This window comes from Thermofilum sp., from assembly GCF_038871435.1.
Lineage (GTDB): Archaea > Thermoproteota > Thermoprotei > Thermofilales > Thermofilaceae > Thermofilum > Thermofilum adornatum.
The window spans coordinates 338,618-396,288 of record NZ_JAVZIC010000001.1; the positions used below are offsets into that span (position 1 = coordinate 338,618).

Consider the following 57,671-nt stretch of genomic DNA (forward strand, 5'->3'; position numbering starts at 1 on the left):
ACTGCTTTACCCGGTAATAGCCGTCAACGACTCGAAAACGAAATACATGTTCGATAATAGATATGGGACAGGCCAGTCCTCACTTGACGGAATTCTCAGAGCAACAAACATTCTTTTCGCGGGCAAGAACGTAGTCGTTGCAGGCTACGGCTGGGTGGGCAGAGGAATAGCTTGGCGCGCGAAAGGGCTTGGTGCAAGAGTATTAGTTGTAGAGCCAGACCCCATAAAAGCCCTCGAGGCCTATTATGACGGCTTCTATGTTTCAGATATGTCAACGGCGGCGGAATGGGGAGACGTATTCATAACAGCAACAGGCAACAGGGACGTTATTCGGACAGAACACTTTTTGAAAATGAAAAGCGGAGCCATACTTGCAAATGCAGGACACTTCAATGTCGAAATCTCTGTGGCTGATCTAGAAAAAATCGCCGTCTCGAAGAGAAAAATAAACGAGAATGTAGAAGAATATTTATTACCAAATAATAGGAGGCTTTACCTCATAGCCGAGGGGAGACTTGTCAATCTAGCCGCCGCCGAGGGGCACCCAAGCGAGGTTATGGATCTCTCGTTTGGCAACCAGGCCCTTGCTGTAAAGACCCTCCTCAAAAAACACGTGTCGCTAAGGCCCAAAGTTTACAGACTTCCAGGCTCCATTGATAGGAAAATAGCTTATATTAAGCTCAAAGCTCTAGGGGTAAAAATCGAGAAACTGACACCCGAGCAGAAAAAATACCTTGAGTCTTGGTCTAGCTGATGTCCCCGGAAACAGGAAAAAAAGTTTATATCGAGACTTTTGGATGTTGGCTGAACAAAGGAGAATCCAACATCATAGCTACTCTCCTTACCAAAAGGGGCTATGAAATCGTACAAGACATTGAAAAAGCAGACATAATAATTGTAAATACTTGTGCGGTCAGGGGCGATACTGAGAACAAGATATTTAGGAGGCTACATGAAATAAGTAAGATCACACAGGCCAAACACACAAAGCTCATTGTGTCCGGTTGCCTTGTCAACGTACGCCCAAGAAGCATCCTGGAAATTGTTCCTCAAGCCTCCCTCGTGGAACCAGACGCCACAGAGAAAATCCCAGAAATCATAGAATCAGAGAGCCCCATATACATTCTAAGACAATACCAAAATTTAAGAACAGTCCTTCCAGAATTCAAGGGTGGATCATTCCACATCGTCCCCATCCAGAGTGGATGCCTAGGCAACTGTGCCTTCTGTATAGAGTGGGTAACCAGAGGCAGAGGAGTGAAGAGCTACGAGCCTCAAAGCATCGTCGAGAATATTAGAGAAGCTGTTAGAAAGGGGGCACGAGAAATTCTTCTTACTGGTCAAGACGTGGCCGCCTATGGCTACGACCTTAAAATCACGCTTTATGACCTTTTAAAGGAAATACTTGACAAAGTTGACGGAACTTATCGAATAAGGCTCGGCATGATGGAGCCGATGCTTTTAAGCAGATTTATAAGAGACCTCTTGCCGCTTTTCAGAGATGAACGACTCTATAGGTACTTCCATATACCTGTACAGTCCGGAGACGACAAGGTCTTGAGACTCATGCGTCGGAAATACACGGTTCAAGATTACAAAGAAATCGTTTCACACATTAGGCAACAACCCTGGAAATCTAGCATTGTTACAGATTTGATAGTGGGCTTCCCAGGCGAAGACGAGGAGTCGTTCAGAAGAACCCTGGCTTTCCTTGAAGAAGTAAGATTCGACAAGGTACACGTGGCCAGGTATACCTTAAGACCCTTTACTGAGGGCTACCTCCTGCATGGAATCCCAGAACCAGAAAAGAAAAAGCGAAGCAGGCTAGCTACAGACGTGATACTGAGAATAGCCTACGAGATTAATAAGACATACATAGGCGAGGTAAAGGAAGCACTTGTGGAAAATATATCTTTTAAGGGAGACCTCACAGCGCGTACCATTGAATATAAGCCCGTAATTATCAAGAATCAATCAGCCAAGATAGGTGATTTTGTAAAGGTGAAAATTGTCGACGCATCACCACTTCATTTAGTAGGAGAAATCATTGACTAGACTGCTTTTTGGGACCTTAACTCCTCTATTTTCTCTGTGGCTTTCTTTATGTCTTCATCTGTGAGCTTCCTAAAGATAGGCTTTGGCTCAGGAATTGTTTGTCCAACTGGAACTGGCTCCTTTATTTCTTCCCATCTATGAGCCGAGATATCGTCACTGTATCCGAGCTGGTTCCAGATCTTCTGTGAACTTGAAGGTATGTATGGGTAGAGCATAATGGCCAAGGCTTTTATCAGGTGGAGCGCCACATATATTGCAGTGGCAGCCTCCTTGCTTTCGACCTCCCAGGGCTTACGGCTATTAAGATACGAGTTACCGCTACTCGAGAGCTGAAGGATCTTGCCGAGCGCCTCTCTCATCCTAAAGTTCATCATAGATTCAGCTATATCTCCGCTGTAGTGTACAATCATATTTTCTAGGCTTTTATCTTCCTCTGTATATTCTCCGGGCTCTGGCACTTTGCCTGAGAACTTTTTGTATGCGATAACCAGTACTCTATGGATAAAGTTCCCAATATTGTCGTTTAGATCGTTATTGATTATCCTGATGAAATCTTCCCATGAAAAGTTCATATCGCGAAGCTCAGGTCTGAGACTGAGAAGCACGAACCGCCAATAGTCCACTGGGAATACTTCCAATGCCTCATCGATCCATATCCCTATCCTCTTGCTCTTTGAGAACTTTAGACCCTTAAACAAGAGATATTCAGTCGACGAGACTGTCCACGGCAACACGTAGCCCTGTTTGCTGGCCAAAAGTAGTGCAGGAAAAATTATAGTATGAAATGGAATATTGTCTTTACCAATGAAGTAGACACTCCTTGTATCCTTATCAAGCCAGAACTCTTTCCATTTCTCTGGTTCCCCCTTGTTTTCAAAGTATTCTATTGTAGCTGATATATAGCCCAACACGGCTTCCATCCATACGTAGATTGTTTTTCCCTCCGCGCCTGGGAAAGGGGCAGGGATACCCCACTTATTGTCTCTTGTCAATGCTCTAGGCTTCAAGCCGTCTCTCAAAATCTGCAGGCTCATATTACGCGCGTTAGGAGGCAAGTTATCGTTCTCCTCGATGTATTTTTCTAGCTCCTGTGATAAACGCGGCAAGTCAAAGAACCAGTGCTCCGTAGTCCTAAGCTCAGGAGTAGAGCCACATATGGCGCACCGTGGATTGATAAGCAAAGTGGGTTCCAAGAGACGACCACAATTTTCGCACTGATCTCCATATGCCTTATCATAGCCACAGTAGGGACAAGTGCCAACTATGTATCTGTCCGGCAAGAAGATTTTGTCTTTTGGGCAATAATACATTTGTACCTTGTCTGAAAATACGTATCCATTTTCGTAGACTTTCTTGTAGAAGTCCTGCACAAACTTTACGTGGACTGGACTCTCCGTTTTCGAATAGTTGTCAAAACTGATGTTCCATTTTTCAAAAAGCTCCTTTATGATTTTGTGGTTTCTCTCAGCAAGGTCTTTAGGGTTTTCTCCCCTTTTTATAGCCTCCACTTCTATGGGTGTGCCGTGCATGTCGCTACCGCTCACGAAGACAACCTCGTCTCCAATCAACCTTAAGAAACGCGCGGCCACATCGGCTGAGAGTATAGAGCCTATCAAGTTTCCAAGGTGGGGAACACCATAGACATAGGGCCAGGCTGCACAGATGAGCCATCTGTGTTTGGAAGAGTTAACCTTCTGCATAGTTCTCACACGGATGTGAAAAAACTAGGAATATAACGTTTACCCTTTATTACCCTTATTCATAAAAATGTCCAGAGAAAAATCTCAAGCAAGATACTTTGAGGTCAAACGGGAAAGCCTTCTTGATATCTCGAGGAGTCTTTCTTCTAAGACGTCAACCATCTTGTTATAATCGTTCAACGTTATCCTGCCAGTTCTAAATCCTCTCTCTATTTTCTCGATGTCCCTCAAGGTGCTTGCAATCACGTTGGAGATCTCGTCGAGCTCCTTGACCAGGCCTGTCCAGTCGCCCTCGAGACTGCTAAGTATCTCTTTTGTACGCCTCTCGTACTCCCTATCCCTCTGCTCGAAGGCCCTGAGGGTAGATGTAATCTTCGTTATGCCTGCTTTTCTCTCACGTAGACCCCTTAACTGGTCCAATAAGCTTGAGATACCTTCCTCTCTCCTTGTCAGTATCTCTGCTAGCTCTCCGAGTCGTTCATCTTGTTTCAGGGTTCTGGTAAGCGCCTCTGTCTTTACTGTTGACACGCGTTGCCTGTTAACATAGTATACCGCTCCAATCACTGCTAAGACAGCTAGCGCTATTAGTAGGTAGACTCCTACGGGGATCGACTGAGCAACCTTAGAGAAAGACGGATTCACTATTACTGTTGGATAAGTGTCATATAAGAAAAGCGGTCCCTTTGCTACAAACTTGTAGCAGTGCATGTCGTTCTGAACCGTTGTTGAAACTACTTCTGGAACCGTCTGGATAATCCCTGGTAAGCAAAGCTCAATGGTATAGTTTTTAACTATAAAACCGAGACCCATATATGCTGGCACCGCATTTGTAGCATTAAAAGAGTAAACAAGCGAGAAAGTAACCCTCTGGTTCCTTTTCTGGAGAGAAGACAACATACTGTACAAAATCAGTTTCGACTGGTTTGTGGTATAAATGTTGATGTATGGGCTTGGAACCTTGCCATAGCTCCAGTAGATACCCACTAAACTCGCGTTTCTAGGCAGATTGAAGCTTAGTTGCTCGACCCATGCATCAGCTAGTGAAACAACTGTCAAAGTGTCATTGAACACGATTTTGTCGCCAGTCAGGGTTATCTTTCTTGTTAGCTCGTCCACCCTATAGAGAGGATAGCCATATGAAGAAACATTTGCACTAACAACGTCCAAGCTCCCAGGGATATACGACTGGTTATACTTAACCGTGGCTCCAGTAGCATTTCCCAAGACAGACTTCAACTTGATCGGCTGCGGAAGAGTAATCTGCCCAGTAACATTTGTGATTATTCCGGTGGGCGAGAGAGGTACAGGAAAAACAACTTTCACAGCGTCTGTGCCGGGCTCGATGGAATCAAAAACAAAGGTAAAATTGATACTGGTAGAGGGGGCGGGAAGCTCAAAGGTCAAAAGTCCATTGCTAGCTCTACCAATAACTGTGAATTTTCCATTGGTTGCCGTTGCCAGTACAAGTCTCTTCTCGAAAGAAGAAATATTGAACGTTACCCTAGTCGTTGCCTCAGGAAGTTTAAGGTTGTTAAACACTAGGATGTAACCATACTCGATTCTCCCTGAGACACGGGCAGAGGCAGGATAAGAAACTGCTCCTTCAGCCTTCGAAAGAGGCACAAATTGTGCAGTAGCCAGAATAAGCAGGAGTAAACCCAGAGTAGCTATGCATATCGCTACTTTATAGCTCAAAGACTTCACCAGAACTAAGGCAATAAAAACCAGTATTTAAGCCTCTCTCTAGCAAAAATAAAGAAAACAAAAATCAAGAAAGCTCTCTATGGTCCCACAAAGTCCTCTATTGTTGGAAGCTTCTTTGGCAGGCCCTTCCTTTCCCTGATTGCAAGAGCTACCTGCTCAAGCTGGGAAGACGGCACAGGTGCCCACTTGTAAAACTCGTATGCAAAGAAAGCTCTTCCCTGAGTAGCCTCCCTAAGTTCGTCTGCAATGTTAAAGCTCTCCGACACTGGCAACTCTGCGAGAACCCTCATAACCATCCCCTTCTCCTCCATGGATATTATCTTGCCTCTGTGCCTATTTAGCACCGTAAGCACACCGCTGACTTGTTGAGAAGGTACCTTTACGTCCACCTTTAATATTGGTTCAAGCAGTGTAGGTTTGCCAGAAAGTAGAGTGGCCATAATACTGTTCTTAGTAGCTGGCATTATCTGTGCTGGGCCGCGGTGCGCCGGATCTTCATGCAGAACCGCGTCTACCAAAACCACTTTCACGCCTCTCACAGGTTCCTGTGCTAATGGCCCTGCCTCCATAGTCCATCTAAAGCCTTGGATAATGGTGTCTTTTACTTCTCTCAAGTACTGCAGACCACTGGTCTTGTTCACGATTATGTTAAAGTTCTCGTCGATGTCCCATATGTTCCTAGCCTCGTCTGTGTCCCAGCCTGCATACTCTCTAAGGATTTGGGCTCTTTCACGCCAGTCCTGGTCTGCAAAGATCTTGCCCTCCTGCATCAGCTTTATTGTTTCCTCGTTTAGTGGCTCTGCATAGAAGTATAGCTTATTGTGCTTGTTAGGAGACTTACCCTCGAAGACCTGACCCTTCTCGCGTATTGTTTCACGGTACCTCACGATTGGTGGGGAGGTAACTATATCTATTCCTGTCCTCTGCTTGAGATCCCACAGCGTGATTTCTAGGTGGAGTGTTCCAACGCCGCTCAGCAGGTATTCGCCTGTCTCCTGGTTGATATATACCTTCAGAGTTGGATCTTCTATGGCAAGCTTCCTCAATGCGTCGACCAGCTTCGGTAGATCGCCGCTTTTCTTTGGCTCTATAGCTACCGTAACTACGGGCTCGGCAACGTAGGCCAAGTGCTCGAAAGGCATCATGACGTCTTTGTATTTCGAGTCTACGACTGTTTCGCCTGCCCTTGCCTTGTCGAGTCCAAGCATGGCAACAATGTTTCCCGCCGACACCTCTTCGATCTTTTCCCTGTAGGGACCCATGTAGATGCCGACCTGTAGAACTCTCGCAGTGTCCTTGGCGTTTAAAAGGTATACTTCTTCGCCTTCCCGCACAGTCCCACTAAAGACCCTTCCAGTAGCGACATGTCCCGCATGCGGATCAATGTTTATCTTGCTCACAGCAACAACGGTTGGACCGTCTGGATCACACTCAAGCATCGCCTTGCCAATCTCACTGTTAAGGTCTCCCTTCCAGAGCTTCGGCACCCTGTATTTCTGGGCTTCCCTGGGATTAGGTATGTGCTCGACAACCATGTCCAAGAGTGCAATATAAAGCGGGAAGTCCTGAGCCAGCTTGTCTTTCTCATCGTGCAGGTAAGCGTCGACTATGTAGTCGAATTTTACGCCTTTCTTCATAGCTATTGGAACTGTTAGACCCCACTTGTGCAGGGCGCTTCCAAACGCCACCTGTCCCTTCGCAAAGTCTACCTTCCACTTATCCCTGAACTCTTTGTCTGCATAAAGGTCTATAAGTGCATTGAATTCTTTAACTATCTCAATGAACCTTTGCTGTATCTCTCTGGGCTCAAGCCTTAACTCCTTTATCAGTCTGTCTACCTTATTAATGTACAAAAGGGGCCTAACGTATTCTGCAAGTGCCTGTCTCACCACCGTCTCCGTCTGGGTCATTACTCCCTCTACTGCGTCGACTACTACTATTCCTCCATCCATCATTCTTAGACTTCTCGTTACATGCGAGGTGAAATCTATGTGTCCCGGGGTGTCCACGAGGTTTATCACGTATGGTTTACCCTCCCACTCGTGGTAAAGCGACACATTTGCCGCTTTCACGGTCATCTGTCTCAATTGCTCGATCTCGACGTAGTCTAGGGCTAAGGCTTGGCCGGCGACCTTAGGGCTTAGAATTCCAGCACCCATTAACAGTGAATCAGAGGTAGTTGTCTTGCCATGGTCGACGTGTGCAAGAGTGCCGATATTTCTAACTTGTTCGACGTTTTTCATTATTTTTGCGATATCGCTCACTTGCTTGTATCTCACCATACACTTCTCCCATCTATCTAGTTCAATGAACGAAACAAAATGCCAATTTATAATGATTTCGGGCTACGGGAGGATGCGTAATATTTAATTTGACAATAGCTAAATTTGGGTGGGGATGTAGCGTGGACATTTATCTGCTTGGCCACCTAACAATCGATATTGTGGTTGAGGGAGAAAAGGTAAGGAGAAGCCTGGGTGGAACAGTTACCTTCGGCTCTCTAGCGGCGCTCAAGCATGGCGTTAGACCCCACATAGTGTCGAAGGTTGGGAAGGATTTTCCCGACGAGTACATGATGTTTCTGGGCAAGCATAATATTGATCTCAGTGGGGTAGGTATCTCGAGGTATCTGCCGACAACCAAGTTTAAGCTTGTTTACCGCAGTAGCGGCGATAGAGACCTCTATCTCTTGGCTAGGTGCGAAGATATTCTTTCTGGAGACGTGCCGCTGGGAAAGATAAAGGGCAACATTGCAGTAATTGGGCCGCTGGTTGGCGAGATTCCTCCGAGCGTTGTCCAGGAGGTTTCAGAGGTTGCCTCACTGGTAGTAACTGATCTCCAGGGATACGTGCGGAAACAGCTAGGAGACAAAAGGATAGTTTTGTCTTCTTCTCCAGAGGCTAGACTCGTGGTTTCCCTTTCGGACATTGTTCATGCGGAGGTTGCAGAGGCGAGGGCAATATACGGGGACCTCGAGCCACTGGAGCTTGCAAAGAAGCTCGTGGAGGATGGCGCCGGGATTTCCCTCGTAACTCTGGGGGCTGATGGCGCTTATGTGGCCACGAGGCAGAGGGCTTTCTTTGTGCCCAGCATACCTACCCGGGTTGTTGACAGAACTGGTGCTGGGGACGTGTTTACTACTGTGTTCGCGGTCGAGTATCAGCGTAGCGGCGATATAAGGGAGGCCTCTGCATATGCCACTGCAGCCGTATCTTTCCTCATAGAGAAGCCTGGGGTTGATGGATTGAAGGACCGCTGGGAGGTTAGAAAGCGGGCGGAAAAACTCATTGAGAACATAAAGGAACTTGCATGAAAGTCATTATTTATATATTTTTTCTATATTGTTTTTATTGTGGAAACAAGCAAATTGCTGGACGAATTGAACATTAAGATTAGGGACGCCCGGGAAGTACTGAAAAACATTGTTCATCATACCCCTCTACAACACTCTAGAACCTTGTCTGACCTGACTAAGGGGGAGATCTATCTAAAGCTTGAGAACCTCCAGAAGACGGGGGCCTTCAAGGTTAGGGGCGCGTACTACAAGATGCAGAAGCTTGCACGTTCAGGTGTAAAAAGCGTGGTCGCGGCTAGTTCCGGTAATCATGCCCAGGGGGTTGCTTTCTCCGCAGCGAGTCTAAACATGAAGGCGACGATTGTTATGCCTAGGCACACGCCCTTCTACAAGGTGAATGCCACGAAAAGCTATGGCGCAGAGGTTGTGTTACATGGTGATACTTATGATGATGCCTACCAGAAGGCGTTGGAGATAGCCCAGCAGACCAACGCGGAGTTTGTACACCCGTTTAACGACCTCGACATAATGGCTGGACAGGGGACAATAGGTGTAGAGATTTTTGAAGACCTTAGCGATGTTGAGGTCGTGTTGGTACCTGTTGGTGGTGGCGGACTGATCTCTGGAATAGCTACTGCCCTGAAAAAACTTAAGCCTGACGCGAAGGTGATCGGTGTCCAGCCCAAGGGAGCACCTGCAACTTATCTGTCTTTTCAAGAGAAAAGAATCGTGGAGACGCATGAGGTTAGCAGCATTGCTGATGGAGTCATTGTTAAGAAGCCGGGTGACCTAACGTTGAAAATAATGGAGGAAGTCGTGGACGACATGGTTCTTGTAGACGACCGGGAGATAGCTAGGGCAATGTTTCTCCTCCTGGAAAGAGTAAAAACAGTCGCGGAGCCTGCTGGAGCGCTGGGAGTGGCTGCGGTCATCTCTGGCGCAGTTGATGTGAGTGGAAAGAAAACTGTTCCCGTGGTTAGTGGTGGCAATGTTGACCCTACGTTGCTTATCAGGGTCCTTGGACAGGTTCTTTATGTGGAGGGACGGCAAGTGAGAATCCAAGGCATATTGCCTGACAAGCCTGGCCAACTAAAGAAGGTTATCGATGCAGTTGCTGAGCTCGGCCTAAATATTGTCGAAATACAGCACGAGAGATTAAATCCACTTTTGACGCCTGGAATGGCACTGGTCACTCTGGGGCTTGAGGTGCCAAGCAAAGAATATGCTGATATATTAGTTCTGAGACTCAAACAGATGGGGCTAGACTTTAGGGTGGTATAGGATGCCGGAAGCCGTGTTCACCGAGAAGGCGCCTAAACCAATAGGTCCCTACTCCCAGGCAATCAAGTCTAATGGCTTCATTTTTGTATCTGGTCAAATCCCCCTTGATCCGTCTACGGGTGAGATTGTAGGAGACGACATAAAAACACAGACCCGGAGGGTTCTTGAAAATATAAAGGCGGTTCTGGAGGCTGCAGGTTCGTCTCTTGAGAAAGTTGTATATTCAGTCGTCTTTCTAAAGGATTTGTCCCACTTCCAAGCGTTCAACGAGGTGTACTCAGAATACTTCACAAAGAACAAGCCGGCACGTGTAACGATCCAGGCTGCAAATATCCCTAGAGGAGCACTGATCGAAATCTCAGTCATAGCTGAAGCCTAGCAACCCGCGAAAATCTTATAGGTTTCTGGGTTGTTTAGTTTTTTACTGGCGGGGGTGCCCGAGCTAGGACAAAGGGGGCGGACTCAGGATCAGTTAAAAGATGGGATCTCCGCTGGCGTAGGCCTGCCCGGGTTCGAATCCCGGCCCCCGCACCACTTTCTATCCAATGGTATACGTGTCAGAAAAAATTTAAAAACATGGTTAGTGAATAAGGGAAAAGGTAGGTGAGTCTCGTTGAGGGTGCTCTATACTTCCGCTACTGTCCCAGTACCTGAAGGCGTCAAGGTAAATATTTCAGGAAAAAAGGTCACAGTTGAGGGACCATTAGGAAAGGTAGAGAAAGACTTTTCCCATGCCAAGAGAATCACCATAAGGCTTGAGGGCAACAACGTCGTAGTAGAGACGCATGGCGCCACGAAAAAAGACTATGCACTAGTAAACACTATAGCATCCCACATCAACAACATGATTATTGGCGTCACAAGGGGTTACCGCTATAAGCTGAAGGTTGTCTACGCCCACTTCCCGATGAACTTCAAAATCGAAAACGACAAGATAAGGATTGAGAACTTCCTTGGAGAACGTGGTCCACGATATGCAAGAATAATGCCCGGCGCAAAAGTAAAGATCGAAAAGGAAGATATAATAGTTGAGGGCATAGACAAGGACGCAGTCGCACAGACAGCGGCAAACATCCACTTGGCCACTCATCTGCGTGGTGAGAGAGCTCTAAGCCCGCACGGGCGTGAAGGTACTGGTCCCGGTATACTTGACGGAATCTACCTCTACGCAGTCGAACATTTAAAGTAATCTACATGTCTCTAGTTGAGGTCCACGTCGGCCTAGACGATGCAGATTCACCCCTTGGGTTTTGTACAACGTTTCTTGGACTGCTACTCGTTAACGAGCTGAAAAAAATTGGCGCCGTTTTTCTTGACCTGCCGTACCTTGTCAGGCTTGATCCTAATATCCCCGCCAAAACCCGTGGAAATGGGGCTGTTTCTTTGCATTTCAGGCTGGAACAGGACAAGATTACTCATGCCGAGAATATTATAAGGAATACAGTAGAAAGGTTTGCAGAGAAGCATGGAAAAACTGACCCAGCAGTAGTTATTTCGACTGGAAACGTTCCCGAAGAACTAAAGGAAATATTCCAGCGGGCACTTTCAGAATATGTGCCCGTCAGTCATGTTCACAGCATGTTTAGAAAACTCTCCGCAGAAAAAAAGATTAGGCTGGTCTATGCATACAGAGATAGACCGAGGGGACTTATAGGCGCTGTCTCCGCGGTAGCCGCTTATCCTCTGGCTCAGTACACCTACGAGTTGCTTGTTTACAGAGACCCCAGAGACAAAACAGCCGAAAGAAATATTGATACAAACATGTTTCTTGATATTGACAAGACGTATCGTCCATATATTTTTTCTACTTTTGATTACAACTCGGGTAGACTGCTGGCAACTCCTCATGGTCCAGACCCTGTCCTTTTTGGCTTGAGAAGCCTAGATCCCGATACCTTGCTCAAAGCACTTGGTACTATAAGTGGCAGTGTAAGCTTTCGCGGATACATGGTCTTTAAGACAAACCAAGCGACAAACATGCATTTAAAGGTAAAAAAGAAAATTGCTTCTCTCAGGCCCTATGATTCAGTAGTCGTTTATGGGCGAGTCGATTCCAAACCCAGGATAATTCCGGGTGGACACGTATTTGCCGAGGTATGTGACGATACGGGGTGCATCACTGTAGCTTTCTACAAGGAAACCGGCAGTCTCAATAGAGTTTCGAGGCTCTTGAGGAAAGGAGACAAGATCGAGGTTGGAGGCGGGGTAATCCCCAGAGAAAAAAATACGCTCAATGCAGAGATTCTAAGGGTTGTTGAGCCTGCTCCATTGATGCTAGAGGAGAACCCTAGATGTCCGAAGTGTGGAGCCAGGATGACATCTGCTGGCCGAAACAAGGGATACAAGTGTCCAAAATGTGGATTTAGATCCACGACTCTTGGGAAAAACATAAAGAAGCTTCCAAGAATACTGGAGCCCGGCCTATACATACAGTCGCCCATTGCCTTCAGGCACTTGACAAAACCCAGGGAAATATACGGCTTACAGCCTGCGACAATAACAAGTGACTGGCTTATCTCAGAAAAATGGTTTTATCTTGAGCAGCAGTAGGACAAGTAGCATCAGCAAGCCTTGCGTCTTCATAGCAGAGGCTCGGTCGACTCTCTTTTCCTCATCAACTTCTCCCTATAAAACCCCCTATTTATTGTTTCATTTGTTTCTAGGTCGACACCTATAAATTGGGCTAAACATAGCTATAACTGTGCAATCTGTACTCGAAGTCTTAGGAGAACTGGGCAAAGCCGTCGACCCAATAATGACAGAGTTTCTACTGAAAGACGCTAGCCCAGAGTTCCAAGAGGCAGTTCTATACCAAATAAAAATGGGCGGCAAACGCATACGTCCAGCCCTCACGGTTGCAAGTTGCCTAGCGGCAGGAGGCAATATTCAGGACTCACTACACGCTGCTGCAGCCGTAGAGCTTGCTCACAATTATTCCCTTATTCTCGACGACATAATCGACCACAGCGAGCTGAGGAGAGGTCTACCCACTGTATGGAAGAAATATGGAATCAGCACCGCTATACTCGTAGCTGTGCACTACCGCGAGACCATCTCACAAGTTTTAAATCATACTCGTGATCCAAAACTTTTCAACGAGATTCTGGCCGAAACAATTAAGCTACTTACTGACGGGGAGAGACTAGACATTCTATTCGAGCAAGCAGGCAGAAGCGACGAGCCCTACATACTGGAGAATCGCTATAGAAAGGTCACACTGGAAGATTATCTAAAAATGATCGAGAGGAAAACAGCCAAGCTTATTGAGACATCCTGTGTCTTCGGGGCACTATCTGCGCACGCCGACAAAAACATAGTTGATGCATTGAAACAGTACGGCTATAATCTAGGCATGGCTTTCCAGATAGGTGACGACATTATCGACATTTTTGGTGTAGAAGAGAAGACTGGGAAAAAAGTCGGCGGAGATATCAAGGAACATAAACTAGGAAACATTGTTGTTCTGTTGGCTGTAGAGGAGCTTGAATCAAGCGAGAAGGAGCAAGTACTCTCGGTTCTACGCAAGGATGATGTCTCATGGGAGGAAGTCTCACATGTAATTAAGCTCATCTCCAAAACAAGTGCTAGGCAAAAAGCCGAGAAACTGAAAAAGGAGTATGTAGACAAAGCAGTAAATGCACTAGAGGTCCTGCCAAGGGGCAAATACAGAGACATATTACTTGAGCTTGCATCATTTATCGAGAAAAGAGACTTCTAAAGACAGACTTTAATTATAAACACCACATTTTTCGACGTGGGTAAAATGCTTGCAGTCGTCAAGCTAGGGGGTTCAGCTATTACAAATAAGGCTAAACCCTACACCCTTCGCCGCGAAAACATAGTTAAGGCATCGAAGACGATAAGCAAACTATATAGTGAAGGCTGGGACTTCGTCCTAATACATGGGGGAGGCTCATTTGGACATCCAACAGCCGCAAAGTACAGACTCCAAGAGGGTGGACTAGAACCAGAAAAACTGAGAGGCTATGCGGAGACCAGGTACTGGATGACAAAACTAAACACATACGTAGTTAAGACCCTACTGGCATACGGTGTCCCAGCTGTCTCAATCCAGACATCTGCAGTTGCATATAACGCTAATGGTAAGATGGCTCGTTTCGACTACGAAATAATTCGAGAAATGCTGTCAAGGAGACTTGTACCTGTTCTTTATGGTGACGCTGTCTTGGACACTATCAGAGGTTTTTCAATACTTTCTGGCGACACTATCGCCTCAAGAGTAGCCATCTACCTAGGAGCAGAGGTCCTCGTATATGTCATGGGTTCTGGCGGAGTTTATTCTAGACCCCCTGAGAGCCCCGATGCGACCCTTCTTAGAGAAATCTCGCGAAAGTCGTTTTTGACTGTTGGAGAAGTATCAGGCATAGATGTGACTGGCGGGCTACGTGAAAAACTAGAGGAAGCTTTCGCGGCAGCCGAAAAAGGCATAAAGGTAAATATTGGTGGAATAAGCTTCCTCGAAGAAATGATTCTCGGAGTCGAAGCACCATACACAAGAGTATTACCCTAGAAACAGTTTTATTTATCTCCGGGCTTGCCAAATATGGATTATTTATGGAAAAACCTAGCAATGGCTTCAGGGTGTTCGTCAAGGAAATTTATCTCTCTACCAAAGAGAGAATAGAGCTAGTAGACATCACTAACAAAGTGGAAGAAGCTGTCCAAGAAAGCAGAATTAGAAACGGAATATGTCTTGTCTATGCTCCACATGCAACCGCAGCGGTAATATTGAATGAACATGAAAAAGGGCTACTGAGCGACATTGTCAAAAAGATTCTGGAAATCGCGCCGCCTGGGGCAAACTACCTACATAACAGAATAGACAACAATGCACATGCACATGTAGCATCAAGCATTATTGGCTCCTCGGCAACATTGCCCGTGGTAAATGGAGAACTGATGCGCGGAACCTGGCAGAACATCTTCCTTGTAGAGCTCGATGGCCCACGTGCCTCTAGAAGAATAATTGTAGAGGTTTTAGGAGAATAAAAGCCGGGAAAACATTATTGTTCTTTGTTTTTGGGCTGTGAAAGCGTGACTTTCACGTCTACAGCGAGTGCACCCTTGCCTTTTTCGTAGACAAAGAAGGGGTTGATGTCTATGTCTTCTATTTCCTCGATGTCTAGAGCGAGCTTCGAGAGCCTCAATAACACGTCTACAACTTTTTCGTAGTCTGCTGGGGGCTCGCCCCTATATCCCTTGAGAACCTTGTATATTTTTGTCTCCTCCAGCATCTCGTAGGCATCATCGATAGATAGAGGGGCAACCCTGAAACTTACATCCTTGTATAGCTCGACGAGGATACCTCCGGAGCCAACCATAACAAGGGGACCGAATATTGGATCCCTATGTATTCCTATAGCCACCTCTTTTCCTTTTTCGGCCATTTTCCTGACGATAATTCCATTAATACGTGCGTTTGGAACCTTCTTTGTAACATTGTCCATTATTTTGTTGAAGGCCTCGGCGACCTCCACATCAGAGTTCAGCCCTATAATTATGCCTCCAACGTCGCTTTTATGGAGTATGTCTGGCGACTCGACCTCTAGGACAACTGGGTAGCCAAGCTCCTTGGCAATTTTTACTGCCTCCTCCGGGGTTCGAGCAATCTTCTTCAGCAAGACAGGTATACCGTAGTGGCTTACAAGCATAGATGCTTCCGATGGTGTTAACGCGGTTCTCCCTTCTTTGAGTGCATTCTTGACTATCTGCCTAGCCAGCTCAACATTGACAGATAGAGACACCTCTGTCCTCCTCTCTAGCTTTTCTAGCGCCTGGATGTACCTATACATTGCGCCTAGGCTTGAGGCAACTTTTTCTGGAGACTCATAGCATGGCACACCGCTCTCTGTAAGCTTGCTACATGCAACGCTTACCTCGTCTCCGCCGATAAACGATGCTAGGACAGTTTTCTTGGAGCCTGTCTCCTTTATTGCTTTCAGCAGTGCGTCAGCAATCTCGCCTGGATTAGTAATCGCCGTGTGACAATATAGTACAATGACTGTATGCACTCTGTCGTCGAGGAGGAGATCCTTTAGTGCCCCATAATACTGCTCCGCGTCAGCCATTCCAGTCAAATCAATCGGGTTCAGAACGCTACCAAACGGTGGCATATGTCTCCTTAGCTTTTCGGCGAGATCCTGTGGAATACTCATGAGCTTAATGTTGTTGTCTTCAAGAGCGTCAGTAGCCATGATGCCTGCACCGCCGCCATTGGTGAGGACAACAACGTTCTCACCGCTTGGAAGCGGGGCCTTAGCAAAAGCGGTTGCCCAGTCAAACAGTTCAATGAAACTTTTGGCCAGCAACACGCCGGACTGTTTAAATGCAGCCTCATATGCGGCGAAGCTTCCTGCAAGAGAACCAGTATGCGACTTTATAGCCGCTATTGTTCTGGTACCTCTTCCGGCTTTCAGGATTATTATTGGTTTTCTCCTTGCCACCCGCCTTGCAACTTCTAGAAACCTTGCACCATTGTTTATTCCCTCTAGGTAAGCTGTTATAACCTTTGTATACGGGTCTTCGCCGAAGAACTCTATTAGGTCGTTTTCATCTACATCGGCCTTGTTCCCGAGACTAACAAGGTCCGACAAGCCTATACCTTTAAGCTTTGTCCAGCCAACAAGCGCTATTCCCAAAGCTCCGCTCTGGGTGATAAAAGCTATTTCTCCAGCCTTGGGTAATCCCTGACAGAAGCTAGCATTTACACCTTTAACAGTGTCACATACGCCGACAATGTTTGGGCCGAGCAGGCGTAAACCATACTTCCTAGCAGTTTCCACAAGCTTTAACTCTAGGTCAACGTTACCAATCTCCTTGAAACCGCTAGAAATCACTGCTACTGCTTTAACCCCCTTCATTCCGGCTTCCTCTAGTACCTTTGGTACAGCCGGGGCAGGAACCACTATCACTGCCAAGTCAATAGATGCCGGGACATCAAGTATCGATTTATAGCATTTCAGCCCAAGAATTTCGTCGGCAGATGGATTTACTGGAAAAATTTTTTCACGCGGAAAACCAGCATCAAGTAGATTTTTGACAACTTGATAGCCGATTTTATCTGGGCTCCGAGACGCCCCAATAACTGCGACGCTCTCCGGCCTCAACAATTTAATTATTTTTTCGTCAAACATCGAAATCACGTATAAGAACAATGTAATAGATTAATGTTTTTTGATTAACATGTTTCATTATTTCCACTTAACTCGCATGTATACAGCGACCACTATAATTTTACGTGGTGTCGGTAGCTATTGGACTTCGGCTGGTTTGTCCCTATGAAACAGCATACATATTTTGTTTAAGCTTATTGTCTGTTCCATGTCTCTTCTACTCGTCTTTGCCGCAGTAAACTCCTTAACTCTCTGGGCAATGTAAGCGTCGGCTTCTCTGGAACTATGCCGCCCGGGTGCCTGTCGACGACAATTATCAGTACTACGCCGAGTACTATGTATGATAGATAGTTTGGATCAAATGGAAGTATTAGCCTCTGCTTAGTAAACTGTATCAACCTGTCAAAAGCTAGGTACACTGCTGGCCCTACAAGCGGGCCATACGGATTACCACTGCCACCAATTATAACCATTAACGTTACCAGGAATGTTTTCGATGTAGTGAAATCGTCGGGATTCACCGTCCCGACATAGTATGCATAGAGCACTCCTGCTACACTCGCCATAGCAGACCCAATCATCATAGCCATCATTCTTAGTTTCACAATGTTTCTTCCAAGACTCTCGGTTGCCAGCTCATTGTCCCTCATGGCGCGGAGTGCCCTCCCAAAAGGAGAAGCAGAAAGCCTATAATATACAATCCAGATAATCGCCGCGACGACAACAGACAAGAATAGCAATAATATTTCTCTAAGTGGCGAGCCGGCCCACGCTAAAAAGTCTACCACGCCAGCCCCGAACGTTCCACCAACCAGCGGGTCATAGTTCCTAGCAACTATTCTTATCGTCTCACTAAAAGCTATCAGTAGCATTCCAAGATAGTCCTCACGCAACCGCAAAGCCGGATAAGACACAAGAACCCCAAGGACAGAGCCTACAAGCACGGCTACTATGAGCGTCGCTATAAATATGCCAAGACCTAAGAACGGGTTCCTAGCTACGGATTGGCTAACCGACATGGCCCACCTTAAACTATTCAGCTTGAAGTCTCCCTCCAAAGCCATGCCCAGAAAAACTGCCCCTAGCCTGACTGAGAGAGCCCCCACACTGAATGCACCAATAGCAAAGAAAGCGGCTTTCGCAAAGTTTGGAAGCCCAGCTTCCCCATATTCTAGGTTTAGGGAGGAAGCCAGAATAACGTAGACCGAATACAGGACAGCTAAGTCCAAAACGAAAAACACAACATCCACCACAATCACCTCTTACTCCATAGACCGGCTAAACCCCTAGGATACAGCAAAAGTACAAGGGCCAAAGTTATAAACGAGATCGCGGGCCGATAGGCAGTGCTCAAGCCGATCTGGGAAAGATAATATACGCCAACAATCTCACTGAAAGCAATGATATAGGCTCCTATAATGCTTCCCAGAAGGCTTTCAAGACCCCCAAGGGTCACCGCGGCGAATATCGAGAGAAGTATGGAGAAGCCTGTATCAGGGTTAACCGTTATCCTGAAGGGCAGAAAAACACCGGCAACACTTGCGAAAGATGCAGAAAGCATCCAGCTAAGAGCATATACCCTTTTAACGTTTATCCCCAAAGCCTCGGACAAGGAGGGGTTCTCAATAACAGCACGCATAGCTATACCAACCTTTGTCTTGTAAAGGAAGAGATACAGTAGAAGCAAAAACAGCCAGGCAACCGCCGAGGAAATCACAAGTAAACCGGGAAGCGTAGAGCCTAAAAAGTTGACATTCACATCCTTGAAGACTATCCCACGTGTATAGACCCCTAGGGAACGCTGAAGCACGTCTGCATATATCTGCACGGAGTATCTGAGGATAAAGTCCAAAGCCATAGAAACAATCATCAAAGTAACTAGCGACGCTTTACCACGCAACGGCTCAAACACGACTCTATACACAAGAAAACCAAGCAACAAACCACCGACAAAAGAGAATGGCAAAAATAAATAGGGATTGGCACCAAATAAAACACTCATCGTGTAAGCAACATATATACCAACAGTTGCAAAGTCGCCATGTGCAAAATTAGACACCCTTGTAGTAAGCAGGGTCAAGGATAGACCAATAGACAACAGTGACAAAAGGTTACCATACACCACTGCATCAACCAACAAATCCATAGCCATGCCGACCACCTACAGCCCTAGATACAGGGATAATAGATCCCTATGGTTCAGAAGCTCATCTGCGGATCCAAAAAACTTTACACTTCCTGACACTAGTAACAAGGCCCTCTCGGCAAGCTCCAAAGCCCTCCTCGTATTCTGTTCAACCAAGAGAACAGTTAAACCATACTCCCTGTTTAGCGCGACAATTCTCCCAAAAACCTCCTCTGCTATCTTCGGTGCAAGAGCAGCGGTAGGCTCGTCAAACATAAGCATAACCGGGTTCTTCAGCAAAACCATTGCAAGTGCAACCATCTGTCTCTCGCCGCCACTAAGAGTTAAAGCCTTCCTATCCATCAGTCTCTTCACCTCTGGGAGAAACTCCTGAACTGACTTAAGCCTTTCATCAAGTTCACCATTGCTGTACTCGTAGCCTGCGAGCAAAAGATTCTCCCTAACTGTTAGCCCCTCAAAAACATTGCCTGTCTGGGGCAGGTATCCTAAGCCGTTCTTCACCCTTTCGTGTGGGGGAAAACTAGTGATCTCTTGTCCATTAAAAAATATGTGTCCAGAGAAAGTTCTGGCAAGGCCGAAAAGTGCCTTCAACAATGTGCTCTTTCCACTGCCATTGGGACCAACAACCGAAAATATTTCTCCCTTCTCAACGCTAAAAGAAACTTCATGAATTATAGTCATGTTTCCATAGCCTGCACTAAGGCTCTCAACCCTCAACAACTCCACTATGAACACCGTCTACCTAGAACTTCCAATATAGGCTTCCAGCACTAGGGGATCCTTTAAAACGACGTCAGGCGTCCCCCTCGAAATCACGCTACCTCTGTGCATCGCATAGACATAGTCAGAATACGAAGACGCCAAGTCAAGCCTGTGTTCAACAATGAGAAACGTTACGCCAAGCTCGTCTCTTATTTCTCTGAGACGCTTCATAATCTCCCTCGCAAGTGCAGGGTTTACACCAGCAAGAGGCTCGTCTAGCAGAACTACCCGTGGCTCACTCATCAATATCCTCCCGAGCTCAAGTAGCTTCATCTGTCCCCCACTCAACGAAGATGCAGGAGCATCCCACAGGTGATCAAGCCTCAGTAGAGACAAAATTTCTAGTGCCCTCTGAACCTGCTCTCTGTCCTTCGTCACCCATCTGTTTGACAACACAATGTCGAGGACGTTTTCTTCCAGAAAGTACTTGGACGGAATCAATACGTTCTCAAGAACACTTAGAGACCTAAATAATTGAGGGGTCTGAAAAGTTCTCACAATGCCTAGACGGAACCTCTCAGCTGGAGACATATAGGTAATGTCTTTGTCCTCATAGTAAATAGCACCAGTATCTGGCTTAAGGACACCACCAACAACATTAATAAGCGTAGTTTTCCCACTACCATTAGGACCAATAAGTAAGGTAATGGTCGAACGTCCAACCTCTAGAGATACATTATCCAAGGCGACTAGCCCGCCAAACCTTTTTGAGACACTGCTGACACGTAGGACGGTTCCTTCCATATATCTTCAGGAAAACACAGCCAAAGCTTCAAGGTTTAAAAGATTATGATTTGAAAGATAATTTGACAGCAAATCATTTACATTCAGCTATTTAAGCATGATTAACTATATTTATAAATTAAAGTGAGAGCTTCCTCAGATCCGATATTTTCAGACAAAAATAAAGCATTTAAAGGCGTAAAGCGTGCAATATAAGATAACTGTGTTATTTGATAGATACGGCAGACCCCTAGACAACCTTAGAATCACAGTTACTACAGCATGTAACTACAATTGTGTATTCTGTCATCGGGAAGGAGAAGATACAAATAACACCCAGCTTACGCCCGACCAGATAACCGACGTAGCAACGGCAGCCTACAGCCTAGACATTAGGAAATTCAAAATAACGGGTGGTGAGCCCCTCCTACGGGAAGACCTCCCAGAAATAATTCATAGTCTCAAATCCATCGGCAAAGGTATAGAAGTGTCACTCACAACAAACGGTTACCTCCTCGAAGACAAACTCAACAGGCTTGTTGATAAGGGCCTTGACCGCATAAATGTTAGTCTTCACGCTGTTTCACCACAGACATACGTGGCCGTCACACAAGTAAAGGGCCAGGACAAGGTGCTACGTGGACTAAGTCTAGCTAAGGACTACTCTCTGCCCGTAAAACTAAACTATGTATTGACAAAAGCAAACGTTGGCGAACTAGAGAAGGTGCTAGACTACGCGTCTGAAATGAGCTTCAATGTAAACCTAATTGAGCTTATACCGCAGGGGAAAGGAAAAGAAATTTTCGATAAACTTTACGTCCCCGCAGAAGAAGTCCTACCATTGCTGGAATCCAAGTCTTCTAGAGTAGAAGTCAGACCCCTACATTCCAGACCTATCTTCAAGCTGGAGACAGGCATCCAAGTCGAAGTCATAGCGAACTACTGCAATCCATTCTTCTGTGCCGGTTGCACAAGGATACGTTTAACCCACGACGGAAAACTTAAAACATGCCTAAACAGAGACGACAACCTTGTAGACATTAGAAATACACTTATGGATCGAAGCCACGAAAAGCTAGATAAACTCAGAGAAAGCATCATAAAGGCAAACTTTCTGCGGGAGCCATTTTTCAAAATGAACGGCTATGGGGCGACAACTTATGATGGAAAAATAACATGCCCACTTAGAAAAATAGCCCAGCTGTCCCTTAGTCATGAGGAGAAAAAGAAAAAATAATTTTTGGAACCTATTCTAGGTTTTCTGCAACAACTTCAGCCAGAGTCTTTAATGTCACGTTGACTCCATGAGCCTTAGTAGTAAAGCCTAGAGTATGGAAGCATCCGACACAAGCTGTGCTAACAACTGTGGCGCCGGACTCCTTTATCTCCTGCACCTTTTCCCTGCCAGCAATCAACATGTCGCGGTAGAGTTTGTCCAGAAAGTTTTTCTCAGTCGGCGTAATCTCCAGCTTCATGCCCATCAATTTCTCCATCATTTCCTGGGTTGGGGGCACGATACATGCGATAGAGTTTCCTCCGCCACAGCATTTACTGAACAATCCGTGGCTCTTCAGCTTGACGAAGTTTGTTGAAACTTTTGACAATACTTCAGCAGGCTCCTCGATGAGACCGCCAAACCTACCCATTTTGCATGGGCTGTGCCAAGTGATGCGCTCGTTTGTCTGTTTAACTTTGAGCTTGCCCTGGTTAATGGCGTCTACAAGAATCTCAACTAGGTGCAGTACCTTGAAGCTTGGCTTCTCACCGACGACTCCTGGAAGCTCGAACCTGAAGAATGTGTAGGGATACCCTCCGTCACTGAAGACAAGGTACTCTGGATTAATGTTCTTTATGTAGTCGTATATCTTCTTCGCGATTATCATGGTAGACTCGTGGTCGCCTGCAAGCTTGCCGATGGGTGCTCTAATAGAGAGAGGCTTACTAGGCATCGTCCAGTCAATACCAAGTTTTGACAATATCTTTGCAGTTGAGACTACTGCGCCGGGTGTAATCATTGCTTCAGCAAGAGATGGTAGATAGAGGTATTTTGCTCCTTTCTTGTCTAGCTCTACGTTTGCAACGTTGCGAACCTGTGACATGACATTGTCCCAGACCTGTTTGAAGCCCGGATTCTCGAGGAACATGCCGCTGGTCTCAGCGTCTACCATTAGCTTGAGCAGTGATGGAACTCTCCCTGTCTGAGCCAAGAAGCCCCTTAACTGAGCAATCATTTCGCCGCTGTGGATGCTGAATGGACATGTAATATAGCAGAGACCACAGTTTGTGCAGTGATAGGCGAGGTCAACCCACTTGTCTAATTCTTCTTTGCTCTTGGGAAGCTTCCCATCAAACAGCCAGGGGAACAGCTTAGGCAAGAGATTTATCTCTTGCCGCAAAACGTGTCTAAGTGGCTCTGCCTTGCTTACAGGCCCATATTCCTCCCCGACAGGCGTAAATGGACAGTTAACTTCGCATAGTGCACATCCTACACAGTTCTCAAGGAAGTGCAGTGAAACCGGGGTAAGATGGGATGCAGTTTTTTTCGCCGCTACTTTTACCGTTTCCTTTTTGAACTGTTCCCAGCTCATAAAGACCCCCTGTTAAACTTGATGTCGTACCATTCATGGAGCTTGCCATACCAGTAACCAAACACGAAGTGCCAGAACTTCGAAAACGGCAGGTAAGCTACAAGTGTCTCCGCTAGGAGTATATGTGTCCCGAGGACTAGCCTATACGTAGCAATGTCGGGGGTCGGCAAGTGGTGGGTAGCAAGGAATCCTGAAACGAGGATGGCTAGGAGTAGGAACAAGTCTATAAAGTCGCCTAGACGCAGGTGCGGCAACTTGTGCAAGGCTCGTACAATCTTGTCGCCAAACTTGTATGACACACCGATAATTGCCAGTATGGCTAACAGATCCCCGTTGAGGATAATTGTCAATGGACCCCAAATGGTGTTCACGAAAGTCCACGACATGCTACTGGCAGGAAGAACATTTGTAAAGAAGCTCTGAGAACCAGTAGTAATGCTTGTGGGTATGGCGAACGGCTTCAGGAGAGAGTAGAAAGGTAGCCAGTAGCTAAACATAGCAACGTGCTGGCCAAGCAGGAAAATCAAGGGAATCACGCCAACAATGTGGAGAGCAATAAGTCCACCTATAAAGTCCCCCTTCCTTTTCTGCGCCGCGATAATCAGTGGATCCAGAAACGTCTTGACAAGCCCGACCAGCAAAGAAGCAAACGACTTCTGACGCCTTGGCGCACTGGGCTTGCGCTTCCAGAGGAAGACATACCTAGACAGCCTGTAGGCTACGCCGAACAAGAAGACCGCAACTACATAGGGAGGCAAGACATATATTGCTAGGTCAAGCAGATCCATTACGTCCCTTCACCTCACTATCATCTTCTTGATTATCTTGTTCTCGCCAACCTGCAGGTGAACAGCACATGCAATACAAGGGTCGAAACTCCTAATAGCGCGGACAAAGTCCACACCTTCCCATTGATCTGGCGAGACCTCCTCGGTAACTATTGTGTTGGCGACGCTCTGCTCAAAGGGAGACATACCCCACTTGTCCTTCGGAGACACGTTGCCCGTAGTCGGCGCGTGGATCTGGTAGTTCACAATCTTTCCTCCTTCCTGAACTACCCAGTGCCTTACAGTGCCCCTGGGCGCCTCAGTGAAGCCGACACCAAAGGTTCTTCGAGATGGGGCAGTCCATGGCCTGGAAGTCTTCACCCTACCATTCCTGACTAGCTCTACAGCCTTCACTACGTTATCCCAAGCAGACGCAACGTCGACCACAACGTTGAACGCCCTTGCCAACACTCTCTGAAGCGTGGTCGAGTAGGGCGGCGCGCGCCATTCAAGATCCATCTCGTCGACAACCGACGCAGGCAGGTCGTCTGCACCACCGCTCCTAGGCAAGGTTACCTTGAGTACACCGTTTCCGCTTCCATAGTTGTTCGGCTGGTAGGCTGTCACAGTTAGCCTAGCTATTGGGCCAACCTCGAAAGGCGTTATTGTGCCGTCCTTCCACACAAACCTGACATGGGCAGCCCAGTTGTACTTGCCGTTCCAGTCGCGGGCAGTAGGCTTAGGTATAGTGGTCTTGTTCCACGGGTGATAGGCAACGTCGTACTTGCCCCATAGGAGCGGGTTGCCCTCAGGATCCTTTTCTGTGTATATCGGCATGGCTCCTTTCCAGTCCTCGTAGAACGCTCTCTCAACATGCTCCATTATGCTCAGGTTTATCTCCTTGTAGCTCTTGGTTACAAGCTCGCCGTTCACGAAGGCTCCAGGCTTAATCTCACGCTTGCTTGCGGCCTGGTCAATATTCTTGTAGAAGTCTTCGGGAGATCCGTCCAGAGAAGAGTAGGCTTCTGGGTCGTCAAAGAGACCGCCACTTACCATGTTGTGTTTCCTGTAGGTTAGACCCTGGTCTCTGTAGCCGTGTCTCTCCTCGTAGAACCATACAAGATCCTGCCACACAGCGTATAGGAACTTGGCCCAAGCAGTAAGCTTTGTAAGCCTATACGTATAGCCAACAAGCAGGTACTCTGCATTAGTCAAATCTGTCGTTATGCCTCCTGGGACAACTGTTGAGGGGTGGCTGTGGCGACCATAGATCAGGACGCCGGCTTCCCTCGCAATCCTCGAATACTTCATTGTTAGTTGCCATATCTTGCCAGAAACCGGATTGAGTGCTCTCATTATGTCTGATATCTTGGCGAAGCCGTGGATGTCCCTATGCGGCGCGTCCGTCTTCTGTGCGTCATCCCACACGCTGGGGGTAAGCTTCTTCACTATCAGCTCGCTGTAGTCGGGGCCGCCAAGCATATTCAAGATAAGTGGGTGGTCATACAGAGCATCGGTCATTGCGAAAGCCATGTTTCTCAGTACTACGCCTAGGGGCTCGGGTGCAACACCATAAGCCATGTCCACTGCGTGCATAGACGCGTTTGTATGGCTTGCTCCACACACACCACAAATCCTAGACGTAATATGGATAGCGTCCTCTGGAGGCCTCCCCCTCAAGAACACCTCAAAACCCCTAAACATCGTCGCAAATACCCAGACGTCGCTAGGCTTCCTGGTAGCTGTGTCCACTAGAGCCCTGAGAGCAAGGTGTCCCTCAATCCTCGTAATTGGATCTATAAATATTTCCCTCTGACTCATTTACCCCTCACCCCTTAACCTCTTTAGTAACTTCTTCCTTTTTCTTCTCAATATTCTTACTAGTCCAATAAGCCAGCCCAACACCAGCTAGCAAAGCCGCGACAGCAGCAGCACCCTCTAGACCGCTTGGAACCCTTGGCGCCTGCAGAGGCTTATAGAACGGCTCATACGCATCTGTAAACCCTGGCATGGTGCACCCGATACACACACCACCAGTCCTCGTTGGTCCACCTACGCCGTTAACCCAGCCAAGCTTGTTCCACGGACAGTTAGAAATCGGCCCCTTGCATCCAACTGCATATAGACACTTGTAGCTGTTCTCCCCTGGATAAGCCCTGAAGTCGCCAGCCGCATAAGAACCTGCACGTGGACACTGCTCGTGGACAGTTGCCCCATATATAAACTTTGGACGCCAGTACACGTCCAGTTCAGGCAGGGGTAGGAGACCCTTAGCCCAAAGCACAAGCGCCGCTAGGGTCCTCAATTGGCCGTTCCCGTTAGCCGGGCACCCCGGCACAGCAACAGCTGGCCTGCAGTCACCCCTAATCTCTCCTGGCTTCAGGCTACACTGCCCACTAATAAACTTCCTGAAAGGCTCAGCTTCAGGCAACTGACTCACTAGACCCTTGATACCCCTAATAGGATCATCAAAGAAACCAACAGCGCCAGTCGGGCTATCAGACCACTTCGACTGTGGCAGACCCTGCACCCTCTCAATAACCTTGTTAGCCACCAGTCCACCATAGCTGGCACAGTTCCCGACAGCCACGACCGCGACCGCACGCTTCAACAAGCGCCTCATCCACTCAACACAGGAAATAGGCTTGCCATTCTCGTCCCCGATATAACAGTAATAGTCGCTCCCAGGAGGACCGCCAGCCTTCTCGTCCTGCGGGAAGCTCCCTTCCAAAACCAGCACAAATGGGTCAAGCTTGCCTTCGACCGCTGCACGCAGGATATCTAGGGCACCCTCGCCCCACTCAGGCATCACGGTCTCGTGGAAAGCAAGCTTCACATTACCGGGTCCAACCAAGTGGAAAGATCCTCCAAGAACATCGATGAGGTCTGGCTCGGTAGCCTGAATAAGTGCAGTTGTATTGCCGGCGCAGTCCTGGGCCTCAAACCACACAATATTGATAGAGCCACTCTGGGCCTGGGCTACAGCGAGCCTAACAAGCTCGTCCCAGTTAAGCGAAGCCAGGAACGCTGTACTCCCTGCTAGCTTTACAAAGTCTCTTCTTGAAATATTTGGCAAGTTTGTCATAACAAGAAGTAAGTTGTAATAACTATTATTAAAAACTTATTTTTATAAAAATCTAAAAAAAGAAAAAAGCATGATAATTAATGCATAAAAATCTTATCTTCTTATACTTTTAACTATAAAACAAAGATAAGTATGATCTTTATCAGTGGATGGAAGTATATATCTTTATCTATATATGTTAATTAAAAATACTCTTGAACAACAACAATTAAAACAGGATGTAAAACATCAATATAGTATGGTCAATAAAGAGGAAACCTACATGCGCATAATCAAACTCGCCGCGAGAGCATACACCTCCTGGAACAAGTTCATCGAATCACTTTTTCCTCAACCTCCAAACCCGCTTGAACAAAAAATATACACCTTAAACTCTCCGAAAGAGCCCGACCTAGCCACCATGATACAGGAACTCAAGAACACTGGTCACCAAGACCTAGTTGAAAAAATTCTAAGCAGGCCCCCCAAGGTCTTAGTGGGGTTCCTCTACGACCTAAGCGAGCCCGGAGAACTCATATACGACACATATGGATACACATTCCAAAAAGCCCAAGAATGCCCTAACATCACAGTCGAAGATTTCTCGACGGACGCACTCACGGTAAATGACATAATCGCCAGAGAAAAACCAGACAAGATAATCATCGTAACGGCCAAGAGGCGCCAGCGCCCACCCGGAATCTACACAGCGCAGACCACACTTCAAGCGACACAGGAAAACCCAGCCGAAATGCTACGAGCATCGTTGGAGGGCTCGCTAGACATAGACGCTTTGCTCGATGCACTACGTGTACTAGCACCCGGACGAATAATATCAATCATAGAATACGAGCCCCCGGAAGACGCCACGCAGGGTCTCAAGGAGCAACTCATACAAGACATAAATAGAATCTTACAAGAAGAGTGCCAAAAATGAAGACTATAATAATAGGAATAGGAAACACTATGCTCGCAGACGACGCCATAGGACCACTAACGGCACAGGCACTTAAAAACTGTGGAGCACCAGCAATAAGCCTTGAACTAGATGCGTTCACAGCCGCCACCTACCTCGAAAACGTAGATCTCGCCATTTTCATAGACACGCTGGAGCCAGTTTATGGACGGCCAGGACAGATAATACAGCTACAGCTAGACCCAACACGCCTCTCACCAGAAGAAATGGCAAAAGCATTCTCGCGAGAACTATCCTCACATCACCCAACGCCAGCAGACGTTGTCCTGCTGGCCTATTCCTCAGGAATATTCAAAGGAAAAGCAATACTAATAGGAATTGTACCAGAAACGCTTGAATTTGCACATCCGCCATCAACTACAACAATTTCAAAGATTAAAGAAATATGCGGAAAACTCGCAGAGACAGCAAACCTGCAGATCGACTGTAACTGTGTAGAAGCAAACTTCAAAGAAATACTGGAAACTTTAAAAATGTAAAACAAAAATATAGAAATTGTTATAGGTCCTCGTCTACCCTTCTAGCCCAGATGTTCTTTAGCCCCTTCCTAGTCCTCCTCATTGGCCAGCCAAGGTCCTCATCGTACCTCTCTATGCCGAGGTTCTTCTCCAGCAACACCCTGTGCTCAATCGAGGCAACAAGCTCACGTGTCTTAGCCACGACGTCTGGGTTCACACTGATGCTGTCAATGCCCTGCCTCACTAGGAACTCGGTAAACTCTGGATACACGCTGGGCGCTTGTCCACAAATGGACACAGTCCTGTAGCCATAGGGAGACTTGTGAGCCTTCTCGATCAGCATTGCAATAGCTGTCCTCACGGCTGGGTCTCTTTCGTCGAAATACCTTGGATCAATCTTCGGCAAGATAGCGCTGTCCCTGTCTGTGCCGAGAGTCAGTTGTGTCAAGTCGTTCGATCCAATGCTGAACCCGTCGAAGTACCTTGAAAACTCTTCGGCCAGGAACACGATGCTAGGCACCTCTGCCATTGCCCAGACCTTGAAATCGCGGCTACTCTCCAGGCCTTCTTCGGCCAACAGCTTAATGAACTTCTCGGCCTCCCATAGGGTCCTCACGAATGGAGCCATTACCCACACATTGCCGAGACCCATCTCGTCCCTAACCTTCTTTATAGCCCTGACCTCCAGCCTGAAGGCCTTCTCATACTGCGGGCTAATGTATCTGCTAACACCGCGCCAGCCGAGCATCGGGTTGTCCTCCTGTGGTTCATACTTTTCTCCGCCCTTCAGCTGCCGGTACTCATTGGTCTTAAAGTCACTGAACCTAACAACGACAGGCCTCGGGTAAATCTCCCTAGCAACCATCGCTATACCTTCAGCCATCTTGTTTACTAAGACGTCTCCCCTGCCAGTCTCAAGCAGATAGAGTGGGTGCTCGCCCACGTAGCTGGCCATGATAAATTCTACACGCATTAGCCCTATGCCGTCAAAGGGTAGGTCCTTATAGTCCTTAATTTTCTCGGGGACACCTAGATTCATGTAGATCTTTGTGCCAGTGATAGGTTTGTACACAATTTCGATGGGTGCCGCGGCCGCCACGGCAGCCTTCTCCTCCTTCTTGCCGCCAAGAAGCTCCTCAACTCTCCCCTCATACACTATACCGGCACGAGCATCAACTGTATAATCTTTCCCGTCGACGAGAACCTTTGTAGCCTCACGTGTACCAACAATGACAGGAATGCCTAGCTCCCTACCAACAATGGCGGCGTGAGCCGTCATTCCTCCCTCGTCTGTCACAATTGCCGAGGCCATCTTCATGTATGGGACCCAGTCAGGATCCGTCATTGTCGTAACTAGGATGTCGCCTGGCTGCATCTTTGTCTTTGCGTCCTCGAGGGACAGGCAGATCTTTGCTTTTCCGTAGGCTACTCCTGGGCTTGCCGGGAGTCCTTTTAAGACTGCCTTGGCTTCTGCGAGGCTTTTAACCGCGGTTTCTTGCGGCTTTGCCTCCTTGGTGCTCCAGACTGTTTCAGGTCTTGCTTGGACTATGAATATGCTTTCTGGGAACTTCATGTCCCTGTCAACGGCCCACTCTATGTCCATTGGCCTGCCATAGTGTTTCTCGATTTTGACTGCAAGCTCGGCTAGCCTGAGAACTTCTTCATCTGTTAGTGACGGGGCTTTGCGGCGGGCCTCCTCTATTTCTCTCTCGATTGTGCGACCAGTCTGGGGGTCTCTGACTAGCTCCTTAAATTTCTCTACTATTCTGCGCTCCACGATGGTCATAGTGTTTTTGTCTACTACCCATTCGTCCGGCGTTACTTTTCCACTGACTACGGCTTCTCCTAGTCCCCAGTGTCCCTCAATGACGATTTTGCTCCGATCCCCTGTAACTGGGTGAAGGGTGAACATTACGCCTGCCGTGCGAGAGTTAACCATTTTCTGAACCGCGACACTGATCAGCACCTTTTCGTGTTTGAAGCCTTTGCTTTCCCTGTAGAAAATAGCCCTTGGGGTGAAAAGGGAAGACCAGCATTTCCTAACCTTGTCTATTACGTCGTCTTCTCCCTTCACATTTAGATAGGTTTCTTGTTGCCCAGCGAAGCTTGCGTCTGGCAGGTCTTCTGCTGTAGCAGAGCTTCTGACTGCTACGAATTCTTCTTTTTTGCCAACCCTCTGACTTAGCTGTCTATAGGCTTTTCTGATTTCCTCCTCAATGTCTTTGGGCATCTTTACGCTTTCGATTAGTTTTCTGATTTCGTTGCTTGCCTCAACATAGTCTTCGGGCTTTGCAGAGCCTGCCGGGACTTTTTCTCTAAGGATCTCGTATACTTTGTCTTTTATGCCTGTTTCCTCGATAAAGCGTTTGTAGGCATAGGCTGTTACTGCGAAGCCTGGGGGCACAGGTATACCTGCATTTATCAGTTCTCCGAGGTTTGCGTTTTTGCCTCCAACGATGGGTACGTCTTCTTTTCTAAGCTCTTCAAACCACAAAATTATTTTGGTTGATTTGTCGCTCATTTTGCTCGTGGATGTATTTTCGATATGATTTAAAAAGGTTGTGAGATAAATGTTATTATTTTCTTTTTCTTTGAAACATGTTTTTTCTTTGCTAGGCTAATTTTAATAACTTAGAGAGAAACCTATACCGAACTATTGAACTATGATTTTTCCTTGATGCTTTCTTTCGTAAAAGTAAAAACCATGTTTTTACCATTACTCATTTTCTTGGTGATGGATTAAATATTCTTGAAGAGAAACAAGAGAAGAAGCAATTTTGCGCAGAACCTTCTGGTAAATGCTGATTTTTCACATTAGAATTTTTGACAGAGATTTACATGGGAAATAATCCTCTCCATTCTGTCTACAGGATGTAGAATTTTTCTGCTCTATTCTTTTCTATTTTACCGGCTCTTCATCTTTGGGGTTGCTGTAGCGATGAGTTTTTATGTCATTTTTGAATCTTTTTGGTTGCGCCCTATGAGCGGATGTGCCCCGAAAGGGGCTTGTGCGAGGGCGCTTGTATTGAGCCAGATTGGACGCATAATTCTTAAATTTTTCTTGCTCGTTGTGGTGGTGGTTTTCATGGAGAGTGGATATAGTGTTACTCCCTGGGAAGCTCGTGGAAAGATAGACTACGACAAGTTAATTGAAGAATTTGGAGTCGAGAAGCTGGGACCCGAGCTTGTTGAGCGCATTGGTAGGCTTGCTGGTGGCCTCCACTGGCTTCTGCGTAGGGGGTTCTTTTTTGCCCATAGGGATCTGGGGCTTGTATTGGACGACTATGAAGCTGGAAGGGGATTCTTCCTTTATACGGGACGTGCCCCGAGCAACTCGCCTATGCATATTGCCCACATTGTACCATTTGTAGCTACTAGGTGGCTCCAAGAGAAGTTCAATGTGAATGTTTATATAGAGATCCCAGACGAGGAAAAATTCCTTGCAAAGAAGGTTGAAAGCCTAGATGAAGTTGAGCCATACGTGAGACAGGACATATTGAACATAGCGGCCCTAGGCTTCGACCCAGACAGAACATTCATCTTTAGGGATACAGAGTACATCTCGCGAATGTACAGGGCCGCCGTAAGGGTTGCAAGACTCATAAATTTTTCAACGGCTAAGGCTGTCTTCGGCTTCGACGGAGAAACGAGCATAGGGCTGATATTTTATCCTGCACTTCAGATCGTGCCCACCCTTTTCGAGAACAAGAGACCCCTGATACCGTGCGGGATCGACCAGGACCCCTACTTTAGGCTACAGAGGGATATTGCGCCGAGGCTAGGAAGGTATAAGACCGCTGAAATACTGTCCAAACTAGTTTGGGGCCTCACTGGTCCAGAGACGAAGATGTCTGCCTCTCAGCCTGAAACTGCCATACTGCTGAATGATCCACCCGACGTTGTCAAGAAGAAGATAATGAATGCCTATACTGGCGGCAGAGCGACAATAGAGGAACAGAGGAAATTAGGAGGAGTCCCAGAAGTCTGCACAGTCTTCCACTGGTACAGCGTACTTTTTGAAGAGGACGACAAGAAGCTCGAGGAAAGATATTGGGCCTGCAAGACGGGCAAACTCATGTGCGGCGAGTGCAAGCTAGAGCTCGTCCAGAGGATAAACAGGTTCCTCGAGCAACACAGAGCAAATGTAAAGCGAGCAGAGGAAAAACTACACCTCTACATGTACGACGGGAAGCTTGCCCAAGAAATGTGGAACTGGGAATTCAGGTAAACGGCGGCGTCTCTTCACCTCCTTTTCTTCACTTTGTCGGCAGTCAACGCTCACGTCATCCGCCGCCAATAAAAAAACCGCACAAACTAGTTAAAAACTTAAACAGCAAGCACGCTCCAAGTTAGTCGTGAACTGGGAACAAGATAAAACCATGTATGTACCTCCGAGCGGTGTTGAGAAAATCTTGACCATAAACTCTTTTTTGGTTATTTGTAAAAACATGCCTTTAAACAGCTAACCTTCCTTCAGCCACGAAGCGCGCTATTGTAGATGCTTTCAAGTTGAATTGCATAGTCTAAAGACCGAATCCCCAGCAAGCATGCTAGCGGGCTATGTAAATAGTAATCCCTTACTATGTTATTCCATACAACCCTTGTCTCTTTCTGCACCCTGGGACATCCATTCATGTAGACAAACGTTGGTATCCCTGTGGGCAGATTTACTGCTACTAGTAGTGGTGGTTCGTCCGATTGGTATTTCTCCAGGATATACATAGAGGGACAAGAGGTAAGTCTTCTAAGAGGCTCTGTTTCTCGGTATGCTGACGATAGGTAGTTCTCCAGATTTGCTCGAAGGGATTCATTTCTCAAAGAAAGCATCATTGGACTGTTTTTTGTTAAACTTATGATCTTCTCATCCTGAAAATCTACAATGACTCTCTCAACTCTTTCAAAAACAACATTTCTCAGCTCACCACGTAATGCTGGTGTCTCTCCGAGCCTAGCATAGAGAAAGCTCATTCTAATGTTTTCAGATTCAAATAATGGAAAAACCATGCCTAAGTTAGTGCCATTTATTAAGTAATAACCATCCCCCTGAATATAATACATGTGAACGCTTCTATTTAATGAAAGTAAAGTTCTATTTTTATTCTTTGGCTCCACAACCTCTCCCTTTACGCTGAGAATGAAGGTAACCTCAAAAAGAGACCCGTTAACTTTCTTAGCTAGTATGAGTAACTTTGAAGAATTAGCCGGTACCCAAACATCACCATCAGAAGTTTCTAGAAATATGGGTGTGACAAAGACGTACTCTAACTGGAGGCCTTTTCCCAGATCTTTGAAATCAGGTTTGCACAAGGCTACAATGCTCTCCGGTCGCTCATAATAGCTGTTCATACTTTCTGTAGTTATATTAGCATCTGTCTCTGATTGCCCTCTTTCATGAAAAATATAAGTATAATCAATATAAAAAGGGATCCAGCGATACACAAAGCCAACAGTAACAGCGGTTAAAGCCAATAGAACCACTATAATTAGAGTCGTCAGTTTCTTCATGTCCTGTATTATTTAAGGAGTTGTGACATATTTATTTTTAATGATAAGCGCGCTGACCGCGTCGCAAGGTGTAGAGCTGGCGGGTACTGACCCCGTGTAAAAAGGCGGTAAGGTTGTTTGCGTGCTAAACAATAGCAGTTATTCTTCTAGTATTATTGCTGGTCTTGCAGGAAGGGATGTGGCGGCTTTGGGATTGTTTTGTAGTTGTTCTTCTGTAGCTATGACGATCTCTGCGCCAAGTGTTTGTTGTATGAGGGGGAGTGCGTCTGTTAGTGCTTGTGTTTCTAGCTGCGGGTTTGTTGCGAGGTCGAGTATTTCTGGGTTTTTGTGTATAATTGGTATTATTTTTCCTATTTTTGTTCTCTGCTCAGGGGTTAGTGTTTTTGTTGCTTGCTGTATGGCTTCTGATAGCTTTCCTGTTGTCCTGTATGCCTGGTTCACTTTATCTAGGAACTCGTATTTCCATGGGGCTGGGAGGACTATTGTTACTCTTTTTGGCTTGTTCTTTTTAAGTCTGATTACTTCGTCGAGGTCTTCTAGGAGCTTTATGACTACTGCCTCTGCTTTCTGGACATGCTTGTCTATGTCTTGGTCTGTTACTTTTGGCCACTGGGCCTTGGATATGGATGTCTGTTTGCCTATTGCCTGCCAAATCTCCTCCGCTATATGTGGGGTTATCGGAGCTAGGATAAGTGTCTGGGTCTCAATGAATCTCTTGAGTAGGCTCCTGTTGGGGGCGCCCCTGCGCCTAATGTACCACTTGTAGCTGTTTTGGAGGTTAAAGAAGCCCTCGACAAGGACATTTTTTGTATTTATTTGTTCGTATTCCCTTGCAACCTTGAGGATTGTCTCGTTTATGACACTTTCAAACCACTTGTCTATGAACCTGTAATCATCGTCTCCCTTGTCGTAGTTCTCGGTTGCGAATTTGTACCATTCATAGAGGAGATCCACAGCCTTGCTCGCCATCTCTGGCTCGAAGTTTGCGTCGTCGAGACCGGAGTTCCCGGCGTATGCTTCAGCGAACCTTGTAGCGTCCGCACCCCAGTAGTCTACTGCTTCCCTTATGAGTATATAGTTTCCAAGAGACTTGGACATCTTTTTGCCCGCTACGAGAACCCAGCCGTTTATCCCTATGCCTCTCGGCCACTTGTCCCTTGGAAATACTGCAACGTGATGCATGATGAAGAAGACAAGGTGGTTGCCCAGGAGGTCTTTGCCCGAAACCCTCATGTCGACGGGGTACCAATAGAGGAACTCCTGCCTGATTTTTTCTAGGAGCTCCCTAGAGATGCCTGTCTCCGCGCTTACCTTTTCCGGATCACCTTTGCCAAGAAAAACGTAGTCAAAGAAACTGTTACCGAGCCTATCCCAGTCTATGCCATACGTTTCAGGGTGCTGAAGGTACTTGGCTATTGTATAGTAGGCCATGTATATTGTCGAGTCGCTAAGGGACTCGAGAACCCACCTCTCATCCCAGGGCAACGGCGTGCCGAGCTCCCTCTCATGTGTACACGCCCAGTCCTCGTACCAGTCAACAAGCCTGTGAAACTCCTGCCTGATCTCCTCGGGGACAAAACGCATCTGATCTATACACTCGTGGGCCTTCTGCTTCCACTCTTTGTCACTGTACCGAAGGAACCACTGATCCTTCACAAGTTTTACATGCGTCTTGGCCCCGCACCTACAATAGACAGGACTACTCAGGGTGTAGTGTCTAAAAGCTACGCCCTTCTCTGACAGGTAGTTTATTATCTCTTCCTTTACCTCATAGACTTTTCTGCCTCCCCACTTCGCGCCATAAATCTCCGGCTTAAGGACGCCCTTGTAGAACTCCTTGCTATAAACGTCCTTTGTCGCCTTCTCCAATGCCTCTATGTCTCTCTGGGTCTTCGCGTTGAAGGCTTGGACTGCTTCCTGTGCCGGCAGACCCTTATAGTCTTCTACTTCTATCAGCTTCACTGGCTGTACAGCGTCAATTATGGAGGGGTCGAGGTTATACTTTTCGAGGAGGTATGGATCCCCCTTGAGGTCTTCCAGCCCGACATAGTCGTAGGGCGCGTGGGCCGGCACAGACATTACGACGCCAGTACCAAAGTCGGCGTCAACAAAGAACGCGGGGAGAACTGGAACCCTCCACCCCGTGACTGGATTCACCGCAAAGTGACCTACGAGCTGGGCGCCCTTTATCCTTCCGACAACATTTACTTTATGGTCTTGGTCGGCAAGCTCCCTTGCACCATATTCGCCCACAATCCACTTCTCGCCATCGACTTCTGCGATTAGGTATTCCGCGTCTGGGTTAACCCAGATGTTAACTGCACCAAAAACCGTTTCAGGCCTGTAGGTGAGACACGGATATACGTAGCCGTCTTCCCCTCTGAACTTTATCACCACGACTTCCGTTGGCCCTATGCCTGCATACTCATCGGGCCTGTCGTGGTCTCCTACAACTTTCTGCTCCTTGGGACACCACACAACGGGATGTTTACCCTTAGCTATGAGCCCCTTCTCCCTGAGAACTGTGTACTGCCACTGTATGAACTTGTTGTAGGGCGGGTTCAGCCTCGTCGTGAAGAACTCGCGTCTCCAGTCAATGCTGAGGCCTAGTCTCTGGAAGTCTCTCCGGAACTCCTTCTTGAAGAAGTAGACCCAATACTCTGGATCCCTAAACTTGGGTATCTCCTCTTCAGGGATGCCTAGAGACCTCAAAATGTTTATCTGTTTTGGGTCTCCCTCCCTGACCCTCAGCGCTGCCGCTACTATTGGGCCACCCGTCGCGTGCCAGCCCTGAGGGAACAACACGTTGTAGCCCTGCAACCTCTTGAACCTGGCAAGTATGTCTACCCTAAGGACTGTGTAGCCCGTGCCTAGATGGGGATAAGCGTTTATGTATGGGTATGGGAATGTCACGAAGAACTTTTGCCTTGAGGGATCTGGGTCAGCCTCAAAGACGCGGTTTTGCTCCCAGAATTTCTGCCATTTCTCCTCTATCGACTTCAGAAAATCCCTTCTCTCCTTGTTTACCTCTGGAAACTCCATTCTCTTGCTAGCAATAATTGACACCAGTGCAGAGACATTTATAAAGAATTATTAAGTTTTCGGGCTCCCTACTCTCTCTGACCCAGGTCCTGAACTACCCCAAATACATCAACTGCCTGCCCGTTCCTTACGAGCTTCTCATAGAGTTGCCAGATCCTCTTCGTGGTTACCAGGCCCGTGTAAAAGCCCTCTTCTTCGAGTTGCTTTTTTACTGCCTCTGGAAACTCGTCCGGCGTCATCGTGTATGCCTTGCTTAGAACCTTCAGGATCGCATTTACTAGGTCGTCGTTTTGAGGGTAAGGTTTTTTAGACATAGATACCATTCATAATACACCCAGAAAAATATAAGCCTATAGGTGTCCCTCCCCACAGGAAAAACCAATCGTAGTACGCTTGTTTAACGCTAATCTTAAGCCCCATTTGTAAGTGGAAGTGGTATAGATACTTGCCTGCAACAATTATTCGTGATACGTGTACCCTTGTATAGAAACTATAACGAGTTTAGCGTTACAGTGGTTCAGACAATACTAGACATGATCAAAAAGTCTCGGGGTAGCCTAGTGACATTTAATGCCAAGAAAATAGCCGTCCTCGCCAACATCGAAACACAGCCCGTTGTACTCACCCTTGTAAAGGACGTCTTAGAAAAGCTAAGAGAGAAAGGCTACCTAGAGGTTCTCGGGAAGACAAAGCATGGCGTTAAGTACGCCGTCAGGAGGGACACACCCCTCTGGGTACTCGCAAAAAACTATGACAAGGTCGTACTCAGGAGCCTTGACGACTTGAACCTTATACTTGAAAAAATGGCTGTCGCCACATAGACACGCTTAATTTATAATATAGTGGATTTTTCTCTTATTAGACACGGCCTAATGACAAACATAGAAAAGGTACTCTCTAGGGCCCTGAGACAAGCCGAGCAGATCTCTTTGAGGGAGGGACTCGAGTCCCCGAGAATACACGCCGTAGTAGTGATCGGGAATGACGAACTCGCCAGAGAAAAGCTTAGAGTCGATGACGGAATATATGTAGACATTGTCTCAGACTCTATCTTTATTGCCCCTGGCACACTGGACAACATTGTCTACCGTTTACTCGCCGGCTACTTTGCGCTCGCTTTGTTAAACACCTTCAATAAACTGGACAGAGAGAGAGCGCTCCTTCTTGCAAGGAGATACTTCTTCAAGGTCTTTGTGGACGCGGTGAAAGAGGCTTGAAAATACTTGTAACAACAGTTCCAGGCATAGAGAACATAGCAGTACAGGAAATCGGGGAGCTATGCCCAGAAGCCCATTCATATGTAGCCTCCTCTTCGGGCAGAGTAACAGCTGAGCTACCCGAGAACTGCCTGGCACAGATAATTACTAGGATACACTCTGCAGAGAACGTGTACCTTCTCCTAGGCGAAGCTGATAGACTCGAGGAGGTAGGCGAGGAACTGGCCTTGCACGCCAAAGAGCTCATTGCATGGCACAGGTACTTCTCAGTTCGCGCCGAGAGAATAACCAAGGACATTGAAACAACTTCGCTAGAGATAGCCTCCAAGATTGGGAGAATCATACAGGAAAAAACAGGGCTAGAGGTGTCACTGGACTTCCCAGACATAATCCTCTACGTTGAATACGAGGCCGGCAGGTACAGGTACGGCGTATACCTGACACACGCTGGTAACCTGAGAGACAGGCCCTACCGTAGATATATACACCGCTCGGCACTGAACCCGGTACTCGCATATGCAATGTGTAGGATCGCCTCGCCAAGGGAGAAATTATGGGACCCCTTCTGTGGCTCCGGCACAATACCACTCGAATGCCTCTCAGTAGACCCAGGTCTAAAGGCTCTGTGTAGCGACGTTAACAGTGATTTTATTCGGGGAGCTTTAGAGAACTCGAGAAGCATTAACAAGACTCTCCTACTTTTCACCTGTGACATCGGACATGCACCTGTTAGAAACTTCACGGTCGACGCTATAGTAACAAATCCCCCCTTCGGTATAAGGGAAAAGGCTGTCGGCGGGTTAAAGAGGAGCTATGAGGCATTGTTCCGACTTGCTAGACATAACCTGGAGGAGGATGGGAAACTTGTCGTCTTGACGACACATAGGAGGCTTGTAGAGGAAATAAGCAGAAACATGGGCTTCGACACTACTGGGACATGGAGGATATACGAGGGCGGTCTCACAAGCTTCATCTACAAGCTCCAGCCCAAATAACATGGTATAATTGTCTCAAACGTTGTGGATGAGTGTTAGGTTGTTGGAGCATAGTAGAGTTTTGCAATTATTCCACCGAGGCTTTTGAGTTTTTTACCGGCTTCGCTTTCTTCTGGTATAATTATTACTTTTCCGTTGCGGGTAAATATCTTGTCTAACATTTCGATTAGTTGGTCGCGTGTCTCACCGAAGAGCAGCTCGTCGTTTACAATTACTTTTTCTACGAGTCCCCATTCTGCAGCGCTAGCTACCTGAGCTAAACCCGTGGCGACTTTCTCGCTTCCCGTGAACAGTTCCTCTAGTAGCTTTTCAAGCTCTGTTATTTCTGCAGTTACTCGTATGCTTCTAAACATTTCTCTTAGATCGCTTCTCCTGAGGATCTCATGTATGCCTGACTCTCCTCCCTCGGCTACCTTAACTATTTTAGCTTTGACTCCTAGCTCGTCAAGTATTTTCTGCGTTACTGCCGAAAGCTTCTCGTTAACCGCTACAACTATTTCATCTATTTTTTCCGTCTTCGCAACCGAAACTACTCTGGCAAGTATCTGTTTAATTGGATCCTTGTAGCGTGCCTCTATGCTTGATTCTTTCCCCTCTCCCTTGGGCGTGTAAGGAATAGTGGATTTTATCTCGATTCCCACTGGAGACAAAAGACCTACTGTTATCTCTTCATCTCCCACTGCAACGAGCAATACCCGCATGATACTTGACGTGGATCTTTCCAGCACGTTTCTGGTAAAGCTATCTATGCCGTTCTTCTTTATTATTCTCAGCTTGTCGCCGATTCCTACCTGTATCGTGTGGTAGCTACCCTTCGCGTGAAAATCCTCCGGAGCCTCTACGACCTTGCCTGTTACACGTAGCTTCTCGGAGAACTTTGCATAGGAAATTTTCTCGACCTCTATACCCATGTACACTGGAACCCTGTCGCCCTTCTCTTCGCCTCCACCCCTCGAGACCTTCATCTGCCTAGTGGTCCAGCCATAGACTGTGTCTCCCCTCTGGAGGAGCATGTGGAGAAAATATAGGTCCTCTAGTACCTCAACAACTACCTCTATTTCCCCCCTTTCCTCGTCTATGTTTAAGACCCTCAACTATGGCACCCCAAGCTCGTCTGTGACTAGTGCTAGGACATGCGACAAAACACTCCAAGCTGGTAGGGGCTCATCAAAAATAGAGTATACCTCAGCTTCGACGCTTTCCACCTCTTCGCTAAAGTCTCCATGCTGGAATGCACCAATTATTAATGCCGGGTACTTCTCCTCTACGATCATCTTTGCCAGACTTCTGGGCTTAACTGCTACGGCTTTGTCGTCAAGTCTAAAGGTCTTGGAGACCCCTTTCTCCTTGATGAGGTCGCGCAGAGCTTTCCCATGGATATAAGCTAAAGGCTTTTCAGTATCAGGAGGCACTCTTCCAACTAGGAGCAATTGTTCGGCTAGCCCCACGAACCTTATATAGTTTCTCGGCACAACCATTTCTGGAGAAATCTCTATGACTTTTCCCTGATATGTATGTATATACGTTTCCAGCCGGCCGAGCTTATTCAGCAAGGAGTCTTGTGCTATAAGCAGGGACACGTGGACAATGTCGGGTCTTCCTCTTTTCCACCTGTCCTTGAGCGCCTTCATCGCTGTATAGTGTAGCGAGACATCTAGGAGTACTTCCTTTGGCTTCTTACCCCTCCTCTTCGCATTATTGACTACAGCTGGATGTCTGCTGATCTCAGGAGGAACAAGTTCTAGCCCAGCGTCGGCTAATATTAATAACAGTCTGTCCATATATCTCACTCCGTAATGTATAGAAAGAGGCACGAAATAAAGGATTTGGCACGTCAAAGAATCGAACGGCTACTCAGATTTGCAGAAATGGTCTACCCGACCGAGCCCGAGCTGGCACACCGCTATGGAAAAATAGCAATGGCCATATGCAAGAAGGCACAGATACCATACCCAGACACATTGAAAGCCCAAGTTTGCCGTAAATGCGGGAGCTTCCTTGTCCCCGGAGAAACAATGCGGGTTAGAGTTAAAAACCGCGGAAAAATGAAATACATTGTCGTTACATGCCTGAGGTGCGGCTACGTGAGGAGATACCCCCTCAAATGGAAAGACGTGCTTCCCAAGCCGTGGCACATCTTTTATGGTGACAGAGGTGACTAATAGTTGATAAGAGTTAGAGGTATTTATGCTACTGCAGTTACAGGTCTGCTCGACGAGGCTGGCTACAGATTTGCAGATGTAAGTATAGATATACAGGAGAGGTTTCCGGCGCTAAAGAAACATAGCGAGGTACTATTGACGATCAAGGACCAGGACGACAGGTCTGGGCTCATAATCCTGGGCGACCCGGAGCTTTTGGCGAAGGTTGTATTCCTGTTGAGAAGTATAATCCCTGACCTTATTGTTGGCTATGTGCCTGTGGGTCCATACTCCATGTATGTCGTCAGACTAGTTGAGAGGGTAGACGGGGACATCTGGCTTGCAGAGTACATGCCTGGCAGGTTCTGTACAGTAAAACTTCGCAACAGCCACTCTGAGGGGGATCTCCTATTAGCACACGTGACCAGGGCTTCGCCGGAAGCACCTCTACTCAAGGAGGGCGCGGCGTTGACTGGCCGATACGTGAGACTCATACAATTTGAGAGACACAACACAAGCGAGCACATAAGGGATGCAGAGCTTAGATTACAGCTACTGACCCTAGCCATGAACGAGGTTCCACAGGGCTGGGGTGTACATTTTAGGAGCGCCGCCAAGAACGCGAATATACTGGATGTTGGGAGGGAAATCAAAGAACTCCTGAAAAAGGCCACAGAATTTCTCAACGTGTTCAAGCCCCAAAGCATCGGACCTGTAATGGTTGGAGAATCCCTAGCACTCGTCGAGATACCTCCAGACACCGCTTTAAAGTTTGACACCATTCGTGAACGTTACTTCACTACTATTCCTTTCCACCACTTGTTGAAGAGCCTAGGCATAGAGGAGTTGAGCCATAAGATAGACTTCGCTGAGAAGAATGTCCTGAGCGGCCGCTGTTTTTCCCGCGAAAAAGTCCTAGAGGCTATTATGGAAGAATTCGCTAAGCTCCACGGCTCTAGGGTAAGCATCTTCCATAAAAAACTGACAGGGCAGGGACACGTGTGGAGCGCGGTTGCAGAGATTCGGAGCCCTGGATATGTCCAGTTGAGACGCCAGAGCTCTTCCCAGGGGACTTATGACGGGTTCAAGAATATCCGCCGCGAGGAGGGAGACCAGATAGTATCCTATACCTGGCTCTTTGCTCGCACTATTATCCACTTCTATTATTCCCCCACGGGGGAGCTAAAGGGAATATATGTGAACCTCAACACTCCTGTTTTCTTTGCATTCCAGCCCCCAGGCCTGAAATACGTTGACCTAGCAATGGACGTTACGTATTCGCCTATGGAAGGCGTACAAGTCACTGATCAAGAAGAATTCCAAGAGCTTGTCGAATATGAAATTCTTCCACGTAGCCTAGCCGAGAAGTATAAATTGTTTGCAGAAAAGGTGGCCGGCATACTGGGGGAGAAAAACAGTGAGGAAATAGTGGCTGAGGCTAGGAGACTCCAGTCATCCATCTTTGGGACAGAAGTAGACAAGATGCTCTAAAATTTTTATAGATTGTCTACCCAAGTAATACGTATGGACACGCTATTTGCTCCCTGGCGCATGGCGTACATTGAATACGCGAAAGTCGGCAAGGAACAAGGATGCTTCATATGTAACGCTACAAAATCCGATAACCTCGAGGAAAACCTCGTCCTATATAAAGGCAAACATGTAATCATCCTGATGAACAAGTTCCCCTACAACACGGGCCATCTCTTAATAGCCCCAAACAGACACGTCGCCGACTTTGCACAGCTAAGCGACGAGGAACTTCTAGCACTCTCAAAAGCCCTAGTACAGTCGATCGAGGTTATTAAGAGAGCCTTCTCGCCAGACGGTTTCAACATTGGGGTAAACCTTGGCAGGGTAGCTGGCGCCGGTCTAGAAAGCCACCTACACATACATGTCGTGCCACGCTGGAACGGCGACACGAACTTTATGCCTGTAATTGCAGATACAAAAGTCATTCCAGAGGCACTGAAAGACACATATAGGAAGCTCATAAAACACGTAGAGATATTCAAAACATTTGAAACAATGCATTAAAGCTCTAAGCTCAATAGTGTATACTTTCAGCCGGAAGCGCATAGAGCTAATCTTTTTATGTGTACCAAGTATGTTTTGCTGGGAGATAGATTTGCCGGAGGCAATCATACATAACCCCTATGAATGGCTTGTTACAAGTGTCAGGGAGACTCTCATAGGTTTCTTTAAGACTAACGGGCTGAACATTCCTCCTGACGCCGTAGAGCTACAAGCGACACGAAGAGAGTACGGAGACTTAGCCGTGCCTGTTTCGAAGCTTGCTAGGACTTCCGGTGTGAAGTTTGAGGAACTTGTATCTGTTTTGTCGGGCTATAAGCCTTCGGGGCTTGTCAAGAGTAGCAGTGTTGTTAATGGTTTCCTTAACATTGTCATTGACGAGAAGAGGTACGCGGAGATAGTTTTCAACTCTGTTACTAGGCTTGGAGACTCCTATGGCAGTGTACCTTCTACTGAGACCCGGAAAATTATCGTAGAACATGTAAGTGCTAACCCTATCCACCCACTGCATATCGGCCATCTGAGAAACGGTGTACTGGGCGACACTATTGCAAGGCTTCTCAAGAGTAGGGGGCACAATGTCAAGACACACTTCTACATTGATGACGTAGGGTTACAGGTTGCCTACGCCGCTATGGCTTACAGGGTCGCCGAAACCGCGAAGTCTTCAATGAAGAGGGACCATTATGTTGGCTCACTCTATACAATGATTAACCTCTTGATCGAGATAAAGAAACTCAAGAAAGAGCTCGAGAAGGCAGACGAAAACACCGCGCCAGAAATAAACAGGAAAATCTCCGACTACATGTGGAGGCTGAAGGAATATGCAGAAAGGCTACCAGATGCCTTCGAAAAACTCTCGTCCTGGGTGAATAATGTAGAGGATCCTGAAGAGGAGATAAGGAGGCTGAACAGGGGGTACGAGAAAGGCGATAGAGAAGCAATAAGACTTGTACGCGGAATGATCAGCTACTGTATGGATGGTATCCGTGAAACACTGAACAGGCTCGGCATATTTTTTGACAGCTGGGACTGGGAAAGCGAGATAACTGTTTGGAGCGGTCTTACGGAGGACGTCTTGGAAAAACTTAGAGACAGCGGTTACGTCGAGCGAAAAGATGGCGCTCTCGTATTTAGGGCTGACCTGGTAGCAGAGTCTGAGGAAGCTAGAAGCCGTGCTGGGATACCTAAAGGCCTTGACATTACACCAATGACACTTATAAGGTCTGACGGAACAACACTGTATACTACGCGTGACATTGCTTACTCAATCTGGAAGCTTTCCAAGGCAGACAGAGTCATAAATGTGATTGCCGTCCAACAGACCCTTGCACAGGCACAGCTCAGGCTAGCCCTATATGTTCTTGGCTACAGAGACATTGGCGAGAGGCTTATACATTATTCCTATGAGATGGTCAACTTGCCTGGTACAAGAATGACGAGCAGGAAAGGCGTATATGTTGCAGCAGACGATGTGCTTGAAGAGGCTGTCTCCAGGGCAAAGGCAGAGATAAAGAAGAGGGGGATAGGCAGAGAAGAAGACGCCGAGAAAGTTGGGCTTGGCGCTTTGAAGTTTTTCTTCCTTAGCACCTCCCCGAACAAGGTTCTCACATTTGACTGGGATAGAATACTCAACTTTGAGCAGAACAGTGGACCCTTTGTTCAGTATAGCTATGTCCGTGCAAACAGCATTCTTGAGAAAGCTAGAGAAGAGGGGATATCACTTGACAGCCTCAGCGTCTCCGAGGTGGGTGAGGAGGAGCATGCCTTAATATTTCTCCTTGGACAGTTCCCAGAAGCTGTTAAGCAGGCCGCTGACAACTTGAGGCCAGACATATTAACCAATTACCTCAACACGCTTGCATCGGAGTTCAACTACTATTACGATCACTACCCAGTGCTTAAAGCCCCTACGCCCGAGAAGAAAAACTCAAGGCTGGCAGTCGTATACATGGTGCGTACGGTGGTCAGGGACGGCTTGAACATGCTGGGGATAGAGCCACCATCAAAAATGTGACTAATTACTTCTCGGGAAAACAGGGAGAAAGCAACCCCTAAATAACCCCTCAGCAATTATCTTCTCTGTGTCATTGTCTGGCGCAGAATCAATTGCCGGGGTACTTAAGGCTCTTTCAAACGAGGTTAGGTTACGCATACTTTTTGTCCTGCGGGACCAGAAACATATGCGTTTTAGCGACCTAGCAGAAAAACTAGACATAACACCTGAGAAACTAGCTTTTCACCTTAAACAATTGTCGAAAGCTGGCCTCATACACTCGTCAAACGAGTATTACTGTCTCACTCATCTCGGGGAAAAAGTCCTAGCAAACCTAGATGAACTCCTAGTCAAATCTAAGGAGCCGGAATACAGGTCGGTGCTCCTAGAAAACGGGATAGTAATCCCCCTCGAAACTTATATGGAGACCCTGCTAGAAAATGTTTGCAGACCTGGGATAAAGCGCGACACAAAGAGAAAAGTACTCCTCGATACATATTCACTTGTCGACGAAAAGCTCGGCTCGACACTTGTACCCGAGAACATTGTTAAACTCTTCCTCCTCGAGAAATGTATGACGAGTAACTGTCTACGTGAAAACATCGACATCCACATATCGATCGGGAACGAGGAATCCTTCCCGGGAAACAGTATTGACACCAATCTTTTGGCAGAAGTCGGGCTCCTAGAACCCCTAGCAAGCGGTATAGCCCTTTTCGATGTGAACTGGGTAACAGGAATACAGGCCATATATCTCCCGATATCATCCACCGAATCCCTCAGAAAACTTGTAAAGTTGAGTAAAAAGGTTCGAGGCGTAATTGTCAGGCTTGACGACAATGTGAACAGTGACTCCATTAGGATACTAGAGGTTTTGGCAAGCATCACTAAGCTGACCTTGTCCATAACTCTTAGCGGAGAGCCAAGCAGAGTCCTAATAGAACTATTAAGGCTAGGACAACTCCCGCCCAACAATTTCCTAGTGTCTGTTTATGTCAACAAACCTGACTCAGTTTGCCAGGAAGACCTAAAGAACATTACCAGACTTATTAACCTTGGCGTACCTTTGGTCTTCACATTTGAAGACAAAGTATTGGCAGGGGACTTCTTTCTTGTCCCAAACATAGATAGACCCCTAGCACTGGCTGGAAGCATAAGCATCCTGTTACCTACATTGTACAGATCTAAGGACACCAATATAGACCCACTAGACATCCTGCTCGATGTTTATAGGAGCTCTGCTCGGCTGTTTGAGAATCTTCAGAGACGGGGCGCGGGAGTCGTAAGGCTAATAGGCGAAGTCTTAAAGGATACTCCAAGCTATGCCTTCCAGTTTTCATACCCCGGGTACGAACCAACCCTTCTCCAGAGCCAGCCAGCCTACATAGAGTCTTGGGGAACACCGTCCTATTTAGAGAGACTTCTCGTCTCAGCAAGAGGATTCATAGAAGAAGTGACAAAGCTGAGCAAGGAATACAGTCAAGACACTTTAAACGTCTACTTCAGTCCAAACAGAAATATACATATAGTAGCCAGGGCCTGGAGAACAATGTATCCAGAATACGTGAATAATTTTTCCCCGTTTATCTACAGTGACAATCTAAAAAGAAGCATCGCAAACAATCTTAGACTTGAGGGAGAACTCCACGCATCCAGAGGACTCGTCAGCGTTCCAGAAATAGTCGTGAAAAGCATTACTCCAGCAGACCTCTCCCTGGCATTAAAGCAACTATACAGGGTAGGTCTGCGAGGATTCACAGTGACCAGGGCAAATCTTTACATGTGTCTCAACTGTGGCGAAGTCTCCCAAGTAAAGACATCACAATGTCCCCGATGCTACTCGAACAATATGGAAGAGCTGAAACGACTAGTCCTCTACTACGATCCACAGAAAACACTAGATGAAGTATCTATAAATGCCCTCGCCTCTAGACCCTCCCCAAGGAAGATAGAGGAAATATTCGCCGAGGCTGGATTTACCTCAAGCTAAGCTCGATCCATAAGCTCATTGAGAAAAGCTATACAGTGGCTAGTAAGGTAAGGCTTCTTTCCTAGGCTAACCGCGCCGTCCAGCATGTTCTCAATAGAGGATATTATCCAAGCAGGAATCCCAATGTGATCCCCAAGAATAAAAGCGTTCTTCCCTGTAAATGTAAAATGGGAAAAATGCATGCCAGACTCGTCTAGGAGGTATACCCTGTGTGTTTTCCTCACGGTCTCAAGGATATCTGTGATTCTGGCGCCGTTCTCCACCTCTATGCCGTCCAGCCTCTCGCCCGAGAGAGCCCTACGTATAGCTTCGCCAACCTCAAGCTCTGACCTGTTTTGCAAGGACAATCTCCACGCATAGAGAGCTACTGGAGGCCTCGGTGATCCATTTAGAAGTCCTATGAAGAGCGTGTCTCCGCGTTGCTCTATTTGGTCATATAATGCATAGAGAATGGACCTGGCTACGACGTCCATCCTCCCTCCGGCTGTAGCCATGGATTCAGGCGTAAAAACTGGAGCGGTGACAGCAGTGTTTGAGTAGACTATGTATATCCTGTTAAAAGAAAAAACAGAAAATATTCGTGATAACTTTTCGAGAAACATCTATGCCTAGAATGGTAGCTTAAGCTTCTGCTGTTTCCTCTCTTCCTCTGGCCTAATCTTTATTATTCCGCGGTAAATCGCGCAGCGCAGACACAGATACTTGGTCACCGTGTATTGTGGGAGGATGGCTCCCTTGTCTCTCAGCTCTTTCGCAAGTGACGGGTCTACAGGCATGACAGGCTTGGTTATCTTTACTGCCTTAGATCTTGGAACAAGTGCTCCACACTCGTCGCACTGTACGAGGTCTTCCTTGCCCTTTCCACCCTTATGACGACCACGGCTCTTACGTTTCTTCGGCATAAACTTGCCCCTACACCACTTATTAAAGCAATTCTCTTTAACAGCTACCGTATAAAAACCTTACGTATCTGGCACAGGCTAGGCCATCCGCAGAACCCCGTTTGCCCTGTGCTCGGGAACCCTGAACGTAGAGACAACTATGTCTCGTATAAAGTCGTCGGGGGGAGCCGACTTGTCGGCGTTCAGCTTTACGCACATCGCATGCTTGTATGCCTCCTTTTCGATTCTGTTCCTGATCTTGCCGGAGGCAATCATTTCAGCCATCCTAAATGCAATATAGAACCTCTTGAAGCTTGCAAAGTTTTCACGTAGCTCTGGGAAGGCCTTCTCGAACTCGGCCAGTATCTTGATGAATGACTCCTCATCCATAAAGCCCAGAACTACGGAGGTCATTGCCAGCCGTAGAACCCTGAAGACATGATCCTCATCTTCGGAGCCAAAATGCTCGCGGAGAGTTGTCCTTGGATCCCTGCCCTCAAGCACGGCACTGATAGTTCTGTCAGCTTTAACCTCTATGTCGAATAAGTTCTGGAAACTGTAGAGCTCCTCCTCAAGCGCCAAGCCATACTTTCCAACGACGTACAGGGTCGCAAGCTCCTTGTCCCAGATATTTATCTTTGTCTTGCCCCTTATCGGCTCAAGTCTATTTGTCCTGTAGACCTCCTCTAGGTATGAGACAAGTTCCTCGCGGGAAGAAAAAGAACCGTTAAGTATCTCGCCCCATATATTTACAGCTACTTCTATACGCTTCTTATGTAGCTCTGACAACCCCAGCAACCCCACACAGGAAACAATTAACAGTTAAAGTAAAACCAGTCATCTATCTCTAGGCACCGCCTACAGTCTCGACAATTATCCTGCTCGGCAGGGGAATCTTGGATGCGGCGCGGCGTAAAGCCTCCTTTGCCTTGTCAACGTTCTTTGCATCAACCTTGACAAACATGATGACCTGCATGCTGTCCACCCTGGCAGCCCTCCCGACTGGAGTGCCAAAGGAAAGCCTCATACCGTCCTGAAGCCTGTCTGCGCCAGCCATTGCCATCATCTTGTTCTCACGCAGAATATGGTGCGGATACACTGTCAACCGCAGGAAGAAGTTTGAGTCGCCAACTTTCGCAGACAAGTACTTGTTTGCATGTTGCCTGGCGGCCTCCAGAGCGTTTGCCCTGATCTGGCCAGGCTTTAATACCACAAGCTTTACAATAGTATTAAAGTTACCCTTAGGGTTGCCAAGGTCAAACTTTGGAACTAGCACTGGTGGATTACTCTTGATATACTCTAGCCTAGTATAGGGCGGAGTCCCAAAGTGTCTATAGCACTTACCAGGCCTCAGCGGCATACACTACACCCCTCCAAAGACCCGCACATGACCATTAAAACAACCATATATATTTATTGCCATGCAAGAAAAGCGCGTAGACGCCCTACTTACGTATGGGCTGAAGTGAAATCTGCCCGAACCCAATGCTTCTAGATTTCCCTATGCCGAACCTTAGCGCAAATGCCAGGAGTTTTTCTAGTTCTTGTTTTAGGGGGGATGCTTCGTCGAGTAACTCGTATAGCACAAAGCCCGTGAAACCTCTCTCTGTTGACGGTTTTCCGTCTCTGACAGTATACAGAACTGTTTCGGGCTTGACGTGGTAGTCTAGCTCTGCTAGGGCCCTGTAGGCCCATTTATATATCTGGAAGGGCGTTGCCTTTATGAGGTCTATTTTTTTCAGTTTTAAGTCATAAGTGAGAAGGCGTAGCGCCAAGGGGAGATCTGGCAGAAGCTTGTATCTCCTCTTTACCCCTTTTTCTTTTAGTAATTCTCCTCTTCCAGGGACAGGTAAAAGCGTGGGTGTGAGGAACTTTAGCGAGAATTTTTTCGGCAAATCAATCCGCAGGTTTTCTAGTGTTGTAACTTCTATCCCTGTGACTCTTGTGTTGAATTCTGTCCCGCTGAACATGAAGGTTGAATAATCCTCAGGCACTGGAGGACTCTCACCTGTCAGGAACGATACTCTTGCCTCTAGCCTTTCCCCAGCCCTTGCAACTAAAAGCTCACTTGTGTCTAGTCGCTTGTAGAGGGGTTTGCCGTCCCTGTAAAGCACGCTAAAAGAGCCCAGACGTCCCAGCAGGGGCTCTTCTCCCCAAAGAGAGGCGAAAGCAGTCCGGGTCACCTTGCTTGTAAATGGTGGCAGAATTGTATCGCGGATGGGGTAGACTTCTATCGAGGCGGATACAACAAGCATCGTATTTAACTATGTATCACCAGGATATATTTGTTTATAACGAAATGGAGTATATGATAAGAATTCACTTATATGCGCTTAACACAACACGGCCCCAACTTGTAAGCTTCAGGCCACCTTCTTTGCCTAAGGAGACAACTAGCCCCATCTTTTTCAGATCTACTAAATGATTCCTTATGGTTTTCGGGGCACGGCCTACCTTCTGAGCTATTAAATCGACGGTGCAATGCTTGTTTCTCGAAATGACTACCAGTATCTGGCGCTTCTCCTTGCTGAGAGCTAACATAGCCTTTGTTATGCCAGGCGGTATCCACAGCTCTTCCCCCAACGGGGCCTCCGAGGAAATAAAGACCTCGAAGAGTTTTCCAGAGAGAAGTAGACCCATGAATACAGCCAGAGAGACCGACTTCTTCCCATCTGTCAGGTCTGTAATAATCGGCTCAGTTAGACCCTTCACTTCATGTTTAACTCTGATTACAGCTTCTGTAGAGTCGGGAATCGGCAACTCTACAAGTCTCGGCCTCTTCAGACCCACCTCTGAACAGTAGTCTCTCAGCCGGTTATAAGCCATGATTGTCTCCTGGGCAATAGGGCTACCCGTAAACAACACTATTTTTTCGTTTCCACGTATAGCAAGACTCCCAAGCCGCCTAAGAACAAGATCTTCACGAAAACCGAAACTAAACACGAATGATCTAGGCTTCACATGGTTAATCTAGCCTTGTAGATATTTCAATCTATTCCCATATATTGCAGAATGGCGCCGGGGCCGGGATTCGAACCCGGGAGGCGAAATCGCCAGCGGATTAGCAATCCGCCGCCTTTTGTGGCACTTTTTGGTGTGACCGCTCGGCCACCCCGGCTTCGAGGGGGTGCAAGCTGTCCTTTTATTATTTCTCGTATCACTAATAAATTTTTTGTATAGGGACAACATTCCCCATCCTTCTCCTGTCCACGTTAAATCTCTAGCGCATTTTTCTAATGAGCAAAGGCATGCCCAAGGAGAAATACAAAGGCTCTTTTACGGTGGTTTCTATCCCCGTGCTTAGGCTGACTCTTGGCAACAAGGTTTTCTTTCTCGTCGCTGGGTTACGCGAAGCCGCAACCCTTGCAGATGTATATGACCCCAAGATTCCAGCTAGAGCCCTCCGGATTCTGGCATGGGCAAGGGACAAGTATAGAAGTATACACCTAGTTCCATTTATGTTCTTAGAGCAAGCGGCGCGAGAAGCATTCCCCATGAAAATGAGCATGCATATGTTGGGATATGCTTTTCCGGAAACATATTTCAACAGGAAGGTTCCAGTAGGTTTTTTGGTTGTTCTCGTCGGCTACCCCTCTGGGTACCGTAGAACAATCGAGGCTTCTGGCTACCTGGAAAGCCGAATAATGAAGGGCTACGTGCATGCCAAACCCGTTGACGATGGGCTCCTATACCTCGAGGAGTTAAAGATAGGACTGAGAAAATTTACCCGTCTATGGCGCCCCGAAAATCAACACGCCCCTTTTATTGAAAGCGGATCCCGCCTCATCAAGGAGCTTCGCGGAGCTTCCCGTAAAACCTATTCGCATGGAGCTAGCCATACGGAAAGACGCGACCTAGATATTTCCAGTTTCCTGTACTAGAAAAGAATATTTTAGAGCCTAGCCCCTTATGCATACTTGGTTAGGAGGGCCCGTAGCGCAGTCAGGAAGCGCGGCGGCCTTCGGAGCCGTAGGTCCCGGGTTCAAGTCCCGGCGGGCCCGCCATCAGCTTGTTTAAGACGTTTCCCGACGGCTTCAAGCATTTTTGCCAGACGGAGCAACTCGTTGGATATTGACCTCGCGAGGGAAAATTTATCCGGCGTAGATTCAACGACATAAATAAGCCTGCCGTCCACGTGGCTGGACGTTATCTCCACCCCCTTACCCTTGAAGTCGTCTACACGGAGGCTAAGAAAAGCCTCGGAGTCTAGGGGAAACTCTAGCATAACCCTGATCCTTGACCACTTACCTCCACTCCAAGTTGTCTTTGCCTCTTCCAAACCTATCACCTTGATATATTCCCAGGAGATTTAAAAGCATGCCGAGCCCTCAAAAAATAAGACGATAGACCAAAGCAATCTGGATGATAACAGAGCGAAAACCAGCGCGCTAGAGGTAGAATGGCGCCGGGGCCGGGATTCGAACCCGGGCACCCTTTTGGGGTAGTGGATCTCCATTGTGGCCTCTCGGGTGTCCACCGCCTTGGACCGCTCGGCCACCCCGGCTAAGAAATAAAGAGGAGAGGCTGAATTAAAAGTTTTCGCGTTTTGGACATGTTTTTATTCATGGTTCTCGTTATATATCTCATGGTAAAAAAGAACATTGTGGTGGTTCTTGGTCCCGCTGGTTGCGGGAAGACTTCGCTTGTGGCCAGCCTTGGTAAGTGGATTGAGAAGAACCAGTTCATGAAGCCGGGCTATGTCAACCTGGATCCCGGCGCGGTTTTTACGCCCTATGTTGCAGACGTGGATATTAGGAGTTATGTCAGGGCTGAGGAGGTCATGACACGTGAGAGGCTGGGCCCAAATGGCGCACTAATCAGGAGCATAGAGATAGCCATGGGCAACCTCGACGATATTGTGGCGAAGATTGCATCTCTCAAGAACCCATATATTCTGGTCGATACGCCGGGACAGATGGAGCTCTTCCTATTTCGGGACTTTGGAGTTGAGTTTGTCGAGAAGATGAAGAAATACGACTACGTGATGGGTATTGTTATATTTGACCCGACTCTTGCCTCCAGGCCCCAGGACATTTTATCCTTAAAGCTACTGGCCACTATTGCCCAGCTACGACTGGGGATAGATACTATACCCGTGGTGAACAAGGGGGATCTCGGCCGGGAAAAACTAGAGATAATGCAGAAGCTCCTCACAAGTCCCGAGCAGCTCGCAGACGAAGTAAAGAGGGTCGAGGGCCTCCTTGGAGAAATCTCCGAAAAAATGATACAGATACTTGAGGAGTACAGGTTCGCCACGAGGATACCCATTGTTTCCTCTCTCACATGGGAGGGCCTCGAAAAACTCTACGACATGATCCACGAAATATTCTGTACCTGCGGAGACCTGACATAACCAAGAATAAAATATCTTAGAGAGATCAAAAGACAAGAGAGCTGTAAGTAGCTATGTCTCTTCTTTATCTCTAATTCTAGGGACTAGGCTTCTTCTATGGCCGCCTTTAGGAGTATGTCTGAGGACAGCCCTTCCTCCACGTTTTTTAGAGGTACACCTATCTCTATGACTTTAGTCCTCCCGTAGCGTCCAAGGCTGATTACACGTGCATTGATTATCCCGGACATGTCAAGCTCATTCAGTATGTCTGTTATTCTCCTGCTTGTGACAGGTTCTATACCTATCTTTGCGGCTAGCTCCTTGTACTTGTCATAGACAAGTCCAGTTGTTATCGTTTTTGTAGACCCGTCCCTTGAGAGAAGATACACAGCCGCCAAGACCATTTTGACATGCAACGGCATAGTCTTGATAGTGTCCACCGTGAGATTTTTCTCAATTTCGTTGCGGGCTTTCTCTACATGTGCCTCTGTGACCTGGCTCGCCCGCTCTCTCTCTGCTATGTCGGCAGCCTTTAAAAGTATGTCCAGGGCGAGCCTGCAGTCCCCGTTCTGCCGTGCAGCTATTGCCGCGACCTTCTTTATCACGATGTCGCTTATAGCCCCCTCGTTAAATGCCTCTTTTGCCCTCTGCCTCAAGATATCTTCAAGCTGTACCGCGTTGTAGGGCGGAAAAACTAGCTCCTCCTCGCCCAGGCTACTCTTGACTCTAGCATCCAAGAACTCGGTGAACTTGAGGTCGTTTGTTATACCTATAACGCTTACCTTAGCGTTTGAGAGCTGCTCATTTATACGGGTCAAGAAGTATAGGACATCGTCGCCGTTCCTCTTTACCAGGTTGTCTACCTCGTCCAGCACCACTATGAGTATCCTAGACTTCCTCTCTAGTCCATGAATAATCCTCTTCATTACTTCTCCCAGAGCCAGACCAGTAAAGGGAATCTTTATACCGAGAAACTTTCCGAGTTCAGCGAGGACCCGGTAACTGGTGTTGTTTTGCCTGCAGTTTACATATACATATTCTATCCTGCCGTTACCCTTCTCCATCAGCTTCCTGAGGACGTACTTTGTCACAGCGGTCTTGCCGGTTCCAGTCAAGCCATATATAAAGACGTTAGAAGGCCTGCTACCGCTAAGAGCAGGCGCAAGAGTAACGGCTAGTTGCTTTATCTGTTCGTCCCTGTGCGGGAGCTCCCCGGGCACGTAGTCAGGCAACAGTTTCTCGCGGTCCCGATAAATCTTTGACCCCAGGTACTGTTCAAATATTTCCTCCACAGACATCGTATACTCCAATAGATCCAGTAGAAGCAGACCATACATTATAGAAAAACTTACACAAAAACTTGGGCACGTTCATTGTACATTTAAAATACAGTAGTTATACGTTGTTCCCAGCACCCCAAAGACGTGTAGAGACAAGTTCTTGTCATTGGCCAAATGAAAAGTTTTTAAATCTTAGGTTCATTTTATTTTTGCCTCTCCTACTTGAAGCCCCGGTCGTCTAGCCCGGTCAGCCTGCGCGGCCGACAGGATATTGGCCTTTCGAGCCAAGGATCCCGGGTTCAAATCCCGGCCGGGGCACCAGGATTTTCTTTGATTTTCAAGGGCCCCTTTTTAGTTTTATTTGCTTGGTGTGCTTTTCTCCTGTTTCTCACTTTTTTCGATGGCGTTGAGGCTGTCCCTGACTATGCCGAAGAGCGCACGTAGATCCCTTTTTGTAAATCTCGTCTCGTTTATTAATCGCTTGATTGTTAAGGCGAGTCTTTCTCTCTCTGTTTCCTGGTACCCCAAGGTCTCTGCAAGTCTGTCCAAGTACCTGAAGAAGGCTTCCACCTCGGTTCTCGGGGGCCTCTCTATCCTCGGCTCGTACGAGTGGTACTTGTTGTATATCTCGTAGAACAGAATGATTGCTGCATGCGATGCGTTTAGGGACGGATAAGCCGGGTTCGCCTCTATGTGGACTATCAGGTCGCATAGTGATAGCTCTTGCCTACTGAGCCCCCAGTCCTCCCTGCCGATAACTACAAGCTTCGACCCTGTTGACTCTGCTAGTATGGCCGCCATCTCTGCCGGTGAAACGTGTCTGCGTAGGGGTTCTTCGCCCTTGATTCCTGTCGAGCAAGCCACTATGTCGTGTTTCCCAACCAGCTCCTCGAATTTTTCAACTATTACCGCATTCTCAACTATGTCTGCAGCGTGCATAGCGTATTTTCTGCTCTCGAGCCCAAGCGTGCACCTGGGGCTTACGAGGTAGAGCTTCTCTAGGCAGAAGTTCTTCATCGCCCTCGCCATATAGCCGATGTTCTGCTCGTAGAGAGGCTGTACAAATGCAACAGAAACTTCTCTAGATATCCGTTCACACGGCGGGACACGCTTCTGGTTGCTCGCATTTTCCACGTGGCTGTAGCGATACGTTGACTAAAATATTTTAACCTCTATCTTTGTTCGGGAATTATGTCCACTGACAATTATGAGGGCTTCAGGAGTAGCTACAGGTGGCTCATCAGGCTTCCAAAAACACTCCACCTAGTAGTCTTTGCAGTTATTATGGCGACTTTTTCCCTCGCTTTATCATGGATCATGCACATATCCACGCTCGAGCTTACAAAATCCCTTGTCTACGCATTGTTCCCTCCAGTGTTCCTCTATCTCGTGAACAGGAGGGTCTTTAATTTTAGGAGGAGCCTCGGCGTGTTCCTCATATATCTCGTTTTCCTGCCGATAATAATCCTTCTCGGAAAGAGCCCGGTATATGGAGCGGTCTTCGAGGTTCTCCTAGGGCTACTACTAGCGGTAGCAGTTTACAGCGTCCATCTTGGGGCCCTATATTCAGCCCTAAACTTGGTACTCATATGCTTCTTAGGCTTCGACACCAAGCTACTCTATGTCACGCTTATTTTCTATGTCTTCTCACTCATAATCTTCACTATTATCGACAGCAGGATAAGGAGAATCGCTGGTGTGAGTAGCCTCGGCTTCCTCGAAGCCTTTCTCAGATATATTCTTTCAGGCGACCACATAGACGTAGAAAAGTACCTCGAAAAAATATCAACAGAGAGGACACTACCCATACACATCTACTCCTTCCACAGCCGTGGCCAGGAAATTGGCAGACTCGTCGTTTCAAACGTGCATCCTGGACCATTGAGGACACTTGGAAGTAGCACCCTACCCCAGCTCGTAAAACAGTGCTCAAAAATCCCAGTATTATTTCTCAAGGCACCAGTTGCCCACTCCGAGAACCTAGCTACGGTTGAAGCTACAAGTCGGGTAGCCAACGCAATATGCGGAGCACAGGCACAGCCACGTGCTAGCTCCGGGTGGGCTGGGGGATACACAACGAGCCTCCTTAGGATAACGGTCTTAGGATTCGGAGACATACCAAGACTAGCATTTTTAGACCCCATAGTTATAATGGAGGACCTCCCATACAGGGTCTCAGAGCTTTCGCTAGAAGAGCTAGGCACAGTTACAGTCGACAATCACAACATGATCGCATACGGCTTCCTAAAGATTGAAAACGAACAAGAAGACGAGATAGCCAAAATAATAGCCGCCGTGAGGACCGCTACCGAGAACAAGACAACTGAGGGAAAGATACAGGCAGGCTTCTCGAGCATAGACTATACAGACAATATAACCATTGGACCCGCAGGCATAGCTTGCGCCGCAATAAGCATAGGAGGGAAAAGGTTCCTAGTGGCGTCCTTCGATGGCAACAATATGGAGCCCGACTTCAAGGCAAGGCTTGTGTCGAGGCTAGACAACATGGCAGACACAGTCATAGTTACAACGACCGACACACACATCTATACCGGGCTCTACCAGGGCAGAGACTATTACCCCGTGGGATCCATTAACCCAGAGCA

The 57,671-nt window shown here is 47.2% G+C and carries 52 protein-coding genes and 5 tRNA genes (2 of these 57 running past the window's edge); 28 read left to right on the forward strand and 29 right to left on the reverse strand.

Annotation, left to right across the window (positions count from 1 at the left end):
- Window positions 1–754: the 3' portion of an adenosylhomocysteinase gene (locus tag QXT17_RS01855; protein ID WP_052887278.1), read on the forward strand. 545 nt of this gene lie to the left of the window's left edge; only the last 754 of its 1,299 coding nucleotides appear in the window; its start codon lies beyond the left edge, outside the window; it ends in the stop codon at window positions 752–754.
- Window positions 754–2,055 (forward strand): tRNA (N(6)-L-threonylcarbamoyladenosine(37)-C(2))-methylthiotransferase, encoded by a 1,302-nt coding sequence (locus QXT17_RS01860; protein ID WP_052887277.1) that lies wholly within the window; start codon window positions 754–756, stop codon window positions 2,053–2,055. The genes QXT17_RS01855 and QXT17_RS01860 overlap by 1 nt, the downstream gene beginning before the upstream one ends.
- On the opposite strand, the gene metG is transcribed toward QXT17_RS01860, so the two are convergent.
- The 3 genes from metG to QXT17_RS01875 all read right to left on the reverse strand — a co-directional run bounded on the left by metG (window position 2,052) and on the right by QXT17_RS01875 (window position 7,741).
- Entirely contained in the window at window positions 2,052–3,755 is a 1,704-nt protein-coding gene (gene metG, locus QXT17_RS01865; RefSeq protein ID WP_052887276.1) for a methionine--tRNA ligase, read from the reverse strand. The two genes, QXT17_RS01860 and metG, sit on opposite strands and share 4 nt — an antisense overlap.
- An 84-nt stretch (window positions 3,756–3,839) precedes the next feature.
- Window positions 3,840–5,450 carry a hypothetical protein gene (locus QXT17_RS01870; protein WP_148684731.1) on the reverse strand — a complete coding sequence of 537 codons (1,611 nt, stop codon included), beginning with the start codon at window positions 5,448–5,450 and terminating at the stop codon, window positions 3,840–3,842.
- A gap of 86 nt (window positions 5,451–5,536) precedes the next feature.
- Window positions 5,537–7,741: an elongation factor EF-2 gene (locus tag QXT17_RS01875; RefSeq protein ID WP_020962541.1), complete on the reverse strand. Its 2,205-nt coding sequence runs from the start codon at window positions 7,739–7,741 to the stop codon at window positions 5,537–5,539.
- A 122-nt stretch (window positions 7,742–7,863) separates the two neighbouring features.
- Here QXT17_RS01875 and QXT17_RS01880 point away from each other — a divergent pair, with 122 nt between their 5' ends.
- The 9 genes from QXT17_RS01880 (at window position 7,864) to QXT17_RS01920 (ending at window position 15,045) form a co-directional block, all read left to right on the forward strand.
- Window positions 7,864–8,772 (forward strand): PfkB family carbohydrate kinase, encoded by a 909-nt coding sequence (locus QXT17_RS01880; RefSeq protein WP_052887274.1) that lies wholly within the window; start codon window positions 7,864–7,866, stop codon window positions 8,770–8,772.
- A 39-nt stretch (window positions 8,773–8,811) separates the two neighbouring features.
- The gene (gene ilvA, locus QXT17_RS01885; RefSeq protein WP_244870332.1) at window positions 8,812–10,035 is read left to right on the forward strand and encodes a threonine ammonia-lyase; all 1,224 of its coding nucleotides are present in this window, start codon (window positions 8,812–8,814) and stop codon (window positions 10,033–10,035) included.
- Window position 10,036: 1 nt separating this feature from the next.
- The gene (locus QXT17_RS01890; protein ID WP_020962538.1) at window positions 10,037–10,414 is read left to right on the forward strand and encodes a RidA family protein; all 378 of its coding nucleotides are present in this window, start codon (window positions 10,037–10,039) and stop codon (window positions 10,412–10,414) included.
- Window positions 10,415–10,462: 48 nt separating this feature from the next.
- Window positions 10,463–10,569, forward strand: a tRNA-Leu gene (locus QXT17_RS01895).
- Between the two features lie 79 nt (window positions 10,570–10,648).
- Entirely contained in the window at window positions 10,649–11,224 is a 576-nt protein-coding gene (locus QXT17_RS01900) for a 50S ribosomal protein L6 (RefSeq protein ID WP_020962537.1), read from the forward strand.
- Window positions 11,225–11,229: 5 nt separating this feature from the next.
- A complete protein-coding gene (locus QXT17_RS01905; RefSeq protein WP_052887272.1) occupies window positions 11,230–12,585 on the forward strand; it encodes a tRNA(Ile)(2)-agmatinylcytidine synthase in 1,356 nt (451 codons plus the stop codon).
- A gap of 151 nt (window positions 12,586–12,736) precedes the next feature.
- Window positions 12,737–13,753, forward strand: a complete 1,017-nt coding sequence (locus QXT17_RS01910; RefSeq protein ID WP_052887271.1) for a polyprenyl synthetase family protein — start codon at window positions 12,737–12,739, stop codon at window positions 13,751–13,753.
- Between the two features lie 45 nt (window positions 13,754–13,798).
- Window positions 13,799–14,566, forward strand: a complete 768-nt coding sequence (locus tag QXT17_RS01915; RefSeq protein ID WP_052887270.1) for an isopentenyl phosphate kinase — start codon at window positions 13,799–13,801, stop codon at window positions 14,564–14,566.
- Window positions 14,567–14,610: 44 nt separating this feature from the next.
- A complete protein-coding gene (locus QXT17_RS01920) occupies window positions 14,611–15,045 on the forward strand; it encodes a secondary thiamine-phosphate synthase enzyme YjbQ (RefSeq protein WP_052887269.1) in 435 nt (144 codons plus the stop codon).
- A gap of 14 nt (window positions 15,046–15,059) precedes the next feature.
- Here the strand turns inward: QXT17_RS01920 and QXT17_RS01925 are convergent, their stop codons facing one another.
- The 5 genes from QXT17_RS01925 to QXT17_RS01945 form a co-directional block, all read right to left on the reverse strand.
- Window positions 15,060–17,189 carry an acetate--CoA ligase family protein gene (locus tag QXT17_RS01925; protein WP_052887268.1) on the reverse strand — a complete coding sequence of 710 codons (2,130 nt, stop codon included), beginning with the start codon at window positions 17,187–17,189 and terminating at the stop codon, window positions 15,060–15,062.
- A gap of 173 nt (window positions 17,190–17,362) precedes the next feature.
- The gene (locus QXT17_RS01930; protein ID WP_187148157.1) at window positions 17,363–18,418 is read right to left on the reverse strand and encodes a branched-chain amino acid ABC transporter permease; all 1,056 of its coding nucleotides are present in this window, start codon (window positions 18,416–18,418) and stop codon (window positions 17,363–17,365) included.
- Window positions 18,419–18,423: 5 nt separating this feature from the next.
- Window positions 18,424–19,320, reverse strand: coding sequence for a branched-chain amino acid ABC transporter permease (locus QXT17_RS01935; RefSeq protein WP_342783729.1), 897 nt, complete (start codon window positions 19,318–19,320; stop codon window positions 18,424–18,426).
- Window positions 19,321–19,329: 9 nt separating this feature from the next.
- Window positions 19,330–20,040, reverse strand: coding sequence for an ABC transporter ATP-binding protein (locus tag QXT17_RS01940; RefSeq protein ID WP_342783403.1), 711 nt, complete (start codon window positions 20,038–20,040; stop codon window positions 19,330–19,332).
- Between the two features lie 12 nt (window positions 20,041–20,052).
- Entirely contained in the window at window positions 20,053–20,820 is a 768-nt protein-coding gene (locus QXT17_RS01945; protein WP_342783402.1) for an ABC transporter ATP-binding protein, read from the reverse strand.
- Between the two features lie 184 nt (window positions 20,821–21,004).
- Here QXT17_RS01945 and moaA point away from each other — a divergent pair, with 184 nt between their 5' ends.
- On the forward strand, window positions 21,005–22,036 hold the full coding sequence (gene moaA / locus QXT17_RS01950) for a GTP 3',8-cyclase MoaA (protein WP_342783401.1): 1,032 nt from the start codon (window positions 21,005–21,007) through the stop codon (window positions 22,034–22,036).
- A 10-nt stretch (window positions 22,037–22,046) separates the two neighbouring features.
- On the opposite strand, the gene QXT17_RS01955 is transcribed toward moaA, so the two are convergent.
- Genes QXT17_RS01955 through QXT17_RS01970 form a run of 4 tightly spaced genes read right to left on the reverse strand, consistent with a single transcriptional unit; the run spans window position 22,047 to window position 27,239 of the window.
- Entirely contained in the window at window positions 22,047–23,387 is a 1,341-nt protein-coding gene (locus QXT17_RS01955; protein ID WP_342783400.1) for a (Fe-S)-binding protein, read from the reverse strand.
- Window positions 23,384–24,175 carry a hypothetical protein gene (locus tag QXT17_RS01960; protein ID WP_342783399.1) on the reverse strand — a complete coding sequence of 264 codons (792 nt, stop codon included), beginning with the start codon at window positions 24,173–24,175 and terminating at the stop codon, window positions 23,384–23,386. Before QXT17_RS01960 ends, QXT17_RS01955 begins: the two co-directional genes overlap by 4 nt.
- A gap of 9 nt (window positions 24,176–24,184) precedes the next feature.
- Window positions 24,185–25,975: a nickel-dependent hydrogenase large subunit gene (locus QXT17_RS01965; RefSeq protein ID WP_342783398.1), complete on the reverse strand. Its 1,791-nt coding sequence runs from the start codon at window positions 25,973–25,975 to the stop codon at window positions 24,185–24,187.
- 7 nt (window positions 25,976–25,982) lie between these two features.
- Window positions 25,983–27,239, reverse strand: a complete 1,257-nt coding sequence (locus QXT17_RS01970) for a hyaluronate lyase (RefSeq protein ID WP_342783731.1) — start codon at window positions 27,237–27,239, stop codon at window positions 25,983–25,985.
- Between the two features lie 238 nt (window positions 27,240–27,477).
- On the opposite strand from QXT17_RS01970, the gene QXT17_RS01975 reads away from it, so the two are divergent.
- Entirely contained in the window at window positions 27,478–28,155 is a 678-nt protein-coding gene (locus QXT17_RS01975; RefSeq protein WP_342783425.1) for a hypothetical protein, read from the forward strand.
- The gene (locus tag QXT17_RS01980; protein WP_342814512.1) at window positions 28,152–28,673 is read left to right on the forward strand and encodes a hydrogenase maturation protease; all 522 of its coding nucleotides are present in this window, start codon (window positions 28,152–28,154) and stop codon (window positions 28,671–28,673) included. Before QXT17_RS01975 ends, QXT17_RS01980 begins: the two co-directional genes overlap by 4 nt.
- A gap of 19 nt (window positions 28,674–28,692) precedes the next feature.
- Here the strand turns inward: QXT17_RS01980 and ppsA are convergent, their stop codons facing one another.
- The gene (gene ppsA, locus QXT17_RS01985; protein ID WP_342783426.1) at window positions 28,693–31,173 is read right to left on the reverse strand and encodes a phosphoenolpyruvate synthase; all 2,481 of its coding nucleotides are present in this window, start codon (window positions 31,171–31,173) and stop codon (window positions 28,693–28,695) included.
- Between the two features lie 564 nt (window positions 31,174–31,737).
- Here ppsA and QXT17_RS01990 point away from each other — a divergent pair.
- Window positions 31,738–32,880 (forward strand): tryptophan--tRNA ligase, encoded by a 1,143-nt coding sequence (locus tag QXT17_RS01990; protein WP_052885650.1) that lies wholly within the window; start codon window positions 31,738–31,740, stop codon window positions 32,878–32,880.
- A gap of 245 nt (window positions 32,881–33,125) precedes the next feature.
- Here the strand turns inward: QXT17_RS01990 and QXT17_RS01995 are convergent, their stop codons facing one another.
- The 3 genes from QXT17_RS01995 to QXT17_RS02005 form a co-directional block, all read right to left on the reverse strand.
- The gene (locus QXT17_RS01995; protein WP_052887265.1) at window positions 33,126–34,157 is read right to left on the reverse strand and encodes a hypothetical protein; all 1,032 of its coding nucleotides are present in this window, start codon (window positions 34,155–34,157) and stop codon (window positions 33,126–33,128) included.
- Between the two features lie 138 nt (window positions 34,158–34,295).
- Complete coding sequence (gene leuS / locus QXT17_RS02000; protein ID WP_342814511.1) at window positions 34,296–37,223, reverse strand: leucine--tRNA ligase; 2,928 nt, start codon at window positions 37,221–37,223, stop codon at window positions 34,296–34,298.
- Window positions 37,224–37,267: 44 nt separating this feature from the next.
- Entirely contained in the window at window positions 37,268–37,513 is a 246-nt protein-coding gene (locus QXT17_RS02005; RefSeq protein WP_020962517.1) for a hypothetical protein, read from the reverse strand.
- Window positions 37,514–37,663: 150 nt separating this feature from the next.
- Here QXT17_RS02005 and QXT17_RS02010 point away from each other — a divergent pair, with 150 nt between their 5' ends.
- Genes QXT17_RS02010 through QXT17_RS02020 form a run of 3 tightly spaced genes read left to right on the forward strand, consistent with a single transcriptional unit; the run spans window position 37,664 to window position 39,411 of the window.
- A complete protein-coding gene (locus QXT17_RS02010; RefSeq protein ID WP_052885514.1) occupies window positions 37,664–38,020 on the forward strand; it encodes a hypothetical protein in 357 nt (118 codons plus the stop codon).
- Between the two features lie 51 nt (window positions 38,021–38,071).
- Entirely contained in the window at window positions 38,072–38,416 is a 345-nt protein-coding gene (locus QXT17_RS02015; RefSeq protein ID WP_020962515.1) for a hypothetical protein, read from the forward strand.
- Entirely contained in the window at window positions 38,413–39,411 is a 999-nt protein-coding gene (locus QXT17_RS02020; RefSeq protein ID WP_020962514.1) for a methyltransferase, read from the forward strand. The genes QXT17_RS02015 and QXT17_RS02020 overlap by 4 nt, the downstream gene beginning before the upstream one ends.
- A 35-nt stretch (window positions 39,412–39,446) precedes the next feature.
- Here QXT17_RS02020 and QXT17_RS02025 read toward each other — a convergent pair whose 3' ends face one another.
- Both QXT17_RS02025 and QXT17_RS02030 read right to left on the reverse strand, forming a co-directional pair.
- Entirely contained in the window at window positions 39,447–40,505 is a 1,059-nt protein-coding gene (locus tag QXT17_RS02025) for a hypothetical protein (RefSeq protein WP_342784478.1), read from the reverse strand.
- The gene (locus tag QXT17_RS02030) at window positions 40,506–41,192 is read right to left on the reverse strand and encodes a hypothetical protein (RefSeq protein ID WP_020962512.1); all 687 of its coding nucleotides are present in this window, start codon (window positions 41,190–41,192) and stop codon (window positions 40,506–40,508) included.
- A 15-nt stretch (window positions 41,193–41,207) separates the two neighbouring features.
- Here QXT17_RS02030 and QXT17_RS02035 point away from each other — a divergent pair, with 15 nt between their 5' ends.
- The 5 genes from QXT17_RS02035 (at window position 41,208) to QXT17_RS02055 (ending at window position 47,572) form a co-directional block, all read left to right on the forward strand.
- A complete protein-coding gene (locus QXT17_RS02035) occupies window positions 41,208–41,573 on the forward strand; it encodes a ribonuclease P (protein ID WP_342814510.1) in 366 nt (121 codons plus the stop codon).
- Window positions 41,574–41,576: 3 nt separating this feature from the next.
- The gene (locus QXT17_RS02040) at window positions 41,577–43,043 is read left to right on the forward strand and encodes a DUF402 domain-containing protein (RefSeq protein WP_020962510.1); all 1,467 of its coding nucleotides are present in this window, start codon (window positions 41,577–41,579) and stop codon (window positions 43,041–43,043) included.
- Window positions 43,044–43,076: 33 nt separating this feature from the next.
- Complete coding sequence (locus QXT17_RS02045) at window positions 43,077–43,589, forward strand: HIT domain-containing protein (RefSeq protein WP_020962509.1); 513 nt, start codon at window positions 43,077–43,079, stop codon at window positions 43,587–43,589.
- Window positions 43,590–43,680: 91 nt separating this feature from the next.
- Window positions 43,681–45,603 carry an arginine--tRNA ligase gene (locus tag QXT17_RS02050; protein WP_342784480.1) on the forward strand — a complete coding sequence of 641 codons (1,923 nt, stop codon included), beginning with the start codon at window positions 43,681–43,683 and terminating at the stop codon, window positions 45,601–45,603.
- Window positions 45,604–45,670: 67 nt separating this feature from the next.
- Entirely contained in the window at window positions 45,671–47,572 is a 1,902-nt protein-coding gene (locus tag QXT17_RS02055; protein WP_187147064.1) for an ArsR family transcriptional regulator, read from the forward strand.
- Here the strand turns inward: QXT17_RS02055 and QXT17_RS02060 are convergent.
- The 7 genes from QXT17_RS02060 to QXT17_RS02090 form a co-directional block, all read right to left on the reverse strand.
- On the reverse strand, window positions 47,569–48,174 hold the full coding sequence (locus tag QXT17_RS02060; RefSeq protein WP_020962506.1) for a hypothetical protein: 606 nt from the start codon (window positions 48,172–48,174) through the stop codon (window positions 47,569–47,571). The two genes, QXT17_RS02055 and QXT17_RS02060, sit on opposite strands and share 4 nt — an antisense overlap.
- Window positions 48,175–48,180: 6 nt before the next feature.
- Window positions 48,181–48,474 (reverse strand): 30S ribosomal protein S26e, encoded by a 294-nt coding sequence (locus QXT17_RS02065; RefSeq protein WP_020962505.1) that lies wholly within the window; start codon window positions 48,472–48,474, stop codon window positions 48,181–48,183.
- A 78-nt stretch (window positions 48,475–48,552) separates the two neighbouring features.
- The gene (locus tag QXT17_RS02070; RefSeq protein ID WP_187147063.1) at window positions 48,553–49,242 is read right to left on the reverse strand and encodes a DUF2192 domain-containing protein; all 690 of its coding nucleotides are present in this window, start codon (window positions 49,240–49,242) and stop codon (window positions 48,553–48,555) included.
- A gap of 58 nt (window positions 49,243–49,300) precedes the next feature.
- Window positions 49,301–49,813 carry a 50S ribosomal protein L16 gene (locus tag QXT17_RS02075; protein WP_020962503.1) on the reverse strand — a complete coding sequence of 171 codons (513 nt, stop codon included), beginning with the start codon at window positions 49,811–49,813 and terminating at the stop codon, window positions 49,301–49,303.
- A gap of 85 nt (window positions 49,814–49,898) precedes the next feature.
- Window positions 49,899–50,708, reverse strand: a complete 810-nt coding sequence (cas6, locus tag QXT17_RS02080; protein WP_020962502.1) for a CRISPR system precrRNA processing endoribonuclease RAMP protein Cas6 — start codon at window positions 50,706–50,708, stop codon at window positions 49,899–49,901.
- Window positions 50,709–50,772: 64 nt separating this feature from the next.
- Window positions 50,773–51,414 (reverse strand): CRISPR-associated CARF protein Csa3, encoded by a 642-nt coding sequence (gene csa3 / locus QXT17_RS02085; RefSeq protein WP_020962501.1) that lies wholly within the window; start codon window positions 51,412–51,414, stop codon window positions 50,773–50,775.
- Window positions 51,415–51,466: 52 nt separating this feature from the next.
- A tRNA-Ser gene (locus QXT17_RS02090) sits at window positions 51,467–51,571 on the reverse strand.
- A gap of 130 nt (window positions 51,572–51,701) precedes the next feature.
- On the opposite strand from QXT17_RS02090, the gene QXT17_RS02095 reads away from it, so the two are divergent.
- Window positions 51,702–52,334 carry a hypothetical protein gene (locus QXT17_RS02095; RefSeq protein WP_148682046.1) on the forward strand — a complete coding sequence of 211 codons (633 nt, stop codon included), beginning with the start codon at window positions 51,702–51,704 and terminating at the stop codon, window positions 52,332–52,334.
- Window positions 52,335–52,380: 46 nt separating this feature from the next.
- Window positions 52,381–52,457: transfer RNA gene (locus QXT17_RS02100), tRNA-Arg, on the forward strand.
- Here QXT17_RS02100 and QXT17_RS02105 read toward each other — a convergent pair.
- Window positions 52,436–52,732 (reverse strand): hypothetical protein, encoded by a 297-nt coding sequence (locus tag QXT17_RS02105; protein WP_148682045.1) that lies wholly within the window; start codon window positions 52,730–52,732, stop codon window positions 52,436–52,438. The genes QXT17_RS02100 and QXT17_RS02105 overlap by 22 nt on opposite strands.
- Before the next feature lie 121 nt (window positions 52,733–52,853).
- Window positions 52,854–52,957, reverse strand: a tRNA-Ser gene (locus QXT17_RS02110).
- An 81-nt stretch (window positions 52,958–53,038) separates the two neighbouring features.
- Here QXT17_RS02110 and QXT17_RS02115 point away from each other — a divergent pair.
- The gene (locus tag QXT17_RS02115; protein ID WP_052887249.1) at window positions 53,039–53,806 is read left to right on the forward strand and encodes an ATP/GTP-binding protein; all 768 of its coding nucleotides are present in this window, start codon (window positions 53,039–53,041) and stop codon (window positions 53,804–53,806) included.
- An 83-nt stretch (window positions 53,807–53,889) separates the two neighbouring features.
- Here QXT17_RS02115 and QXT17_RS02120 read toward each other — a convergent pair whose 3' ends face one another.
- Window positions 53,890–55,083, reverse strand: a complete 1,194-nt coding sequence (locus QXT17_RS02120; RefSeq protein WP_342783240.1) for an ORC1-type DNA replication protein — start codon at window positions 55,081–55,083, stop codon at window positions 53,890–53,892.
- 209 nt (window positions 55,084–55,292) lie between these two features.
- Between QXT17_RS02120 and QXT17_RS02125 the strand changes: the two genes are divergently transcribed.
- Window positions 55,293–55,386, forward strand: a tRNA-Glu gene (locus QXT17_RS02125).
- 36 nt (window positions 55,387–55,422) lie between these two features.
- On the opposite strand, the gene QXT17_RS02130 is transcribed toward QXT17_RS02125, so the two are convergent.
- Entirely contained in the window at window positions 55,423–56,199 is a 777-nt protein-coding gene (locus QXT17_RS02130; protein WP_342783241.1) for a TrmJ/YjtD family RNA methyltransferase, read from the reverse strand.
- A 57-nt stretch (window positions 56,200–56,256) separates the two neighbouring features.
- Here QXT17_RS02130 and QXT17_RS02135 point away from each other — a divergent pair, with 57 nt between their 5' ends.
- A protein-coding gene (locus QXT17_RS02135; protein ID WP_342783242.1) for a DUF2070 family protein crosses the window boundary here: on the forward strand, window positions 56,257–57,671 show its 5' portion. Its footprint extends 211 nt past the window's final position; 1,415 of the gene's 1,626 nt are visible here — the first part of the coding sequence; the start codon lies at window positions 56,257–56,259; its stop codon lies off the right edge, out of view.

Bases quoted from the DNA above. Each gene is read 5' to 3' on its own strand.
- QXT17_RS02030 (WP_020962512.1), bottom strand. From the start codon at position 41,192: ATGGACAGACTGTTATTAATATTAGCCGACGCTGGGCTAGAACTTGTT.
- QXT17_RS01890 (WP_020962538.1), top strand. From the start codon at position 10,037: ATGCCGGAAGCCGTGTTCACCGAGAAGGCGCCTAAACCAATAGGTCCC.
- QXT17_RS01915 (WP_052887270.1), top strand. From the start codon at position 13,799: ATGCTTGCAGTCGTCAAGCTAGGGGGTTCAGCTATTACAAATAAGGCT.
- QXT17_RS01875 (WP_020962541.1), bottom strand. From the start codon at position 7,741: ATGGTGAGATACAAGCAAGTGAGCGATATCGCAAAAATAATGAAAAAC.
- QXT17_RS01960 (WP_342783399.1), bottom strand. From the start codon at position 24,175: ATGGATCTGCTTGACCTAGCAATATATGTCTTGCCTCCCTATGTAGTT.
- QXT17_RS01965 (WP_342783398.1), bottom strand. From the start codon at position 25,975: ATGAGTCAGAGGGAAATATTTATAGATCCAATTACGAGGATTGAGGGA.
- QXT17_RS01955 (WP_342783400.1), bottom strand. From the start codon at position 23,387: ATGAGCTGGGAACAGTTCAAAAAGGAAACGGTAAAAGTAGCGGCGAAA.
- QXT17_RS01935 (WP_342783729.1), bottom strand. From the start codon at position 19,320: ATGGCTATGGATTTGTTGGTTGATGCAGTGGTGTATGGTAACCTTTTG.
- QXT17_RS01995 (WP_052887265.1), bottom strand. From the start codon at position 34,157: ATGAAGAAACTGACGACTCTAATTATAGTGGTTCTATTGGCTTTAACC.
- metG (WP_052887276.1), bottom strand. From the start codon at position 3,755: ATGCAGAAGGTTAACTCTTCCAAACACAGATGGCTCATCTGTGCAGCC.
- QXT17_RS01945 (WP_342783402.1), bottom strand. From the start codon at position 20,820: ATGGAAGGAACCGTCCTACGTGTCAGCAGTGTCTCAAAAAGGTTTGGC.
- QXT17_RS01905 (WP_052887272.1), top strand. From the start codon at position 11,230: ATGTCTCTAGTTGAGGTCCACGTCGGCCTAGACGATGCAGATTCACCC.
- QXT17_RS02005 (WP_020962517.1), bottom strand. From the start codon at position 37,513: ATGTCTAAAAAACCTTACCCTCAAAACGACGACCTAGTAAATGCGATC.
- QXT17_RS02120 (WP_342783240.1), bottom strand. From the start codon at position 55,083: ATGTCTGTGGAGGAAATATTTGAACAGTACCTGGGGTCAAAGATTTAT.
- QXT17_RS02060 (WP_020962506.1), bottom strand. From the start codon at position 48,174: ATGTTTCTCGAAAAGTTATCACGAATATTTTCTGTTTTTTCTTTTAAC.
- QXT17_RS02015 (WP_020962515.1), top strand. From the start codon at position 38,072: ATGACAAACATAGAAAAGGTACTCTCTAGGGCCCTGAGACAAGCCGAG.
- QXT17_RS01975 (WP_342783425.1), top strand. From the start codon at position 27,478: ATGGTCAATAAAGAGGAAACCTACATGCGCATAATCAAACTCGCCGCG.
- QXT17_RS01860 (WP_052887277.1), top strand. From the start codon at position 754: ATGTCCCCGGAAACAGGAAAAAAAGTTTATATCGAGACTTTTGGATGT.
- QXT17_RS02095 (WP_148682046.1), top strand. From the start codon at position 51,702: ATGCCCAAGGAGAAATACAAAGGCTCTTTTACGGTGGTTTCTATCCCC.
- ppsA (WP_342783426.1), bottom strand. From the start codon at position 31,173: ATGAGCGACAAATCAACCAAAATAATTTTGTGGTTTGAAGAGCTTAGA.
- QXT17_RS01990 (WP_052885650.1), top strand. From the start codon at position 31,738: ATGGAGAGTGGATATAGTGTTACTCCCTGGGAAGCTCGTGGAAAGATA.
- QXT17_RS01980 (WP_342814512.1), top strand. From the start codon at position 28,152: ATGAAGACTATAATAATAGGAATAGGAAACACTATGCTCGCAGACGAC.
- cas6 (WP_020962502.1), bottom strand. From the start codon at position 50,708: ATGCTTGTTGTATCCGCCTCGATAGAAGTCTACCCCATCCGCGATACA.
- QXT17_RS02065 (WP_020962505.1), bottom strand. From the start codon at position 48,474: ATGCCGAAGAAACGTAAGAGCCGTGGTCGTCATAAGGGTGGAAAGGGC.
- QXT17_RS02075 (WP_020962503.1), bottom strand. From the start codon at position 49,813: ATGCCGCTGAGGCCTGGTAAGTGCTATAGACACTTTGGGACTCCGCCC.
- QXT17_RS02035 (WP_342814510.1), top strand. From the start codon at position 41,208: ATGTATAGAAAGAGGCACGAAATAAAGGATTTGGCACGTCAAAGAATC.
- QXT17_RS01925 (WP_052887268.1), bottom strand. From the start codon at position 17,189: ATGTTTGACGAAAAAATAATTAAATTGTTGAGGCCGGAGAGCGTCGCA.
- QXT17_RS02115 (WP_052887249.1), top strand. From the start codon at position 53,039: ATGGTAAAAAAGAACATTGTGGTGGTTCTTGGTCCCGCTGGTTGCGGG.
- QXT17_RS02045 (WP_020962509.1), top strand. From the start codon at position 43,077: ATGGACACGCTATTTGCTCCCTGGCGCATGGCGTACATTGAATACGCG.
- QXT17_RS01970 (WP_342783731.1), bottom strand. From the start codon at position 27,239: ATGACAAACTTGCCAAATATTTCAAGAAGAGACTTTGTAAAGCTAGCA.
- QXT17_RS01920 (WP_052887269.1), top strand. From the start codon at position 14,611: ATGGAAAAACCTAGCAATGGCTTCAGGGTGTTCGTCAAGGAAATTTAT.